This is a genomic window from Stappia sediminis, from assembly GCF_009826895.1.
Taxonomy (GTDB): Bacteria; Pseudomonadota; Alphaproteobacteria; order Rhizobiales; family Stappiaceae; genus Hongsoonwoonella; species Hongsoonwoonella sediminis.
In genome coordinates, this window is record NZ_WUMV01000002.1 from 511802 (window position 1) to 568865 (window position 57064).

Below are 57064 nucleotides of genomic sequence, written 5' to 3' on the forward strand. Positions count from 1 at the left end.
CCCATGCAGAACGGCTTCGTGGAAAGCTTCAACACGCAGGTGAGGGGCGGATGTCTGATTGATACGCTGTTTTCGTGACTCGCCAGCATCGGGAGTCATATCGCCGCGTCGGGGTAGATGACAGCCGCAAGAGGTTCCATTCAACCCTAGGCAATCTCATGCCCTGCGAATTTGCCATGAAAATGACTTTGCAAACACGGACCACAAGAGGCCATTGGTCAACCGAAGGGCTCCGCGCTAAAGTTGACGGGAGTTCGGGTCTCAAGTTCCCATGAAATCCAGTAACCGCATTGTGCTCTCTAGCGACCACGCCGCCATTCAGCTCCGACAAGCTATTGCCTCTCATATAGCGGCGTGCGGCTGGGTGGTGGTCGACATCGGGCCGACGACCCCGGAGAGCACGCACTATCCCAAGCACGGCGAGGCGGCAGCGCGGCTTGTGGCCTCTGGCGATTGCCGGTTTGGTATTATCCTGTGCGGCACCGGCCAAGGCATCATGATGGCGGCGAACAAGGTAGCGGGCATCCGGTGCGGCATCTGCGCCGATACTTTCTCAGCCCGTATGATCCGCCAGCACAACGATGCCAACATGCTGTCGATAGGTGCGCGTGTGGTGGGCGAAGGGTTGGCGCTCGATATTGTTGATGCGTTTCTGACCGCAAAGTTCGAGGGCGGCCGGCATGCGATGCGGGTGGAGATGATTGCGGCTCTGGAAGGGTAGCGCCGTTCTTTTTCCGATCGTCAGACTTTCACACGCTCCATCTTCGGATCGTATAGGGGGGAAAGCGCCACGCTGCAGGGCACCCTTTCGGTTGCGACTTCAAGCTCGTATTCGCCGTCGGCTATATAGTCCGCGCTCACGCCTGACGGATTGCGGATATAGCCCATGCCGATCGACCTGCCGATCGTGTGGCCGAAGCCTGCGGAAGACAGCCAGCCGACCCGTTCTCCATTGCGGTAGATCGTTTCGCGGCCAAGCAATATGATGCTCGGATCGGCGATGAAGGTCGCCATTCTTTTCTTCACGCCCTGCTGGCGTTGAGCCTCGATAGCGGCTCGTCCCTTGAAGTCGATGTTCTTTCTCATTTTCACCGCCCAGCCGAGGCCGGCCTCATCCGGGGTGTGATCGGGCCCAATGTCGGAAGACCAGGCGCGGTAGCCCTTCTCCAGGCGCAAGGTCTCTATCGCCCGATACCCGGCATTTACGAGACCGAGAGGGTCGCCGGCTTCGTGAAGCGCTGCATAAACGGTCGTTGTGTATTCCACCGGAATATGCAGCTCCCATCCGAGTTCGCCGACGTATGTCACGCGCAGAGCAGTGACCGGGCAGCCGGCAATGCCGATTACATTGGCGGTGCCGAATGGGAACGCCTCGTTGGAGACGTCCGCCGATGTTACCTTGCTCAGGATATCCCGCGCCCTCGGTCCCATCAGCGACAAAACCGAATTCGATGAGGTGATGTCTACCAGCTGGGCATTCATGCCGTTGGGAATGTTTCGCGAAATCCAGTCGAAATCATGCGTCGCGAAGCCGGTGCCGGTGACGATGTAATATTCATCGGGCTTCATCCGGGCGACCGTCAGGTCGCACTCGATTCCGCCATGGTCGTTCAGCATCTGGGTGTAGACCAGACTGCCGACGGGCTTGTCGACATCGTTGGAGGCGATCCAGCTCAGCGCGTCGCAGGCATCCGGACCCTTGAGGATGAACTTTGCGAACGAGGTCTGATCGAAGAGCGCGGCCGCCTCTCGGCAGGCCTTGTGCTCGCGACCTACCGCGTCGTGCCAGTTCGGCCGTCCGAAGGTGTAGATATCCTTCTGCTCCTCTCCGGCAGCGGCATCAGCGTACCAGTTCGGCCGTTCCCAGCCGAGCTTTTCTCCGAACACTGCACCATTGGCCAGGAGTGTGTCGTAAAGCGGCGACTTCCTGCAGGGGCGGGCGGATCGGTTTTCCTCCGACGGCCATGCCATGGTGTAGTGCTTGCCGTACGCCTCGTAGGTGCGCTTTCTGATCCAGTCATCATCGAAATGAGGACGTCCGAAGCGGCGTATGTCGGCGGGCCAGAGGTCGAATGGCGCTTCCCCATTGCGTATCCATTCGGCCAATGCCATGCCGGCGCCGCCTCCGGACGCGATGCCGAAAGCGTTGAAACCCGCGCCGACGAAGAAGTTGCGTTGCTCCGGAGCTTCCCCGAGGATGAACATGCCATCCGGCGTGAAACTTTCCGGCCCGTTGATCAGTTCCTTGATGCCCGCCGTTTCGAGGGCCGGGACCCGGCCAAGCGACAATTCCATCAGTTGCTCGAAATGGTCGAAATCGCTGTCGAGGAGCGTGTAGTGGAACCCCCTGGGAATGCCATCCTTTGCCCAGAGGACCGGGTTCGGTTCGTAGCCGCCCATTACCAAACCGCCGACCTCTTCCTTGTAGTAGGTGAGGCGATCCGGGTCTCGCAGGGTCGGCAGATTGGAAGGCACGCCGTCTATCCGCTCCGTCACCATGTACTGGTGCTCGACAGGGACGAGCGGCACATTGATGCCGTGGATTTTCGCGAATGCGCGCGTCCATTGCCCGCAGCAGGCAACGACCTTTTCGCAGTCGACGCGCCCGTGTTCGGTCTCAACGCCCTTGATGACACCGTCCTGGATATCGACCGACAGTACCTTGGTGTCTTCGAATATCCTGGCGCCCGCCATTCTTGCGCCCTTCGCGAGCGCTTGCGTGATATCGGACGGATTTGCCTGTCCGTCCGTTGGCAGGAAGGCGGCGCCAACGACATCGTCGATATTCATCAGCGGCCACAGATCGAGTGCTTCCTTCGGCGTCAGCAGCTGCATATCCAGGCCGAAGCTGTGAGCCGTCGTTGCCTGCCGGCGCACTTCCGTCCATCGTTCCTCGTTGCAGGCAAGGCGCAAGCCACCGTTCATTTTCCAGCCGGTCGCCTGTCCGGTTTCTTCCTCCAGCTTGTTGTACAGGTCAATCGAATATCCCAGAAGCTGGGTCACATTGGCGTTCGAACGCAACTGTCCGACAAGGCCCGCGGCGTGGAATGTCGTTCCGGACGTCAGCTTCTTGCGCTCGAACAGGACGACTTCGACCCCGGCCTTTGCAAGGTGATAGGCGGTCGAACAGCCGATAATGCCGCCGCCGATGACGATCACCTTGGAGGAGGAGGGAAGCTGGGTCATCTGGTCCTCTGATTGCGTTGAGCCGCCGTCGGGCGGGTCCTTGATGCGTCTACGCGAGTCGTTTCCTCGCGATCAATGATCATTGCACCTTGAAATCCACAATTACGCTTGAAATATGCACGTCATCCCTCAAAAGTCCACAAAAGAGCTCGGGAATTCGTTGGATATTGTGATATTGTCACGAATGCCACGGTGAATGTGGCCTTGCGTGGGAGTTTCTGCCGGCGTAAGGCGTTCGGCCGGGCGAAGGAGGCTGATACGGATGGATGCATACCCCAATCATACGCAACGGCAGATTCTGAACGAGTTGCGCAAGGTGGGTGGACTGCAAAAGATCAGCGTTCTTGCTGAAACGTTGGACATTTCCGGCGAGACCGTGCGGCGCAACGTCAAGCGGCTCGTCGAAATGGGAACCGTGGAAAAATCGCACGGCAGCGTGCAGCTGATCGATCAGGAGGAACAGGAAGAAGGCAACCTTCAGGAGCGGCTGAACCTGAACCAGGCGGCCAAGAAACGAATTGCCGGCTTTGTCGCAAGGATGATCCCCAACGAGTGCTCGCTCTTTTTGGATATCGGCAGTACCACCGCCTTCATCGCAGACGCACTTCGTGGTCACCGCAAACTCATGATCGTGACCAACTCGGTCTACGTCGCCTACCGGCTTTCCATGCGCAATGAGAACCGCGTGTTCATGGCGGGAGGTGAATTGCGGGGCGAAGATGGTGGTGCTTTCGGGGCCGATGCGATGGCATTCGTTTCCAATTTCCACACGGATTTCGCCATCCTTTCCACCGCGGGTCTCGATCCTCGAAATGGCTTTACGCTTTTCGATCTGGAGGAAGCCAAGTTTTCCCGGCACATTATGGGAAATTCCGGCACCCGGATCATGGCTTGCGATTCAAGCAAGTTCGGACGGGAAGGGGCGGTAACGATCGGCAATCCCGAGCAGGTTGACCACCTCGTGACCGACACCACACCGCCGGAGGCCTTGCAGGTTGCGATGCGCGACTGGGGCATCGAAGTGCACCTCGCCGATTGGGTCAAAAACGCCGCCGCAGGCTCTTGATGATTTAGTCCGGCCCGTTTCTTCCGGGGAGAGTTAAGGCAACGCCATTGGAAAGCGGTTGTCGGTCGGCGGTCTTCTTGAAGATTCCCTGTTGGATTGAGTGGCGTGGGCAACTGCCTGCCGCCGGAGGTTTTGTCGCGTCCTGAATTGAGGGAAGATTTGAACGGATGAATTTGAGTGGCGCCGAAATTTACGCTTGATGTGTGAAATAACACAAAAAGCTGCAAATTGTGTTGATATTTGTGGAAACATATTGCCCATTTAAACGGAGAAAGCATCGGGAGTGTGGTTCGAATTGCATGATGGGGAGCCGGAAATGAGCCGCCTTGAAGCAAAGCACCTGATCATTGGCGGCGGCATCATTGGGTGCTCGATAGCCTATCATCTGGCCAGGAACGGCGAGAAGGATGTCGTGCTTCTGGAAAAGTCATCCCTGACCGAAGGTGCTACATGGCATGCCGCTGGTCTGATCGGTCAGCTTCGCTCTTCCCGGAACACGACCCGGATGCTGAAGCGTTCGGTTGCCATGTACGATAGTCTGGAAAAAGAAACCGGCATGGCTTTCGACTGGAAGAAAGTCGGCAGCCTGCGTCTCGCGGTCACGAAAGAACGTCTTCTGGAAGCCCGGCGCCTGACGACGATGGCGCGCAGCTTCGGTCTGGAAATGCATATGATTTCCGCAGAAGAGGCAAAGTCGCTTTTCCCTTATATCGATGCCACCGGACTTCTTGGCGCTGCCTATGTCCCCTCCGACGGTCATGTGGATCCGGCAAGCCTGACCCAGGCGATCGCATCCGCCGCGCGAAAAGCCGGCGTAAAGATCAGGCAGGGCATCAAGGTTGAGGGTTTTGAAGTCGATGAAGGCCGCATCACCAAGGTGCAGACAAATGGGGGGGATTATTCGGCTGATGTCGTTGTCCTTGCCGCCGGCATGTGGAGCCGGGAACTTGGCGCGAAGCTTGGAATTCGTGTGCCGGCATGCGCCGTCGAGCATCAGTACATCGTTACCGAACCTCTGCCGGATGTGGAACTGGTCAGGAACCTGCCAACGCTGCGCGATCCGGAGCGGCTGGTCTATTACAAGCCCGATGCCGGCGGGCGGCTGGTAATCGGTGGATATGAAGAGGGGACATTACCGTTCGGGGAAAACGGAATTCCCGGAGAATTCGCCCGTCAACTTCTTCCTGACAATCTGGATCGGTTTGGGCCGCTAGCCGAGCTTGCCGCCGAGGTGACACCCGTCTTGAACGAGGTCGGTATCAGGACCGTGATCAATGGACCTATCCCATATTCCGCCGATGGCGACTTCGTGATGGGCTGGGCGCCAGGCTTCGATAATCTGATGATGGCCACCGGCTTTTTATACGGTATTGCCGCCGGTGGCGGTGCGGGCGAAATGATTGCCGAATGGATTACGCAGGGGCGCCCGAGCCTGGATCTCTGGCCACTCGACATTCGTCGCTTCGGTCCGCATCACGGGACGAAAGCCTTCATGTATCCCCGCGCGGTGGAGCATTATGCCCACCATTACAAGATGCGTTATCCAGGTCAGGAGCACGAGAGCGCCCGCCAGCTCCGTCTTTCGCCGCTCTATGGCATCCTGAAGGAGCGTGGCGCGGTCTATGGATCCAAGAACGGCTGGGAACGGCCTTTGTGGTTCGCGCCCGAAGGTGTGGAACCTGTCGACCAGCTCGACTTCCTCGAACCCGGCTGGCACAAATACGCCGCCGAGGAACACAAGGCGGTCCGCGAAGGCGTGGCGTTGATCGACCAGTCGAGCTTTTCAAAGTTCGAGATGATTGGTCCGGGCTCTCTCGATCTCCTGCAAAAGATTGCGGCCTGCAACATGGACAGGCCCACGGGTTCGGTCATCTACGCCCAGTTGTGCAACGACCGCGGCGGGATCGAGGCGGATGTGACGGTCACCCGGCTCGGAAGAGACCATTTCTATATAATCACCGGTTCGGGCTTCGGCACGCACGATGCGGACTGGATTCGTCGGCACATGCCGAAGGATGGCTCGGTGCAGTTGATCGAGATGACCTCGGCGCGTGCGGTCATCAACATTTGCGGCCCGAAGTCACGCGATGTCTTGCAAGCGGTTTGCGAGCAGGATGTTTCCAACGACGCGTTTCCCTTCGCAACAGCGCGGGAAATTGTCATCGGGGCGGCCCCGGTACGTGCGGCGCGGATCGGCTTTGTCGGCGAACTGGGGTGGGAGCTGCATGCGCCAACCGAATTCGGCGCTCATGTCTATAGCGTTCTGCGCGAAGCCGGTGAACCGTTCGGGATCCGCGATGTTGGCTATCGTGCGATCGACAGTCTGCGCCTTGAGAAAGGTTATCTCTATTGGTCCGCCGATATTTCTCCCGACTATACGCCTCTCGAAGCCGGATTGGGTTTTCGGGTTCATCTGAAATCGGGTGGTGCTTTCCTCGGCCGAGATGTGCTGGCAAGGCAGAAAGCAGAGGGGGTGCAGCGTAAACTCTGCACTTTCGTTACCGATGCAAGGCTTCCGGTTTTCGGTGGCGAGACTATCCTCCATGGCGGTGAAACGGTCTCGCTCGCGACGTCGGCAGGCTTCGGTCACACCGTCGGCAAGTCAATCATCTTCGGATATCTGGGTGCCGAACTGTGGGATCGCGAGGCATTCGAGATCGAGGTCTTTGGAAACCGCCATCCAGTCGAGCGTGTGGACGGGCCGCTTTACGATCCGCGAAACGAACGGTTGAAAGCCTGAGGAGAGATTTATGGTGCAACATGCGGACTCGGTCATTTCAGCCCTTCGCAAGGCCCCCGGCTTTTCCGATCTCAAGGCTGAGGAATGTTCGATAACGCGCCTCGGCGGGCTCACCAATCTGGTGCATCGGGTTTCAGCGCCTCAGGGCGATGTGATCGTCCGCATACCTGGCGAAGGCACGGAGGAATATATCGACCGCGCGGTAGAGGCCACCAACGCCAGGGCCGCGCATCGTGCCGGGGTCTCGCCGGAAGTGTTATGGGCGGATGCCGAAACTGGAGTGATGATCACGCGCGCCATCGATGGCATCACCACCATGACGCCCGATCTCTTCAAATCCCGCTCAGGCTCGCCTGCTCGGGCCGGCCAAGCACTGGCGAAACTGCATCGTTCGGGTGAAACGTTCGACTTCCGGTTCGAGCTGTTTTCCATGATCGACGGATATCTGAAAGTGCTCTCCACGAAGGATACGGATCTGCCTGAAGGGTATCATGGCATCGTCAAGGCGGCGGAACCGGTCAAGGAAGTTCTAGCAGCCAGTCGGGTGCAACTGGCCCCCTGTCATTGCGACCCGCTTTGCGAAAACTTCCTGGACGACGGCGAGATCATGTGGATCGTCGACTGGGAATATTCAGGCATGAACGATCCATTGTGGGATGTGGGCGATCTCTCGGTCGAGGCGGGGATGGACGAAAGGCAGGAAGCTGAGCTCCTGCGCGGTTATTTCGGCAGGAACCCGAGCGCGGCGGAGAAGGGACGCGTCGTGATCTACAAGGCGATGTGCGATCTGCTCTGGACCTTGTGGGGGCTGATCCAGCATGCCGACGGCAATCCGGCGGAAGATTTCTGGGCCTATGCCACCACCCGGTTCGAGCGCTGCAAGGCGCTGATGCAGAGTGCGGAATTCGACAGCCACGTTGCAGCGATACGCGCCGTATAGAGGCCAATTCGATTTAATGACCGTCTTGTTCGCTGCCATGCGTCCGGCAATTTTTCAGGCGTCGATTACGGCGAGCAATTCGTCGCGTAGCGCCGGGGTCGCGGCGGTGACGACACGGCCGTCCGAGTCGATGCCGAGCGGATTGCCCTTCCAGTCGCTCATCACGCCGCCTGCGGCTGCGACAAGCCCAACCAGAGGAAGATAGTCGTAAGGCTCCAGTCCGAAATCCACCACCGCGTCGATCTGTCCCGAGGCGACGAGCGCATGGGGATAGCAATCATAGGCCATGCGCCGGGTATGGCCTGTCCTGCAAAGGCGAAAGAAGCGCTCCGGGTCATCGGCGCTCAGCCGTTCTGCCTCATTGATATAGACCATGGCCTCGCCAAGGCGTGTAGTGTCGCGGCAGGTTATCGTCTCTCCATTGCGCGTGGCGCGCTGGCCCGAAAAGCCGACATAGGTTTCATTCAGCGCGGGCATGCGCACGATGCCGATTTGCGGGGTACCGTTCACGATGCGCCCGAGCAACATTCCAAACAGCGGATTTCCTGTAATGAACGACCGCGTGCCATCGATCGGGTCGATGAACCAGATCGCGTCTGCGCCCTGATTTTCGGTTCCGAACTCTTCGCCGAAAATCCCGTCATCGGGAAAAGCTTCGGCCAGTTCCTTGCGTATGAAGGCTTCCGTTGACCGGTCCGCGATGGTCACCGGGCTGTCGTCGGCCTTGGCCTCCAGATCGAGCGGAGAGCGGAAATATTCCATCGGGATGCGGCTTGCCCGCTCCACGATTTTGCTCGCCCGTCGGACAATATCGTCGATATCGGCTTCCATGTTTTTTCCGCTCGGTCCGGCCGCCAGTTGGCTGTCGTTGCAGCCGATAACTGGCACTGCGCGTGATGGCATTGTGAAGGTTATGCAAAAGCACGCCGGACCGCCACAGATAAGCGCATATTTCCACAAAATCTGTTGGATTGTGTTGCGTTTTGTGGAATCGTTGATACGTTTTATGCCGGTCGTCAAAAAGATCGGGCGAGGAAAACCAGCGGGGAATATTGAGATGGCACGTAAACTCCTGGCGGCTGTGGCTGCCTTCTCCACCTTGGCGGTTCATGGCGCGTTGGCGGAACCGGAATCGACCGACCCGATCAAGCTGACTACCCATGACTGGACCGGTCAGATTGTGACCACGACGATCATGGGCGAGGTGCTGAAGAACGCCGGTTACAATGTCGAATATGTCCAGGCCGACTACATCGCCCAGTTCGCAGGGTTGAAAACCGGTGATCTCCACGTCGCCATGGAGATTTGGGAAACGACCGGCCGCGAAGCGATGGATGAAGCGACTGCCACCGGCAATGTCGTGAACATGGGCGAAACGGGGATGGTCGCGATCGAGGAGTGGTGGTACCCGGCCTATATGGCGGACGTTTGCCCCGGTCTGCCGGATTGGAAAGCGCTGAACGACTGCGCTGAGGAATTCGCGACGCCGGAAACCGCGCCGCTCGGACGCTATCTCGGCGGGCCGGTCACCTGGGGCGGCTTTGACGATGAACGCGTTGAAGCCCTCGGGATGGATTTCGAAGTCGTCCATGCCGGCACGGATGCGGCTCTCTTTGCAGAGCTTGAATCCGCCTATCAACGCAAGGCGCCGATCGTGCTCTGGCTCTACACCCCTCACTGGGCGCCGTCGAAATACGAAGGCAGTTTCGTGAAATTCCCGCCTTATTCGGCGGAATGTTACAACGATCCGTCAGTCGGCATTAATCCCGACGCCGCTTATGACTGTGGCAAGCCGACGGGGCCGATCTGGAAAGTCGCGTGGAAAGGCGTCGAGGAAAAATGGCCGGGCGCGGCGAAAGCGATAAAGGCTTTCAAGGTCAGCAACGCGGATATGGGCGAGATGGTCGCAAAGGTCGATCTTCAGGGAATGTCCGTCGATGACGTGGTTGCCGAGTGGATGGCGGCCAACAAAGATAGCTGGAGTTCCTGGGCGCAGTAATGAAAACTTTATCGGCGGTGTCTCCAACGGCACCGCCGTTATTGTGTCTGACGACCTGATGCTCAAGACCGGAGTTGGCGATGGAGCGCCCCGTCATCCTTGATTGCCGCGGAGTGTGGAAACTTTACGGGCCTCATACCAGGAATTTTCTTGAAAAACATAACGGCTCGCCCACCGACATGGCTTTGGCGGAAGCCAACATCATCAGCGCGGTGCGCGATGCCAGCGTGAAAATCCGCAAGGGCGAAATTTTCGTCATCATGGGTTTGTCGGGATCGGGCAAGTCCACGTTGGTGCGTTGCCTGTCCCGTCTCGTCGAGCCGACGGCAGGCGAAATCCGCTTCGAGGGCAGCGATCTGCTGGCGATGAGCGAGAACGAACTCATTCATCTGCGGCGGAAGAAGATGGGCATGGTGTTTCAGCACTTTGCCTTGTTGCCGCACCTCACGGTGCTTCAGAACGCGGCCTTTCCGCTTGATGTTCAGGGCGTGGATCGCCGCACTCGCGAGGAAAAGGCGCGCCAGATGATCGACATCGTCGGTCTGACCGGGAGGGAAGATTACTATCCCCGGCAGTTGTCCGGTGGCCAGCAGCAGCGCGTCGGCATTGCCCGCTCGCTTGTCGCAGATCCTGACCTGTGGTTCCTCGACGAACCGTTTTCGGCGCTGGATCCGCTTATTCGCCGTGAGATGCAGGATGAGTTTCTCCGGCTTCAATCGATGTTACAAAAGACGATTGTCTTCATCACGCATGATTTCGACGAGGCGATCCGGCTTGCAGATCGTATTGCGGTCATGAAGGGCGGGCGCATCGAGCAGACGGCCACGCCCGAGGAACTGGTTCTCAATCCTTCGACGCCTTATGTCGAGGAGTTCACGCGCCACGTTCCGCGCGCCAAGGTGATGAAACTGCGCTCCGTCATGTCGCCGGATGTTCCCGATGGCGTCTACGCGGGGGAACTTTCGGGCAATCGGACCGTCGCGGATACAATCCATCAGATCGATGCCGCGACGCACCCCTTCAAGGTGACCGGGGAAGAAGGCGAGGTCATCGGAACCATCGATGCCCGCACCGCGATAGACGTCATGATCGGGCGGACCGGCGCATGACGGATGGGGTGCACAATCGTGCTCGCCCGGCCCGGGCCCCGACAGCGGGTCTAAGCGGCTTCCCATCCTTTTCGGCGGTCTTCTGGATAGGGCTTTTTCTTGTCACCTGGGCGCTGTCGACATGGTCGTTTGCGCTTTACAAGACGTTCGATGCGCGCTGGATCATCCGCTATCCCAAGAAGCTTGAAATTCCCCTCGATACATGGATTTCCAACGCAACCAACTGGCTTGTCGAGGATTTGAATTTCGGGTTCTTCACCTTTCGCGATGTTACGCGTTTCATCTCCGCCATTATCGAAGCGCCTTACGACATCATGCGTTCATTGCTGGTCGACGGCTTCATGATCGGGCAGGGGCAGCAGGCGATTGACGTCGCGCCGCCACTCAGTTGGATCGCGATTATCTCAATTGCCGTTTCGCTTGCACTTTATGCAAAGGACCGGTGGCTTGCCATTCTGGTTGGCGTTTGCTTTGCCTATCTCGCTGCCTTCGGACAGTGGGATAGCGCCATGGTTACACTGGCTTCGGTGCTGATAGCCGTTCCCATCGGTGTTGCCGGGGGGCTTGCGCTTGGCATCGTCGCCTACCGGCTGCCGGCGTTCGAACGGATGTTGCGTCCCGTTCTGGACCTGATGCAGACCGTGCCTGTCTTCGCCTATCTCGTGCCTATTCTGGTGCTGTTCGGCTTTGGCCCCGTGGCCGCGTTGATCGCAACCGTGATCTACGCCATGCCGCCGATGGTGCGCATCTCGACAGTGGCGCTCCATTCGGTGCCCGAAGAGGTGATCGAGGCAGGTCGCATGGTCGGGTGCCGGCGCGGTCAGCTCATGTGGAAGGTCCTGATCCCGACCGCAATGCCGTCTCTCATGGTTGGCGTCAACCAGGTCATCATGCTTACCCTCAATATGGTGATTATCGCATCGATGATCGGAGCAGGCGGGCTTGGCTACGACGTTTTGACGGCGTTGCGACGCCTCGACATCGGCGGCGGCATAGAGGCGGGGCTCGCCATCGTCGTAATGGCCATCGCGCTGGACCGTCTAAGTCAGGCATTCGCCGTAAGGCGCGTGCGCCCGCACCTGGATCCGCAGCTGCCTTTTCACAAACGCCATCCCGTTTTTACGCTTGTCGTTGCAATTGCTGTCTTTACGACACTCGCGGGCGCCTATCTTCCGGCATTTCGTGAATATCCGGCAAGGCTGACTTTGACCACGGGAACGTTCTGGAACTCCACAATCGAGTGGATCAACGTCAATTTCTTCGATTCGATCGAGGCCGTAAAAACTGTCCTGCTGAACGTCCTGCTGCTTCCGGTAAAGCGGTTCTTCACAGGCATTCCATGGGCTTGGGGTATCGTTGTGGTCGGCCTGGCGGCGGCGCGCATATGCGGCTGGAAGCTTGGCGTCATGGCGGCGGCGATGACTTTTTTCATCGCCGCATCCGGCCTTTGGCGCGAGGCGATGACCACCGTCTACCTTTGTTCGGTTTCAGTGTTGATCGCGAGCGTGATCGGTATCCCGCTGGGCATTTGGGCCGGTCAGAATCCAAGAGCCAACTCGGTCATCGGTGCGATGATCGACACGCTGCAGACGTTGCCTAGTTTCGTTTATCTTATCCCGGTGGTGATGCTTTTCCGTGTGGGCGATTTTTCGGCGATGATAGCGGTTGTGCTTTATGCGCTGGCGCCGGCCGTGCGTTACGCCGCGCACGGGATCCGCTCGGTCGATGAAGAGTTGATAGAAGCCGGAAAGGTGTCCGGCTGCACCAGCCGCCAGATCCTTTGGCGGATCAAGTTGCCTCTCGCTGCGCCGTCGCTTCTCCTGGGCCTGAACCAGACCATCATGCTGGCGATTTCGATGCTCGTCATAACGGCGCTCGTCGGCACGCGCGACCTCGGTCAGGAGGTCTATATCGCTCTCACCAAGGCCAACATAGGCCAGGGCATCGTCGCCGGCCTTTCGGTGGCCTTCATCGCGATCATCGCGGATCGGGTGGTCACGGCGCTTGCACGGTCCTCTCAACAAAAGCTGGGGCTGACATGAATGGGCTGGAACAAGCCATAGCAAGAGCGCGGGCACTGCCTTGCTGGAGCGACCCGCGAGAGATCGAACCGCTTGAGGGCGGTATAACAAATCTTAATCTGACGCTGATGGACCGGGGCCGAAAATACGTCGTTCGCTTCGGAGACGATATCCCCGAACACGGCGTGATGCGGTTCAACGAACTTGCAATCAGCCGTGCCGCGGCAGCGGCCGGGATTTCGCCGGCGGTGCATCATGTCGAAGCCGGCATTCTCGTGCTTGAATTCGTAGAGGCCGCGCCGCTGGCCGAAACGGATCTACACGACCAGGCTACGCTTGAGGATGTGGCACACCTCATTGCCCGGGCGCACCGTGAGGTTACAGCGCTCGCGCGTGGTCCGATCGTGACGTTCTGGGTGTTCCATATCCTTCGCGACTACGCGGGATTTTTATCCAGCCGAAATTCTCCCCACGTTTCCAAGCTCCCACGGCTGATGCAGGAAGCCGAAAATCTCGAAAAAGCCGTCGGCAAGGTTGATCTGGTGCTTGGGCACAACGACCTTTTGCCCGCGAATATTCTGCGAGGAGAAGATCGGTTCTGGCTCGTGGACTGGGAATACGGCGGCTTCAACTCGCCGCTGTTCGATCTCGGCGGTCTTGCGACCAATTGCGGCCTGCCGGATGAGGCAGAGCGGTTCCTGCTCAAGACCTATTTCGGTGCGGAGCCGGACGCCGGCCTGAAGCAGAGCTACAATGCGATGAAATGCGCCTCTCTGCTGCGCGAGACGATGTGGAGCATGGTATCTGAACTCACGTCCTCCATCGAATTCGATTATCGCGCCTATACAGATTCCAATCTCGACCGTTACCGGCGGGCTTACGAAAAGCTTTGATATTTCCAGGTTGGAGCGAGACGGGCTATTGCGGCGGATGCGATCGAGGCATCTATCGACCGCGAGAAGGCACTTCATGCGGGTCTCGGGTGCTTGTGAACGCCCTTTTGTAGAGAACCTGCTGGCTATCGCTCCTTTCGATGATCCGCTTTACAGAAACCGCTCGAACGATACGCCCATTTCCCTGTCGTTTCGCCATTTAACAAGCGCCATGACGTGGATGTCCTCGTTGACGATCCTGAATTCGAACTCCGTAGGAATACCGATGGTGCTCTCAAGCTTCAGCCGTGCGCCCGTATCCGAAAGATTGCGGACCATGCAATCGTAAACGGACGTGCCGTTAATGATGATCTTGCCGCCTTTGATGGTGCGGCGGCGAGGAGCTATTCGGCGATCTTGCTCCGACATTCTGCTCTCCAACATCCCTGAACCTGTACCGTTTTTCTTGGTATCCCGTTTGCGGTCAAGTGCCATCCAAAAGCTTGAGAAATCGCAAATGCAATTCGTTCAGTTTTCCTTCGCTCCTGCGCAGTGAATGCAGAGGCTCGCGGACGGGTCGATTTCAAGACGCTTATGCGCGATTTCCTCGCCGCATTCCTGGCAATATCCGTAGTCGCCGGTCGCAATCCGGGCTAACGCAGCGTCGATTCGCTGAAGTTCGAGGTTTCTGCTACGTTCCGATGCCTGCGCCATGGCTTGCATCTGCAGCGAATCCATTCTCGAAAGACGCCCGACCGATTGCTGATCGAGATCTACCGTCGAGCGCGAATCTTCGGAGATTTCGCTGAGGCGCTTGATCTCTTGCATGCGATCAACAAGTCGTGTTTTCGCGGCATCGATATCGATCGTCATCCGTACCTTCCTGATCGCCAAGCTCAGGTGAATGCCGCAGCTTAGCCGAAATAGCACCGGTTCGTCACGGAGTTGACACGACAATCGCGATCCTTCAAAGCCGTTTGCGGGCGAAGGCGATTTCCGCCGGAGCAACACCTATTGGTCGGCCGGGAGCGTGAAACGGATGGCATATCTCGTCTTGGGGCTGGTTCTCTTTCTCGGCGCACACAGCTTGCCGATGTTCGCGGCGGCCGAATCCGGCTTGAGAACGCGGCTTGGCGAAGGCCCGTTCAAGGGTATCCACTCTCTGATTTCCGCAGTCGGCATTGTTCTAATCGTGATTGGATATGGCCAAGCGCGGGCCGCCGGGCCGGCGTTACTTTACGATCCGCCGGTGTGGATGGCGCATCTGGTGATGTTGCTGATGCTTCCTGTATTCGTGCTGATCCTTTCGACATATCTGCCGGGAAGGATAAAGGCGGCGGCGAAGCACCCGACGATCCTTGCGGTCAAGATCTGGGCCTTTGCGCATTTGCTGGCGAACGGCGACGCCGCTTCCGTACTGTTGTTCGGCGCGTTTCTGGGCTGGGCAGTTGCCGACCGCATTTCGCTCAAGCGCCGGGGCAAGCTTGGTGGCGTGGCGCCGGGAGAAGGTTCGCCGAAGAACGACATAACGGCGATTGTCGGCGGACTTGCGGTCTATGCGCTGTTCGTCTGGCAGCTTCACTCCTGGTTGATTGGCGTGCCGATACTGCAGGGCTGAATTAGCACTGTATTTTGCGTGAAAATTCTGGCATTCCGTGCCTCGCCTCACTGCCGCCATCAATGCGTTGGAGGGAGGGGCGCTGTTCGTTTGCCAGCGACAGCACGAGTGGATACTGTGACGCGCCGCGCAGGAAGCGGTGCGGCGGTACAACGGGCCGTGTGAAACGGCTTCAACCGGATTGGGAATACTGAGCGCATGTCCGATATTTTCCGCGAGGTCGACGAGGAAATCAGGCGCGAGCGATATAAATCGCTTTGGGATCGATTTGGTCCTTACGTCATCGGCGTGGCGGTGCTGATCGTCGTGGCAACCGCCGGATATCGGGGCTGGCAATATTGGCAGGCCACCGCGGCCCAGGAGGCTGGCGACCGGTTCATTCAGGCGATCAGCCTGTCTGACGAGGACCAGCAGCAGGAAGCGATCGCGCAATTGAACGGCCTGAGCGATGCGACTGGCGGATATCCGCTGCTTTCGCGCATGCGCAAGGCGACGGACCTTGCCCTGTCGGGCCAGAAGGAGGAAGCGCTGGCCGAGTTCGACGCGGTTGCCGCCGATAGTTCCAACGATCCGGTTTACCGTGATCTTGCCGCATTGCGGGGCGGTTATATCGCCATGGAACTTGAGGACTATGCCGGCGTGGCGGATCGTCTGGAGAAACTGACGGGAGATACCAATCCCTGGCGGTTTCTCGCGCGCGAAGCGCTCGCATTTTCCGCCTGGAAGAACGGTGACAATGCCGGCGCGCGCAAATGGCTGGAAGGTGTCGTGGACGCCGAGGGCGTGCCGGCGGAGGTTGGCAGCCGCGCGAGCCTCCTCCTCGATCTCTTGAATGCCTCCGAAGGTACGCCGGAAAAAGGAAACAATTCGTGACGCGCGCTGCCTATCATAGACGGCCGGTCCAAACGGCTTTGGTCGTCTCCTTCGCGCTGATGCTCGCAGGTTGCGGAACCGTCTCCGATTTCGCGGATTCGGTGAACCCGTTCTCCTCAAAGGAGAAGATCCTGCCGGGCGAGCGTCAGGCTCTGTTCGATGTCGAGAACAACCCGGCTCAGATTTCCGGGCAGGAAGCTTCGCTCGGGCCGGCCAGCGGTGGTCAGTCCTGGCCTCAGGCCGGGGGCGATGCCAGCAACAATCCGGGCAATGTCGCCGTTTCGGCATCGGGTGCTCGCGCCTGGCGGGCGTCGCTCGGTTCTTCCGGCGGGGGCATCGGCAGCTTCGTTTCTTCGCCCATGCGCCTCGCCGCGCGTCCGGTCTCCGATGGTGGGCGCATCTTCGTCTACAAGCAGGACGGCACGGTGGTGGCCCTCTCTGCAGGTAATGGCGGACGTGTCTGGTCGCGTAGCCTTCGCCCCGAAAATGAGCGCGATGTCGCGGCAGGCGGCGGCGTGGCGACCGACAATGGCGGTGTTTTCGTCGCCACCGGTTACGGCCAGCTTGCCGCGTTGAATGCGGCCAATGGCGCCGTGCTTTGGACGGTCGATCTCGACGCTCCGGCGCGTGAGGCGCCGACCGCGGCCAGTGGCCATGTCTTCGTCGTTACGCAAAACAATGAAGTCGTTGCCGTTTCGCAGGAAGATGGGTCCGAGAAATGGACTTTTTCCGGAATTCCCGAAACCGGCGGTGTATTGTCGGCGGCAAACCCGGCTGTCTCGGGCGGTACGGTCGTGTTTCCGTCCTCTTCCGGTGAAGTGCTTGCCATGGACATCGAGAAGGGCGAGCCGAAGTGGATTGACGGCGTATCGCGTTCCTACCGTACGCGTGCCGTTTCCGGCTTGGTCGATGTTGCGGGAAGCCCCGTCATTGCCGATGGCCTGGTCTTCACCGTCGGTGTCGCGGGGCGCGTGATAGCGACCGATCTAAAGACGGGAGAGCGCAGGTGGGAGCTTGACTACGGTTCGGTCCACACTCCAGTTACTTCCGGCAATGCGCTTTTCCTGATAGATCTCGACGACAATCTCGTCGCGATCGAGCGCAAGTCCGGAACGCCGCTCTGGCAGCTTCCCCTACCGCAGCCGGAAGATGATGACGACCGGGCGAATTGGGCCGGACCGATCCTGGCGAGTGGAACGCTTCTCGCATTTTCCAGCGACGGTCGGATTGCGCGGGTGGATGCCAAAACGGGCCGCCTTCAGGACACGCGCGAAACCTCGGTCGATATCTACGTAAGCCCGATCGTTGCGGGCGGGCGCATTGTTGCCGTGTCGTCCAAGGGCGAAGTGGTAGCGTTCAACTGAACCTAATCTGAAAAGGCCCTTCCGTGGTTGCTAAGGTTGCGATTGTCGGCCGGCCGAATGTCGGCAAGTCGACGCTGTTCAATCGTCTTGTCGGCAAGCGTCTTGCCCTTGTTGATGACACTCCCGGCGTCACGCGTGACCGCCGGGTTGGAGAAGCGCGTCTAGGCGACCTGAAGTTTCAGGTGATCGACACGGCGGGGCTTGAGGAAGCTGCGGCGCATTCTCTCGAAGGGCGGATGCGCAAGCAAACCGAAGAGGCGATTGGCGATGCCGACGTCGCGCTTTTCGTCATCGATGCGCGTTCAGGCCTGACGCCGACGGATGAGACGTTCGCCGATCTCCTGCGTAAATCACCGACGCCCGTACTGCTGCTTGCCAACAAGGCCGAGGGACGGGCGGGGGAAGGCGGTCTGCTTGAGGCCTATTCGCTGGGCCTCGGCGATCCGATCGCCATATCGGCCGAACATGGCGAGGGCCTTGCCGATCTCTACGACGTCCTTCGTCCCGTCGTCGATGCGGCGAAGGAGCGGGAGGGCGGCGACGCTGCCGTCGCCGAGACGGATGTCGACGTTGATGACGTCGATGAGCGTGCTCCTGCCGGGTCTGCCGAGCGGCCGTTGAGGATCGCGATTGTCGGGCGGCCCAATGCAGGCAAGTCGACGTTGATCAATCGTATCCTCGGCGAGGAACGGCTTCTAACCGGTCCGGAGGCCGGTATCACGCGTGATTCCATCGCTGTCGACTGGGTCTGGAACGACCGGCATGTGAAGCTTTTCGATACGGCAGGCTTGCGTCGCAAGGCCCGCGTACAGGAAAAGCTCGAAAAGCTTTCCGTTGCAGACGCGCTGCGGGCGGTCCGCTTCGCCGAGGTCGTGATCGTCACGCTCGATGCAACGATATCCTTCGAAAAACAGGACCTTCAGATCATCGACCTTGTTGCTCGCGAAGGCCGGGCCGTTGTCATTGCGCTGAACAAATGGGATCTCGTGGAAGATCGCGCCGAGGCCATGCAGGCGGTACGCGACGCGAGCGAGCGATATCTCAACCAGATTCGCGGCGTTCAGATCGTGACCATGTCCGGGCTGCACGGTCAGGGTCTCGACAAGGTGCTGGATGCCGCCTTCAAGGCGCATGAGGTCTGGAACCGGCGCGTGTCGACATCGCGGCTGAACCGCTGGCTCGACGGTGTTTTGACCCACCATCCACCGCCGGCGGCTTCCGGCAGACGGATCAAGCTGCGTTACATGACCCAGCCGAAGACGCGCCCGCCGCATTTCGTGGTTTTCTGCTCAAAGCCCGAAAACCTGCCGGAAAGCTATACGCGCTATCTGGTGAATGGTCTGCGTGAAACGTTCGACATGCCGGGCACGCCGATCCGCTTGTCCTACCGCAAGGGTGACAATCCCTATCATTCGAAACGATAGGCCGCGATTTCTGTCAGTTAACAGCGGTAAGGCGTTCTTCGATCAGCGAAAACGTCTCTCCGCTTTCAGTGCAGCTTGGCGTCAGGAGCGCCAGCAACGCGGGCACGACATCTTCCGGCCGTTGCAGTGTTTCGGGGTTTTCGCCCGGCATTGCCTTGGCGCGCAGCCCGGTGCGTGTCGGGCCGGGGTCGAAGAGATTGGCGCATACGGCCATGGAGCGTGTCTCGTTCGCGTAGGTGTGAACGAGCGCATCAAGCGCGGCTTTCGTCGTCGCCTGAATGCTCCAGTACGGCTTGCACTCTTCCGCCATGTCGGAAGTCAGAAACACGGCGCGGCCGGCGTCCGATTGACGAAGCAGCGGGTCCAGCGAGCGTAGCAGACGCCAGTTGGCCGTTACGTTTATCGCAAGCGCTTCCTCGAAGACCTTGGGCGTTATATGGCCGACCGGGGAAAGCACGCCAAGCACGCCGGCATTGCCAACAAGGATGTCGAGCTTTTTCCAGCGCTCGTAAATCGCGGCACCCAAACGGTCGATTGCCTCGAAGTCCTTGAGGTCGAGCGGCACCAGCGTTGCCGATCCGCCTGCCTTCCGGATCTCGTCGTCAAGTTCTTCCAATCCGCCAACCGTGCGCGCGATCGCGATCACATGTGCACCTTCCGCGCCCAATGCTTTGGCGACCTGGTATCCGATGCCTCGCGATGCTCCGGTAACGACGGCGACCCGGCCTTCGAAACGTTTTATCGCGCTCATCATCCGGCCTCCGCCAGTCGGGTCGCTTTCACCACGTCGTTCGGTTTCTCATGGTCGGTCAGCGCGGTCGGGTATTCGCCGGTGAAACAGGCATCGCAAAACTGCGGTATCTCGTTGTTCCTCTTGGCTTCGCCAACGGCCCGGTAAAGCCCGTCGATGGTGAGGAAGGCAAGGCTGTCCACCTTGATATAGGCGGCCATCTCCTCGATCGACATGCGGGATGCCAGCAGTTTCGCCTTTTCAGGCGTGTCGACGCCGTAGAAGCAGGAATTCGTGGTCGGCGGGCTGGCTATGCGCATGTGCACTTCGCGCGCGCCTGCCTCGCGCACCATCTGTACGATCTTGAGCGACGTTGTGCCGCGCACGATGGAATCATCGACCAGAACGACGCGCTTGCCGTCCAGCATTTCCCGGTTCGCGTTGTGCTTCAGCTTCACGCCCATGTGGCGGATCGAATCCGTCGGCTGAATGAAGGTCCGCCCGACATAGTGGTTGCGGATAATGCCGAGCTCGAAGGGAAGGTTGGCCGCCTGCGCGAAACCGATCGCGGCCGGCGTGCCGGAATCCGGCACGGGCACCACAAGGTCGGCATCCGCCGGTGCTTCGCGAGCGAGTTCTTCGCCGATGCGCTTGCGAACTCCATAGACATTCACACCGTTCACAGCGGAGTCCGGCCTTGCGAAATAGACGTATTCGAAGATGCAGAACCGCGGGTGGTTGCGCTGCTCGAACGGGCGAAGCGACTGCAGACCGTCCTTGGAAATAACGACCATTTCACCGGGTTCGATATCGCGCACGAAGCGAGCGCCGATGATGTCGAGTGCGCAGGTTTCCGATGCGAGCACGTATGATCCGTGCAAGTCGCCAAGGAGGAGCGGGCGAACGCCGAGCGGATCGCGCGCGCCGATCAGTTTCTTTTCCGACAACGCGACGAGGGCATAAGCACCTTCCACTTGTCGCAGGGCGTCGATCAGCTTGTCGACGAGGTTCTTGCCGTCGCTGGTCGCGATCAGGTGGAGGATGGTTTCGCTGTCGGAGGTCGACTGGAAGATGGAGCCGCGCTGCTGCAACTGGCGCTGCAGCGTCATGGCGTTGGTGAGATTGCCATTGTGGGCCATGGCGAAGCCGCCGCCTGCGAAATCGGCGTAAAGCGGCTGGACGTTGCGAAGGGCCGATGCGCCGGTCGTCGAATATCGCGTGTGGCCGATGGCGCAGGAGCCGGCGAGGCGGTCGAGCACCGCTTTTTTCGTGAAGTTGTCGCCGACCAGGCCCATATGCCGTTCGCTGTGGAACTGGCTGCCGTCGAAGGTGACGATACCGGCTGCTTCCTGCCCCCTGTGCTGGAGCGCGTGAAGGCCGAGCGTGGAAAGTGCTGCAGCGTCGGTATGGCTGAAAATGCCGAAAACCCCGCATTCTTCGTGCAGATGATCGCCATCCGCATCGATGAAGGGGTTTGTGCTCAAGGTGTCGTCGGACATCGCGTCCTATCTCTCGATCCTGGAACCGCCTGCGGCGCTGATTATTTCTCGCGCGAAGACAGGTTGATCGTTTACAGGTTTCTGGAGCAGGCTGCTTGCGGATTATTCATGCAGCGTGCTCTGGATTTCATATGGATCAATTGCCGCCCGAAGTCGTCAATTGGTCGAGGCCCTGGCGCTCTGATTCCGAATAGTTCGGCTCTTCTGCCGGTGCGGTGGCGGCATCTCCGTTCGTGTTCTGGCCACGATTGCGAATGCGCTCCAGGATCGCCTTCTCGGGGTCTTCCGGAAGTGCGGCTATAAGCCGGTTTCCGATGCTGTCCATCAGCGGCTTGGATTTCGCCCGCGCGATCCATTGCGGCTGGGTTTCCTGGGGTACGAACCAATTGAAGAACAGCATTGCCACGACAACGAGAAGCAGTCCGCGAACCGCGCCGAAGACGAAGCCAAGCGTACGATCGAGCGCTCCGATCCGGCTGTCCAGCACGAAATCGGAAATGCGCATGGTGATATAGCTCACGATGATCAAGGTGACCAGAAAAACGGCCGCGACAGAAACGCCGAGTGCCACGTATTCCTGCGAGATGTACTGCTTCGCGAAGGGAAGCACCTGCCCGTAAAGAAGGTAGGCCGCCACCGCTGCCGCAACCCAGGAGGCGATCGACAGGACCTCACGCACGAAGCCGCGGATCATGGCCAGCACCGCCGACAAAAGCATGATGACGAGAAGGATTCCGTCGAGAAGCGTGATTGGCATTGCTCGGTTCAGCCCCTGATCCTCGCCGCCGTGGGCGTTTGCCGGTCCAGATTGCCGCGTGGACCCGTCGCGGACGTCCTTCAGCCTTGCGCTTCGCTTCCGCGGCCCGCTGCGATACGGGCAACCATGTCGCCAAGCTCCGTCAGGCCCGTGATCGACGGCATGTCCTTCAAACCGTCCTTCAGATTCGCCTGCGGCGCAAGCGCGCTGGAGAAGCCGAGTTTCTGCGCTTCCTTCAAACGCGACTGTGCCTGCGAGACGGGCCTGATGGCACCCGACAGGCTGACTTCGCCGAAATAGACGCAATCGGGAGGAAGGGCAACCCCGCTGAGGCTGGATACGAGTGCCGCTGCAACCGCAAGGTCCGCCGCCGGTTCGTTGATCCGCAAGCCGCCGGCCACATTCAGGTAGACGTCGTGTTGCGCGAACTTCACGCCGCATCGCGCCTCGAGAACCGCTAGGATCATGGAAAGCCTGGCGTTATCCCATCCGATCACGGCGCGTCGAGGGGTGCCAAGCGGGGAAGGGGCGACGAGCGCCTGGATTTCTATGAGAAGCGGGCGGGTGCCCTCAAGACCCGCGAATACGGATGCGCCGGGGCTTGAGGAATTGCGTTCTCCAAGGAAAAGTGCCGACGGGTTCGCAACCTGTTTCAGCCCGTTGTCGGTCATCTCGAAGACGCCGATTTCGTCCGTAGCGCCGAAACGGTTCTTGACGGAACGCAGGATGCGGTACTGGTGCGCGCCGTCCCCTTCGAAATAGAGCACAGCGTCGACCATATGCTCCACGACGCGTGGGCCCGCGATCTGGCCATCTTTTGTGACGTGACCCACCATGACGACGGTGGCGCCGCTCGTCTTCGCGTATCTGACAAGCGCTTGCGCCGACGCGCGCACCTGCGTGACCGTGCCGGGCGGCGATTCTGCGAGTTCCGTCCACAGCGTCTGGATGGAATCGATGATGACAAGCGCTGGCGGCGGACCGGCTTTCAACGTCGCGAGAATGTCCTCCACGGATGTTTCCGCGGCAAGGCCCACTTCGGCGTCGGTCAGGCCCAGGCGTTCTGCGCGAAGGCGCACCTGATCGACCGCCTCTTCGCCGGAGATATAAACGGTTTTGTGGCCGAGGCGTGCGATCTGGGCCGCTGCCTGGATCAGCAACGTCGATTTGCCGATGCCAGGGTCCCCGCCGACGAGGAGGGCGGAGCCGCGCACGAAACCGCCGCCAGTGACCCTATCGAGTTCGGCAACCTTGGTGCCGATGCGCGGCGCTTCCTTTGTTTCTCCCGAAAGGCCGACGAGCGGGACGACGCGCCCTTTTTTTGCCTGTGCCTGGCGCGGAGCGGCACCGACACCGCCGGTCTGCTCTTCGACGATCGAGTTCCATTCGCCGCAGGATTCGCAGCGTCCGGCCCATTTTCCCGTCACCGCGCCGCAGTTCTGGCAGACGAAGGAGGATGCGCGCCGCGCCATCAGGCCTGAACTCCCGAAGAGCGGCCAATGTATTCCCGCTCGAAGCGGCGGCCGAGCGCGGTCAAGAATTCGTAGCCGATGGTGTCGGCGCGTTCGGCGGTTCTGTCGATTGCCATGTTGGGCCCGAAGACCTCGATCATCATCCCTGGTGTCAATTCGCTTTCCGCCACGTGAGTGACATCGATCACCGTCTGGTCCATGGAGACACGTCCAACAACCGGCAAGTCCTTGCCGGATAAATGGAAACACGCTCCTTCGCGATCGTCCGTACTGCCGGAACGGCGCAGAAAACCGTCCGCATAACCGATCGCGACAAGTCCGGCACGCATGTCGCGCGGTGCGGTGAAGCGCGCGCCGTAGCCGATCGTTTCGCCTTTCTTGAGCATGCGAACCATGAGGAGGCGGGCTTCCAGAGTGACCACGGTTTCAAGCGGAGTTTCGGCGGTTTTGCTTGCCTTTGCGCCGTATAGCGCGATTCCCGGCCGGGTGAGAGCGAAATGATAATCGGGTCCCAACAGGATGCCGCCGGAATTGGCAAGCGAATTCCGCGCGGCGGGGAAAAGTCTGGAAACATGCCGGAAACGGTCACGCTGCAAAGCATTCATAGGGTGGTCGGGATCATCCGCGCAGGCCAGGTGAGATATGATCAGACCTGGCGAAAAAGGCCTATATTCATCAATGGCTTCGGCAATCTCCTCAGCTTCGGAAAGCGTCAGGCCGAGCCGGTTTATCCCCGTGCAGACATGCAGCCCGGCATCAGCTTTAGCGCCTGAAGAACGGAGGAAATCCGCCCATTCGCGAACTTCGGGCAGTGAGCCCAGAACGGGACGCAGCGCGTTTTCCGCGTAAGTGGAGGCTGAACCCCGATAAAGGCCGTTCAGGATATATATCCCCGCCTTTGGGAGGATGGCGCGAAGCTCCAGCCCTTCGTCGGGCGTGGCGACGAAAAACGTCCTCGCGCCGGCGGCAAATAGCGCTTCGGCAGCCGGTTTTATGCCGATTCCATAAGCGTTTGCCTTGACCACGGCTCCACATTCGGACGTCGCGGAATGTCGTGCGGCGAGCACCTGCCAGTTACGGGCAAGGGCGCCGAGATCGATGGTTATCCGCCCGTTCGAAAGTGGGTTCAATGCTCGTACCGGTCTTGCGGCGTTAGAATGAGCCGAATCTCCAAGGTTATTCGCTCAACCCTAAACCATCGAATTGCGTCACGAAAACGATCCGCGAGGAAATATCCAGAACGGGAAAATTCGTTTCTGGACGTGCCGAAAAAGGTTTCTGAGTTAGTCGTGACGGTCGGGCAGGCGATCCGTCTCGGCAAGATCGGAAAATCTCGTGAATTCACCCTGGAAGTGGAGGTCGACGGTGCCGGTCGGACCGTGACGCTGCTTGGCTATGATCACCTCGGCCCGGTTCTTCACCCGGTCGAGCTTTTCCTGCCATTTGAAGAATTCCTCGGTGCCTTCCTCCGGCATGGTTTTGCCGAGGTAATATTCCTCGCGGTAAATGAAAAGGACCACGTCGGCATCCTGCTCGATGGAGCCGGATTCGCGAAGGTCGGAGAGGATGGGGCGCTTGTCGTCTCGTGATTCCACCTGGCGCGAGAGCTGAGACAGCGCGATGATCGGCACGTTCAACTCTTTGGCGAGCGCCTTGAGGCCCGTCGTGATTTCGGTGATCTCCTGAACGCGGTTGCCCTGGTTCTTGCCGGAGCCGGACAGGAGCTGGATATAGTCGACGATCAGAAGGTCGAGCCCGCGCTGTCTCTTCAGCCTTCTAGCGCGTGCGACGAGCTGGGCAATGGAGATGCCGCCCGTCTGGTCGACGTGGAGCGGTACGGTCTGCATGTTCTGGGAGGCGGCGACGAGCATTTCGAACTCCGCCTCGTTCAGATCGCCGCGGCGGATCTTGGAGGAGGAAATTTCCGTCTGCTCGGAAATGATACGCGTCGCCAGCTGCTCCGCCGACATTTCAAGCGAGAAGAAACCGACCACGCCGCCGTTGACGGTCTTCAAGGTGCCGTCGGCCTGCTCCTCCGCCATATAGGCTTCGGCGATGTTGTATGCGATGTTCGTCACGAGCGATGTCTTGCCCATGGCAGGACGGGCAGCGAGCACCACAAGGTCCGACCGCTGAAGCCCGCCCATCTTCTCGTCCAGATCACGCAGGCCTGTGGATATCCCCGAGAGCTTGCCCTGGCGCTGGAAGGCGGCGGCCGCCATTTCAATGGTCTGCGTCAGCGCCTCGCCGAAGCCGAGGAAGCCGGTATTCTCCCGCCCTTGCTCGGCCAGTTCGAAGAGCCTGCGCTCCGCATCGTCGATCTGCTGGCCGGGCGGCATGTCGATCGGCGCGTCGAACGCGATGTTGACCATGTCCTCGCCAATTCGGATCAGATTGCGGCGAATGGCGAGATCGTAGATCGCGCGCCCGTAATCCTCCGCGTTGATGATCGACGTGGCGTCGGCGGCAAGGCGCAGCAGATATTGCGCAGGCGCAAGGTCCGCGATCTTGGAATCGGTGGAAAAGAAGGTTTTCAGCGTGATCGGAGAGGCGATCTTACCGGCGCGGATAAGCTGGCTGACCTTCTCGTAGATATCGCGGTGTGGCTCGACATAAAAATGCCCCGCTTCCAGAAAGTCGGATACGCGGTAGTAGGTCTCGTTGTTGACGAGGATGGCGCCGAGAAGCTGGCGCTCGGCCTCGGCGTTGTGCGGAGCGACCCGCATCAATTCCGCCGACTCTACCTTCTGAAGCTGCCCATTCATTTCTGCCCCCGCACTGCCCACACTTGGTTACCCTGCGAAAGGCTTTTGGGGAAGGAGAATGCGCAGCATCGGCTGCTGATTCTTTCCTGTGGGGATCAACGGGGATAACTCCGCAGACCCGTTGACCGTGACACCGCTGCCGGGGGCCTTGAGTTCAAACGAAAAACGGCGCCACGAGGGCGCCGTTCTCCAATTTCGATTGTCCACAGAGGGAAGGGTCAGGCGTTTTCCTCGCCTTCGGCCCCGGCGTCGTCGCCAGCGGATTCGGCCTCAGCCTCACCCTCGGCAACTTCGCCTTCAGCGCCTTCGCCCTCTTCTTCTTCCTCTTCGAACTCGAAGACGTCGACATCGCGCTGGGTGAGGTCTTCACCGCGCGCCTGACGCTCCGCCTCGTCGTTCGAGCGGGCGACGTTGACCGTCACGGTGACCTCGACCTCCGGGTGGAGGAGGATTTCGACCGCGTGCAGGCCGATCGTCTTGATCGGGCGGTTGAGGCGAACCTGGTCGCGACCGACGGAGAAACCGCCTTCCGTCAGAACGTCGGCGATATCGCGCGTCGACACGGAACCATAGAGCTGGCCGGTTTCGCCGGCGGAGCGGATGGCGACGAAACGCTCGTTGTCGAGTTTGGCGGCAACGCCTTCGGCTTCCGTCTTGCGCTCAAGGTTGCGCGCCTCAAGCTGTGCACGCTCCGCCTCGAAACGGGCGAGGTTGCCCTTGTTGGCGCGAAGCGCCTTTTCCTGCGGCAGCAGGTAGTTGCGCGCATAGCCGTCGCGAACCTTCACGACGTCGCCCATCTGGCCGAGCTTGGCGATACGCTCCAGAAGAATGACTTCCATAATAGTCTCCTTGACCGTCTGTCCCGCTTTCCCGTCAGTTTTCAGGAAGCGGTTAGGGGCAGGTGGTTGGTCCCGAATGCCCCAGCCGGGAGGCCCGGACGCTCCGGGCCTGATCGGGCAGCGGCGCGCGCTGCCCTGAATTTTTCGCGTCTTACTTGATCACGAAGGGCAGCAGGCCGAGGAAGCGCGCGCGCTTGATGGCGCGGGCGAGCTCACGCTGCTTCTTCGCCGAAACCGCCGTGATGCGGCTCGGTACGATCTTGCCGCGCTCGGAGATGTAGCGCTGCAGCAGACGAATGTCCTTGTAGTCGATCTTCGGCGCGTTGGCACCCGAGAACGGGCACGTCTTGCGACGGCGGAAGAACGGACGGCGGGTGGGAAGCTGTGCTATATCGACCATCGTTCGCTCTCCTTATTCTGCATCGCCACGGCGCGGACCACGTCCGCCACCGCCACCGCGCTCGCCACGGTCGTCGCGGTCACGACGACGGCGATCGTCGCGATCGCGCTTCTGCATCATTGCGGAGGGCTCTTCCTCGTGTTCCTTGACCTTGATGGTCATGAAACGAAGGATATCCTCGTTAAGGCCCATCTGGCGCTCCATCTCGGCGATGGCTGCCGGCTCCGCCGTCAGGTTCATCAGCGTGTAATGCGCCTTGCGGTTCTTCTTGATGCGGTAGGTGAGGGTGCGAAGACCCCAGGTCTCCACCTTGCCGACGGACCCGCCGTTTTCCTCGATGAGGGACTTGTACTGCTCCGTCAAAGCCTCGACCTGCTGCGGCGAGACGTCCTGACGAGCAAGGAACACATGCTCATAGAGAGTCATGATGTTTTGCCTTTCTCTGGAGCATATCCCGGCAATTCCGAAATCGGATTTGGCGACATGGATATGCTCGACTTGTTGATTCTGGAGCGATTTCTGATCGATCGGGAATTTCATCCCGATCGGAAAATCGCCCTAGCGTCTTCAAACATGGAACCTGGCGCTAAGCCTCTTCGAGCCGCCGGAAAGGCGAACGAAGCAACTTCGAGAGCGGAGACACGGGAAGTCGGATCCCCCTTTAAGATCCTGCCGTGCCTTCCATAAAGAAGACGCAGCCTTCCGTTCAGCCCCCGGCCAAAGTCCCGGATGAAGCGCGGCTTATACCGAAAGCGAGCGAAAAGGCAAGTGCGATGAGGGGTTTTGGGGAAATTCCGGGCAAGAGGTGGGGTTTGTGGTAAATGCGTGGGGTGTGGAGACCGGTGTGGGATGGAAGGGTGGAGGAAGCGATGTTAGAGAATGAATGGAGAATCCTACTCGGCGAGAGCTTCAAAAACATCGCGGGGCAACGCATCTTCTCCCCCACGTTTCATAAATTCTAAGTATCTATCCATAATTCTCCACGCGCGCTGGGTTACCTCCATTTGTATCATTCCATCAGTGGCTCCTCGATTGCCATGTCTGGGTTGGCGTGAGGTGTCTGTAATGTATTGAAGGTATTTGCGTTCAATATTTAGCTTATCGCGCATGTTCTCCCATGCTTGTAATTTCGGGGTATCAGGAGATATGAGGTCGCGAATCGCTTCGATAGATCGCGAAGCTGCGATTGCAGAGTAATTAAGAGTGCTTAAGCTCGATATAAGATCGCGAAAAGCAAATCTCAGATTAAAATTATTGAGAGTAATATTTAATATTTTTTGAAAGTCGTCGGAATTTTTGATTGCTGAGCATTTATCGAGGGCGCTTTTCTCGCTGAGTGCAATTCTCCGATGCATATTATTATGAACCGCTGTATCTATTATCACTGACAAAGCCCATCCATTCGAAAAGGCATGAATATCAACTAATGTTGTCACAAATTCATAACAGCGGATAATGCTAAATTGAAAGAAATTTTCACATTTACGAAAGATTTCGCATAAGATAATAAATTGCCCGTTTTCGATATTAAAAGTATAAATTGCTTGAAATCCATTTGGATCTTCTAAATGTATGTTTGGAATATTTGGTATGGATACCTCTCTTATTTCAGGTAGAATGCGGCCTTTTATGGAAATTTTTTCTAGTATTACATTGGTCATATTGAATATCCCGTTGTTAATGCGATCTATCCAAATATGTAGATCGATAAAAGGTATTGCAATGCTAACTGCAGGAGTTATGCGAGTTGAAGGTTTGTTTATTTTAAATTTATGCATAATGCTTCTTTTTTGGTAGATGCGTGGTGCGGCATTACGAATTATTATGGCGTTAATTCTTCGATTTTAACATCGATATTGCCCGTTGAACCGCAATTGGACCTCTACTCGGAGATTTTGGGGAAGATGGGCCTGCCAAAAGCTCCGCACTGTCACCCCAACGAAGACGGGGGGCCAGTATTCTCCTCATGAGCGCTTCCAGCAGCGGTGGTGCGTACTGGATGCCCGTCTTCACGGGCATGACAGGCAAGGGGCACGAACGCGGGATGGATTGCCGGGTCAAGCCCGGCAAAGACGAAGGAGAGGGTGTGCGCTTCTGACTGCTTCTTTGCAGTGACCTCTCAGTTCGTCATGCGCGGGTTCGACCCGCGCACCCACGCGGCGTCTGCGTGTTTCGCCAATCTTTATGGGTCACCGGGTCTGGGCCTCCCCGATCAGGTCGAGGACAGGCGGCAATGAGGGAGGAGGGGCACGGCGTGTTTCGCGAGATGTCCGTCTGCACGGGCATGACAGGAAAGAAGTGGCGCGCCCGGTGTAACGGACAAGAGGCGTCAGGGCATATGAAGCACCCCGTCAAGAAAATTCCGCCACCACGCGGACCTCGATGATTGCGCCTTCGCGTCGGCGGCCGGCTTCCTGGCGACAGGCAACGGCGCTTCGGGTAAATTCATCTGATGCCCGAACATGGCCTGCGCAAACTTGAAGCGGTGCTGGCCGCGGATGTGGCCGGATATTCGCGGATGATGGGCGAGGACGAGGCAGGGACGCTGAACGACCTGCGGCGCCTTCGCGGCGAACTTTTCGCGCCCGCCGTTAAGCGCTACAGGGGCACCATAATCAAGAGCATGGGCGACGGGTGGCTGGTCGAGTTCCCATCCGTCGTGGACGCCGTTTCCTGCGCCATAGAGATCCAGGAAGGGCTTGCGGGCGGGAACATCAAGCTGCGCATGGGCCTGCACCTGGGCGATATCACCCATGAGGGTGAGGACATCTACGGCGACGGCGTGAATATCGCCGCGCGGCTGCAGGAGGTCGCGGAGCCGGGAAGCATCGTCATTTCCGACATGATCCACCGCAGTATCGGCGGCAAGCTGACCGCGCCTTTCCTCGCGCTTGGCGCGCTCAACCTGAAGAACATCAAGGAGCCCGTTTCCGCCTACGCCTGGGGTGCGGCGCCGCGGACAAGCGAAAACGTCGCCTTGCCGCTGCCCGACAAGCCGTCGATTGCCGTGCTGCCTTTCACCAACATGTCGGGCGACCCGGAGCAGGAATATTTTTCCGACGGAATTACCGAGGACATCATCGCCGCGCTGTCCCGGATCGGATGGCTGTTCGTGATCGCGCGCAATTCCTCTTTCCTGCTCAAGGGGAAGCGGGTGGATGTGCGCCGGGTCTCAGCCGATCTCGGCGTGCGCTACGTTCTGGAAGGCAGCGTCAGGAAGGCGGCGAACAAGATCCGCATCCATGCTCAATTGATCGACGCACGCTCGTCCGCGCACTTGTGGGCTGAGCGATACGACCGCGATTTCGACGAGATACTGGCCGTGCAGGACGAGGTTGTCGGTTCCATCGTCCATGCCATCGGCGCGCCCGACGGCGTTCTGGAGAAATCGGAACGCCAACGCAGCCTGGAAACGCGGACGAAAAACCCCACCGCCTATGATTATTACCTGCGCGGGCGCAGCCAGCTCGACCGCCAAGGCGTCGGCAACTGGGAAAAGGCCGAAACCTTGTTCAAGAAGGCTATCGAAACGGATGCGGGTTTCGCGCAGGCTTATTCCGCCCTGGCGTGGCTCTATTTCCTGCGCTTCAAGATGCTCCGCGTTTCATCCTTCGATGAGATCCACGATCAGGTCCGCGATCTGGCGCTTCACGCGATCCGGCTGGACCAGAACGACTACCGTGCCCACTGGGTGCTTGGCTTTCTCAACACCCACATGGGCAAACACGCACAAGGCCTTGCCTGCTTCGACAGGGCCCTGTCCATCAATCCGAACGACGCGAACGTGCTGGTCTGGTCCTCGGAAGTGCTGATCTACTGGGGCCGCCCGGAAGAGGCGCTGGAACGCTGCGAACGCGCTCTCAGGCTCAATCCGAATTGCCCGGACTTCTATTACTGGCTGCGCGGCTTCGCCTGTTTTCACCTCGGGCGGTACGAAGATGCCCTCTCGGACCTTGAACGGATGATCGAGCCGCAATACGCCCGCCGCCTGCTGGCCGCGACCTATGCCCATCTCGGCAGGCTGGAGGAGGCGAAGGCGGAAGCCGCGCAATACATGAAGATCGACCCGGAATTCTCGATATCGGAATGGTCGAAGACGGAATATTACAAGGTGCCGGAGGAGCTTCGACGGTTTGTCGACGGCCTTGAGAAGGCGGGTTTTCCCGCGTGACCGGCAATATCCGTCTTCCGTCGCCAGCCGGCGGCGAATTGAGGACTGCCGCCAGAGCTTTCAGCGTCTCGGGGACCGATTGTCGGGCATAAATTGAAGCCCGACCCTTGACAGGCGCGCCTTACCCCGTGTTCTTGCGCTCGATCGAATGACGCACGGGCGGGCGCGAGCCCCGGTTATAATCGTGCGGCGAGGAACCGAGGCCAGGGCTGACATGAGCATCGCATTCACCTTTCCGGGGCAAGGCAGCCAGAGCGTGGGTATGGGCAAGGAACTTGCCGACGCCTTTTCCGAAGCGCGTGCGGTTTTCGAGGAAATCGACACCGCCCTCGGCGAATCCTTGAGCAAGATCATGTGGGAAGGGCCCATAGAAACCCTGACGCTGACCGCAAACGCCCAGCCGGCGCTGATGGCGGTGAGCCTTGCCACCATGCGCGTGCTCGAAGCGAAGGGGCTCGACCTCAAGGCGAGCGTCGCCTTCGTCGCGGGGCATTCGCTCGGCGAATATTCCGCCCTTGCCGCCGCCGGCAGCCTGAGCGTTGCGAATGCGGCCCACCTGCTTCGCATTCGCGGAACCTCCATGCAGAAGGCCGTGCCCGTCGGCGAAGGGGCGATGGCGGCCCTTCTCGGGCTCGATTTCGAAGCGGCGAAAGCTGTTGCGGAAGAGGCGGCCAAGGGCCAGGTCTGCCAGGCGGCGAACGACAATGCGCCGGGGCAGGTGGTCGTTTCCGGCCACAAGGCGGCTGTCGAGCGTGCCGTGGAAATCGCCAAGGGAAGGGGCGCGCGCCGCGCCGTGCTGCTGCCTGTCAGTGCGCCTTTCCATTGCGCGCTGATGGAACCGGCCGCCGACATGATGGCCGATGCGCTCTCGCTTGTGGATATCGAGGCGCCTTGCGTGCCGCTGGTCTCAAACGTGCTGGCGAGCGCGATAACGGATCCGGGCGAAATTCGCCGCCGCCTGATCGAGCAGGTGACAGGTACGGTGCGCTGGCGAGAATCGGTCGAGTATCTCGCGGGCCAGGGCGTCGACACTTTCTGCGAGATCGGCACGGGCAAGGTGCTGACCGGCATGGTCAAGCGCATCGCCAGGGAAGCCGAGGGAATCGCGGTCAACACGGGCGCGGATATCGACGCGCTGATCGAACGCGTTTCCAAGTGAATCAAAGGAATAGGGGATCGCCCAGATGTTCGACTTGACGGGAAAGACCGCGCTTGTGACCGGTGCGACGGGCGGCATCGGCGAGGGAATCGCCCGCGCGCTGCACGAACGCGGCGCGACGGTGACGCTTTCGGGCACGCGGGAGGAGAAGCTGCAGGCGCTTGCCGCCGATCTTGGCGAGCGCGTTCACTACCGGGTCGCGAACCTTTCCGATCGCGAGGCGGTGGACGCCCTGGTGCCGGCGGCGGAAGAGGCAATGGGCTCTCTCGACATTCTCGTCAACAACGCCGGCATAACCCGCGACAATATCTTCATGCGCATGAAGGACGATGAGTGGGACCAGGTGATGGAAGTGAACCTCGCTTCCGCCTTCCGCCTTTCGCGCGCGGCGATCAAGGGCATGATGCGCCGCCGGTACGGGCGCATCATCGGCATCACCTCCGTCGTGGGCGTTACCGGCAACCCGGGCCAGGCGAACTACGCGGCCGCGAAAGCGGGCATGATCGGCATGACGAAATCGATCGCCCGCGAGGTCGCAAGCCGCAACATCACGGCGAACGCGATCGCGCCCGGTTTCATCGAAACGGCGATGACGGATGCGCTGAACGACAAGCAGCGGGAATCGATTCTCCAGAGCGTTCCGGCAGCCCGTCTCGGCACCACTCTGGACATTGCCGCCGCAGCCGTATATCTCGCCAGCGAAGAGGCCGGTTACGTGACCGGCCAAACGCTTCATGTCAATGGCGGTATGGCCATGATATGATTACAGGAATTGCCTTTGGGGCGTCGCGCTGCGGTTGCGGTTCCGCTGCGTGCCCCTCTGGCTGGTCAAGCCCCGTAAAGTGTGTTACCAACCCGCCGGCCGGTTGACATGTTCATGAATGGACTGCAAGCGGTTCGGATCCGCGCCGACAACGAATTCAAAGTTTTCGGGGAATGGAACGGTTCGGGCTGGTGTGGCGACCCCGGTGTTTTTATGATCCCGGTCGGTTGCAGCGCACGGGGCGTCTTGAGTTCGAGCACCGCGAAGTTATCGAGGAACTAGAAAATGAGCGATATCGCAGATCGTGTTAAGAAGATCGTTGTCGAGCACCTGGGCGTCGACACCGACAAGGTGAAGGACAATGCCAGCTTCATCGACGACCTTGGCGCAGACAGCCTAGACACCGTCGAGCTGGTCATGGCCTTCGAGGAAGAATTCGGCGTCGAAATCCCGGATGATGCCGCCGAAACGATCCTGACTGTCGGCGACGCCGTGCAGTTCCTCGAAAAGAACGCCGGCTGAACGAAGTGCTTGAAACGGACGGTTTTCACCCTACCGTCCGTTTTGCATTCTTGCGGCGTATGAAGACGGGATTGTGATGAGGCGAGTTGTCGTAACGGGACTTGGGATGGTGACGCCGCTGGCATGCGGTGTCGATGCCACCTGGAAGCGCATTCTGAATGGTGAAAGCGGGGCAAACCGCGTCGAGAAATTCAAGGTCGACGACATGCCCTGCCAGATCGCCTGCCAGATAACGCGCGGCGACGGATCGAACGGGTCGTTCAATCCGGACGACTGGATGGATCCCAAGGAACAGCGCAAGGTCGACGATTTCATCATCTACGCCATGGCGGCCGCCGACCAGGCGCTCGCCGACGCCGACTGGAAGCCGGAAGACTATGAAGACCAGATTCGCTCCGGCGTTCTGGTCGGGTCCGGTATCGGCGGGCTGGAAGGTATCGAGAAATCCTCGCTTCTTCTGGCCGAAAAAGGGCCGCGGCGCATAAGCCCGTTCTTCATTCCTGGGCGGCTTATCAATCTCGCCGGCGGCTACATATCCATCCGCCACGGACTGCGCGGCCCGAACCATGCGGTCGTGACGGCCTGCTCCACCGGAGCGCACGCCATCGGCGACGCATCGCGGCTGATCGCCCTCGGCGATGCCGACGTGATGGTTGCGGGCGGCACGGAATCGCCGATCACGCGGCTTTCGCTCGCTGGGTTCGCTGCCTGCCGCGCGCTTTCCACCGGCTACAACGACACGCCGGCCAAGGCGTCACGCCCCTATGACGAAGGCCGTGACGGATTCGTGATGGGCGAGGGCGCCGGTGTCGTGGTGCTCGAGGAATACGAGCATGCCCGCGCACGCGGCGCGAAAATCTACGGCGAAGTGATCGGCTACGGCCTTTCGGGCGACGCCTATCACATCACCGCGCCCACGCCGGACGGCGATGGCGCCTACCGCTGCATGGAAGCCGCGCTGAAGCGCGCCGGAGTGATGGCGGGCGAGGTCGACTACGTCAACGCGCACGGCACCTCCACGCCCCTTGGCGACGAGATCGAGCTTGGCGCGATCCAGCGGCTTGCCGGCAACGATGCCGCGCGCATCACCATGTCATCGACAAAATCCTCCACCGGCCATCTCCTGGGTGCCGCCGGTGCCATCGAGGCGATCTTTTCGCTGCTCGCCATGCGTGACGGCGTGGCGCCGCCGACCATCAATCTTGAAAATCCGTCGGTGGAGACCGAGATCGACCTGGTGCCCAACAAGGCCAAACCGATGGAGATCAACGTCGCCCTGTCGAACTCCTTCGGCTTCGGCGGAACGAACGCTTCGCTGGTTTTCCGCAAGGTAGCCGCGTAAGGTCCGTTCCCCGCTTTGGCCCTATTCGGGCCGCGGCCCAATGGCGCGGCGGCCCGGTAACCGAGACAAGGCAGACCGGGTGGCGAAACGAATGAGCGAGAACGGCAAGTCCGATACCGACCTGTCGCAAGGCGCCGAAGACGCGGCGGACTTCCGCGTCAATCCCAAGAGCCCGCGCGAGGCTATCCAGCCCGAGCCGGTGCCGGCCCCGCCCGCACGTTCCAGGCATGTGCGCAATCCCGTTGTCGTGTTCGTGAATTTCCTGCTGACCGTGGCAGTGCTCGGCGTTATCGCGGTCGGTGTCGGGCTCTACTGGGGCAAGACGGAATTCGACAGGCAGGGCCCCCTTGCCGAGAGAAAGACCGTTATCATCGCCTCCGGGTCCGGACTCAATTCCATTGCCGCCACGCTGGAAGCCAACGGCGTTATCGACGACGGACTGGTCTTCAAGACCGGTGTCTGGATCTACAAGAACGCGGGCAATCTGAAAGCCGGCGAATATGCCTTCGCGCCCGGCGTTTCCATGCAGGAAGTCATGAAGGATCTCGTCGAGGGGAAGGCGGTGTATCATGCCGTGACGTTCCCCGAAGGCTGGACGAGCGCGCAGATCGTGGAACGGTTGCGCAGTGATCCGATCCTCCTCGGGGAAATCGAGGATATCCCCGATGAAGGCTCGCTCCTGCCCGATACATACAGCTTCACGCGGGGCACGACACGCCAGCAGATCGTCAACCAGATGAAGCGGGCGCAAGACAAGGCGCTTACCGAAATCTGGGCACGCCGCAGCGACGATCTTCCGATCAAAAGCCCGGAGGAACTGGTGATCCTTGCCTCGATCGTGGAAAAGGAAACTGCGAGGGCGGATGAGCGCCCGCGTGTTGCCGGCGTGTTCGTGAACAGGCTGAACAGGGGCATGCGCCTTCAGTCCGACCCGACGATCCTCTATGGGCTGCACGGCGGAAACGCCTGGAAGGAAGATCGCTCGGCGATCAAGCAATCCGAACTCAACGCCGACAACCCCTATAATACGTACCAGATAGCCGGATTGCCGCCGGGGCCGATCGGCAATCCCGGCCGGGCGGCTATGGAAGCTGTCGCGTCGCCTTCGCGCACCAAGGATCTTTATTTCGTGGCGGACGGCAGTGGCGGGCATTCGTTCGCCGAAACCTACGAGCAGCACCAGCGAAACGTGCGCCGCTGGCGCGAAGTGGAGCGCGAAAAGCGCGCTCAGGAAGCCGAAGAGGCGGAAAACGGCGGCGACGGTCAAAACGGCACGAGCCAGTGATGCGGGTATCGAAGGCCGGCCGTTGGAGTGAGAAACGATGACATTGGCGAGCATGACGGGCTTTGCCAGGGCGGAAGGGGCGCGTGGCGCCGTTCGCTGGACGTGGGAACTGCGCTCGGTCAACGGAAAAGGCCTCGATATTCGCATGCGCTTGCCGACCGGGCTGGAGGATCTCGAGACATCCTTGCGCGAGGCGGCATCGAAGGTGCTCAACCGCGGGAATGTATCGATAGGCCTCAGCATGCAGCGCGAGCAGGGCGATGCGGTGCTGCAAGTAAACGAAGCGGCACTCGAGGCCGTGTTGAACGCCGTTCACGTACTGCACCGGCGCCTGCCGGACGCAGCACCCGTTTCGCTGGATGGCATCCTTTCCCACAAGGGCGTTTTGGAACTGAGGGAACCGGAAGAGGACGAAACGGAGCGGGCCGCGCTGCGTTCCGAACTAAGCGCGAGCTTCGCAAAGGCGCTGGAAGACCTTGTGGCCATGCGCCGTGGCGAAGGAAAGGCGATCCGCGATCTTTTGCTGACGCAGCTGAAGACAATCGAAACGCTGACGAAGCGTGCCGAAGACCATCCGGCGCGCACGCCCGAGGCCATCCGCGCGCGCATGCGCGCCCAGGTGGAAATGCTGCTTGAGGCGAGCGACGCCTTCGATGCCGCGCGGCTGCACCAGGAAGCCGCACTGCTGGCGACACGGGCCGACATTCGCGAGGAAATCGATCGTCTCTATGCCCATGTTGCGGCGGCGCGCGATCTCATCGAAAAGGGAAGCCCGGCGGGACGGCGGCTCGACTTCCTGGCGCAAGAGTTCAATCGGGAAACCAATACGCTCTGCTCCAAGTCGAACGACACGGAGGTAACGGCGATCGGGCTGGAGATGAAAGCCGTCATCGATCAGATGCGCGAGCAGATACAGAATGTGGAGTGAGAGTATGAGCGAAGCGCCCAATGGCACAGTCGTCACCGCGGATGAAGCGGAAGCGCGCCGCCGCGGGCTCATGCTCGTGCTTTCCTCGCCCTCGGGTGCGGGAAAATCCACCATTGCCCGCCAGCTTCTGGAGCAGGAAAAGCCGTTGATCGACCTGTCGATCTCCGTGACGACGCGCCCGCGCCGCACGAGCGAGATCGACGGCGTTCACTACCACTTCATTTCGCAGGAACGCTTCCAGCACATGCGCGAGCGCGATGAACTGCTTGAATGGGCGGAGGTGCACGGCAACTTCTACGGCACGCCGCGCGATCCCGTGGAAAAGGCGCTGGAAAACGGGAGGGACGTGCTCTTCGACATCGATATCCAGGGCACTTTCCAGCTTTACGAGAAGATGCGCTCCGACGTCGTCTCCATCTTCATCCTGCCGCCCTCGATCGCGGAGATGAAATCGCGCCTGCACCGCCGCGCCGAGGACACCGATGAGGTGATCCTGCGCCGGCTTGAAACCGCGGTCGGCGAAATGCGCCACTGGAAAGACTACGACTATGTGATCGTCAACGAGGATCTGGAACGTGCCTTCAACGGCGCGCGCGCGATCCTTCAGGCGGAACGTCTGCGCAGGGAGCGCTCTCCGGCCATCGGCCCCTTCATAGAAGGCATGGTGAAGGACCTGGAGCGCGAACTGGGGCAGTAGGCGGGCGCTCGGAATCTCAGCTATCGCCCGCAAACGCCTTCGCCAGTGCGATAAAACCCTCCACCGAAATTTCTTCCGCCCGCCGTGTCGGCTCGATGCCCGCTTCGCGGATGAGCGTTTCCGCGTCAGGGGAAAGGGCCTTCAGGCTTGCCCGCAGCATCTTTCGCCGCTGACCGAAGGCAGCCGCCGTCACCCGTTCCAGAGCCTTGAGAGGGCAGGGCACCGGCTCTGCCTTCGGTGTGATATGGACGATCGCCGAGGTGACCTTCGGCGGCGGGGTGAAGGCCTTCGGGCTTACGTCGAAGAGGATTTTCGCATCCGTTCGCCAGCCGGCAAGAACGCCGAGGCGCCCGTACGCCTTGGTGCCGGGTTTGGCGACGATGCGTTCTGCCACTTCCTTCTGGAACATCAGCGTCAGCGAGGTCCATTCCGGCGGCCAATCCTCGCAGGCGACCCAATTGACGAGAAGCTGGGTGCCGACGTTGTAGGGCAGGTTCGCGACGATCTTGAGCGGTTCGCCCTTCGCCACATCGCGCAAGCCGATTTTCAGCGCGTCACCCTCGATAACCTCCAGACGTCCTGGATAATGCGCTGCAATTTCGCCAAGCGCGCCGAGGCAGCGCCGATCCTTTTCCACCGCCACCACCCGCTTCGCGCCGCCCGCAAGCAGTCCGCGCGTCAGCCCACCCGGACCGGGACCAACTTCAAGCACCGTGACGTTTTCCAGATCACCCGCCGAACGCGCGATGCGGGAGGTGAGGTTGAGATCGAGCAGGAAGTTCTGGCCGAGGGATTTGCGCGCATCGAGCGCGTGAGTGCGGATCACGTCCCTGAGCGGGGGAAGATCGTCGATCTGGCTCATTCGAGTGGCACTTCAGTCGATCGTGCGCGGATCGGCAAGGGCGGCGGCAAGACGCACCGACGCCTCGAAACTCGTCGGACGTGCGTCGCCCGTGCCCGCGAGCCGGAATGCCGTGCCGTGGTCGGGAGAAGTGCGCACGAAGGGAAGGCCAAGCGTGACATTGACCGCTTCGTCGAATTCGATCGTCTTGATCGGCACGAGGGCCTGGTCGTGGTACATGGCGAGCGCACAGTCGTAGTTTTCACGCGCACGCTCGTGAAACAGCGTATCCGCCGGATGCGGGCCGGTGGCGATGATGCCGGCGGCGTTCAGCTCCTCGATCGCGGGAGCAATCGTCTCGATTTCCTCGCGGCCCATGGTCCCGCCTTCACCCGCATGCGGATTGAGCCCGCAAAGTGCCAGTCGCGGATTTGCAATGCCGAAACGCTCACGAAGATCGCGGGCGACGATCTTCGCCGTGGAGACGATCAGTTCCCTCGACAAGGCGGAAGGCACGTCCTTCAGCGGAATATGCACCGTCACAGGCACGACCAGCATGTCCGGCCCGGCCAGAAGCATGACCGGCTGGCGCCGGTCTCCCCCGAATCTGGCCGCAAGCGCACCCAGAAATTCCGTGTGTCCAGGGTAGGTAAAGCCAACGTCGTAAAGGGCTTTTTTCGAGATCGGATTGGTCACGATCGCCGAGGCAACGCCGGAGCGGACATCCTCCACCGCCTGTTCGATCGATTTGACGACCGCCTTGCCGGCGGCCGGAGAAGGTTCGCCCGGCAGATCGTCAAGCCCGATGGAGACCGGGACAACGGGCAGCGCATCGGTGAAAACATCCACCGTGTCGCCTGGCTCGACCTGCCGGATCGGCACGTTGAGATTCAGCCGCCTGGCCCTTTTTTGCAGGAAATCGGCATCTCCAAGAACATAAAATGCCGGAAGCCCTTCGCGTATGCGCCTCGACCACGCCATGAGCGTGATGTCCGGTCCGATACCGGCAGGTTCGCCGAGTGTTACCGCGAGAGGCAGGGATGGATTGCGCATCGGGAGACCGGGACTATCGTTCAGCGATAGTCGATCAGCGCGCGGCGGCGCAGGTCGCGCAGGTATTGACGTGACAACTGCTCACCCTCCTTCGCGCGCAGTTCCACTTCAAGCGCGGCGCGTGCGTCGGCCGAGCCGGAAAATTCGCGCTTGTCGCATATGGCCGTCACCTCGTAGCCCTTTTCGCCAAGGTTTACGTCCGCAACACGCCCCACGCTCGCCTGCTTGGCCTTTTCGCGCAGGTTCGGCGGAATCTCGGATTCAAGAAGGCGGCGGGCGGGCATCGTCACGACTTCCTTCAGGCCGTCGGCGATTCTCTTCGCCTCATCGCAGGAGGTGAAGCGGGAGCGAAACTGGTCGACCTCGCGCTTGCGCTGCGCCTTGAAGGAATTCGATGCCTTGGACGGAATGACGAACACGAACTGCTGAAGGCTGTATTCCACGCTCTTGTTGGTATTTTTGGATTCCTGTTCGCGAAGGGCGGCAATGATATCGGCATCCGAAATATTCACCTCCGCCCGGAACCTGAGCCGCACGGCCTCGCCCCACGCGATCTGCGCCCTCAGGCGGTCCTTCAGTGTATTGGGGCTGACGCCCTGCTGGCGCAGCGCCGCGGAAAGGCGGTCCGTCGAAAGCTTGACGTTTCTCGCGATATCCGCGAATGCGGAATCCACCTGCGACTGCGACACGCTGATGTTGAGGCGGTTCGCTTCCTGCAGCTGCAGCGTCTCGTCCACCAGTTCCTCGAGCGCGGCCTTGCGCGCGGCCGATCCTGATCGTCGGCTCGTGAGCCGGATAAGCTTCGCCCTCTGGTCGACGTCATAGTTGGTAATCGCCTTGTCGTTGACGATCACCTCGATCTTGGTGGCCGAGTGCGCTGGCGCGCCGGCGAAACCGGCAAAGACCAGCAGAAGAAAGGTGAGGCGGAACCAGTGCATCAAGTTCATTTTTTCGCTCCGTTGCCGAGCATGTCCGCGGCGGAACAGATTTGTTTTTCTCGTATCCGGTTTTGGCACAAGCCGGCGCCGAATTGAAGTGCATGCTCAGGCGTAAACCGCCGGGTGATTTGTTCCCGGTATTGCCCGGCGCGGTTCTGCGGGATCGACTACGCGCTACTCTTCCGAAATGCCGGAGGAGAACTGCGTCGCACCCAGCGTACGGAATCCGAGGCGTAGGAAAAACAGCCTGTCGGTCAGTTCCCCGTTGTTCCGGCTCCGGTCTTCCGAATACGTCATCGATACGGAGAAGCCTTCATCGTCATAGCCGACACCGATCCCGTTTTGAACGATGTTGGAATTTTCGATGTCGTAGCGCAGGGAACCGAACAGGCGCCAGTTTTCCTCTACGCGAACGCTCGTGGAGCCGAGCAGTTCCTCGCGCGGGGCGTCGATACCGAGATCCGGCTGCGCGTCGAGGAAGGCGTAGGCCAGCGTGCCGACGACGGGGCCGTAGATGCCGGACGCCTGCACCTGTGCGCGATTCACGTTGAAATCTTCCCTGTCGAAACGCGCCTGCCCGCCGATGCGGAAGCCGAACGTGGAATCGAAATAAAGGCTGCCGACATAGTCGGACTGCGTGGAATCGAGGCCGGAATTGCCGGTCGCATCGAGGATGTCCGGCGTGGCGAAGGAGTTTTCCCCGGCAAGCTGATAGGAGCGGCCGAAGAGGGCGCTGAGGTAGCTCCCTTCGTCGAGCTGAAGCTTGTACCTGACGCCGAGATTGGCGCGTGTGCCGCCTTCCGACCTGTCGAAACCGGAGAATTTGTCCCATTCGAACAGCGTTGTGGAATCGAACACGATGCTCTGCGCATCCTCGTTCGGGAGGTCGCCGATGCGCTGCTCGTCGGGCCGGATGACGATCTGTCCGATGGGTTCGAGCACATGGTTGCCGCCGTCGAATGTGGCGATGAACGGATAGCGGTATTCCAGGCCGGCGGCCGGCATGATGCGGCCCACCACCGCCTCGTCGGTCAGGGCGGCGACATTGTCGTCGGCGGAGGCGAGGAAGAAGACATCGCCCTGCACGTAGGCGAAAGGCGTGAAGACCTGGCCCAGAGGGTCGATCAGCGACCGGCGCCACTGCCCGTCGAGCGTGGCGCGGGTGAAGGTTCCCTCGACGCCACGGAAACGGTTGGTCGTGTCCTTGACGCGGATCGCGTCCGTCTCGTCGCGCGTCAGGCTCGTGAAATTGCCCGCCAGTGAAAGTTCTCCGCCCGCCAGCGGATCCTCGAAAATGTAATTCCAGTCGATCACCGGATGCACGAACGGCTGCTTGTCCTGCAGATCCGAACCAACGGGAGAAAACGGAACGCCAGCGTTCAGGGTAGGCGGGTCCGCGTTGTAATCTTCCTGCGAGATGCGGAAGGCATAGGCGTCGGCCTCGAAGCGGTTCCGTTCGGTCTGCCCGAGCAGGAAGATGTTCGAAATGTCGCTGGCCCTGCCGAACTTCGTGAAATTGTAGTCTTTCAGGAAGGCCCGGTCGCTGCGAAGCGAGAGATCCCAACCCCACGACCAGCGGCTATTGATGTTGAACTTGCCATCCGACGCGATGACGCCGCGAAAATCTCGATCGCCACTCGATCCGGCGAATTCATTCGGCTGCGCCTGGTAGAGCCCGCCCGCGCTGATGGAATAGGCGCCGTTGATCAGGCGCTGACGCCATTCGCCCTGGACGAGAGCGCCCTGTTTGGTAAGCGGCGTCGCCTGGAGCAGCAGGTCCCGGCTTTCGTCGATGACGATCTCATAGGGAACCGTCGCGCCCACGCCGACACGGCCGCCGACGACAAGGGAAGGAACGAGGAAGCCCGTCTTGTTGCGAACCGTCGGGTCGGGCATCGACAAATATGGCAGGTAGGCGATCGGTTTGCCGAAGAATTCGAACTTCGCATCCTCGAAATAGATCGTCTGTTCCTGCTGATTGTGGATGATCTTTGCCGCTGTAACGCGCCAAAGGGGCGGTTTGCCGGGCGGCGTCGTCGGACGCGTGTAGACGGTGTAGAGGCCGTTGTCGAAGGTCGTCAGATTGCCTTCGGACCGGTTTGCGCCGTCCGCGATGAAGCGCGTGCGCTGAGGCGTGTCGAGCTGGAGGGCATTGGCGAAGCCGTCACGAAAATCCTCCGAAAGCGCCAGCTTATCCGCTGTCACGACATTGCCGTTCGGCTCCGTCATTCTCACGTTGCCGGAAGCCGTGAACACCTGCGTGCGGCGATTGAGATCGACACGGTCGGCCTCCACCGCGTAATCGCCGTAGTAGATCTGGACGTCGCCGACGGCCGAAATGACATCCCGGTCGAAGTCGTAACGCAGTTCCCTGGCTTCCAGGAGGAGCGGGGTTTCCTCCTCCACCGTGCCGCCGATTGCGCCGAGGACCGAATCGCCTTGCGCGCGAACATCCGCCGTACCCGCCAGCGACACCGCGAAAACGATGCCCGCCAAAGCCGTGGTGCGCAGAAGAACGTCCGTCAAATTCCGGGCGCGCGAAAGCGAGCCGCGCGCGGCTTCAGCGCGCGCATCACGAACCGCATGCGGGAAGAGGCGCGGCACGTCCATCAGCCGTCTTCCTGATGCAAGAGGATCGTGGAACCCATCAATATACCCAGCACTCCCGGAGCCCATGCAGCGATGACCGGCGGCACAAGACCTGCACCGCCGAAATCTTTCGCCAGTTCGGAGAGAACGTAAAGCACGAACCCGGCTACGATACCACCCACAATCAATCGTCCGATCCCACCCATACGTGAAACTCTTAGTGAAACCGAAGCGGCGATCAGCACCATCGCCGCCAGAAGCAAAGGCCTGGATAGAAGTACCTGATATTGTAGCGAATATCGATAGGCAGGCAGGCCCGCACGTTCAGACAGTTCGACAATCCGCGGAAGATCCCAGAACGCGATCGCCTCCGGCGCCCCGATGCTGGAGCGAATTTCCTGCGGCGTGAGATACGTGCTGACGGAGTAGTGTTCGAATTTCTGTGGATCACCGCCCGTCGTGTAGACGGTCGCATTCGTCAGCTGCCAGCGCCCATCGTCAAGGACCGCCTCGTCGGCCTCGATGCGTTCCATAAAACTGCCGTCCTGGTTGAAAGTCAGGATCATCACGCCGAACAGCCTTTCGCCCTGGGCGAGGAGCTGGCGTGCATGGAGAATCGATTCGCCGTCGTCCCCGTCCTGCCTGAGCCAAACGTCGTCCGTCGTCTGGAGCAGGAAGCTCTCTTCGCGGCTGAACAGGCCGGCGGCGATCTCGTCGGAAAGGGTCCGCGAATAAACGGCCAGCGGATTGTAAACCGTGATCGCTAACATGCCGATGGCGAGCCCGACGAAAAGCCCGGGCGCCACGAACTGCCAGACCGACACGCCGGCCGCGCGCGTTACCACCAGTTCGAGCGAGCGGCTGAGCGTCAGGAATGCCGCGATCGAACCAAAGAGCACTGCGAAGGGCAGCACTTCCTCCATCAACTGCGGCACCCGCAGCAGCGAGATCAAGGCCACGCGAAGGACCGAAAAGGCTTCCTCGTCTCCCGAGCGGCGAACAAGCTCCAGAAAGTCGAAGATGAAAATGAGGACGGCCGCCAACAGGAAGAGGCCGGCTATCGCGCCGATAAAACGAAGCGAGAAATATGAGGCGAGCGTGAAACCCTTGAGCGTCATGATCAGGCTACCCCGCCCGACCTGTCGACACGCCTGCGGGAAACAAGCTCCTCGACACGCTCGGCGATATGCTCTGCCCTGGCGACAAGCGATGCGACCCAGGCCGGGCGCGAAGACAGCAGGCTGAACCAGAGCGCGATCGCAAATCCGGCTATCGGCACGACGTACAGTGCGAAGCGGGCCGAGGGAAACGCGGAAACGAGCGTCAGCGCCCCGAAGCCCGCCGTGCGAAGCGCGACGCAGGCAATGATCGCGCCAAGAAGCGCAACGCTTCGGTTCTGGCGCGTCGTGCGCGCGCTTCCCAGGCAGGCCAGCACGATCATCGCGAAGGCGAGAGGGTACAGCGGCTGGCTGAGCCGGTCATGGATTTCCGCGAGAATCCGCTCTTCGTTCTCTGCCGCATATCGGTCGCCGGGAGGTGGGTTGAAAAGCTCCGCCATCGAACGTTCGGTCGCCTTGTAGGTCGGTTGGGCGGCCTGGGGAATGAGGCTTGAAAGATCGAATGCATACGACTGGAAGCGCACGATGGAGATGGTGCCACTGTTGCGCCCGCGCCGCTGGATCGTGCCGTCCTGCATGACCAGAAGCGTATGGCCGCCCGCCTCGACGATGCGCCCGCGCGCGGCTTCGTAGGTGTTGATCGTGTCCGCATCCCGCTCGTCGTGCATCATCAGCCCGTCAAGCTGGCCGTCGCCGGAGCGGTTGCGGATATGGAAGGTCAGGCCGTCCTCCACGCCGATGAACCGGCCGGGCTTGACGATATTGGCGACAAGGTCGACGCGAACGCGCGTGATTTCGTTTCTCAGCAGGGAAAGGGATGCGGGCGAAAGATATATCGCGAGGAAAGCGGAAAGCGCGGCGACGCCGACGGCGAAGACCATGACGGGCTTGCGCAGGATATTGCGCGAAGCCCCGGAGGCAGTGATGACGATAAGCTCGCTGTCCTGCGACAGCGAATTAAGCACGAGAATGAGCGCGATCAACAATGCGAAAGGCGCGACGGCCAGCACCAGGAACGGCATGGCGAGCATCGTGATGCCGACAAACTGGACGATCGTCTGGCCCTTGGAAGTGACGAGGTCCAGCTCCCTGAGCGCCTGCGTCGACCACACGACGGCGGACAGCGCTGTCAACGCCATGACAAAGGCGAGTGTCAACCGTCGAAGAACATAGCGCTCGAACGTTTTCATGGACACACAGTTGTTTATTGGCCGGCGCATAACGGCAAGTCCGGTGACGGGTACGCAAGGACCGTGCCGACGGGAAACGCCGAGTCGCTGATGTTTCGGTATTTTTAAACGAATTTAGGTAAAAAAAGGCGGAAGAAAAAGAGTTAACAAATCGTTAGTTGACCACTGTTGCGGATGCGCAAGCCGTTGGCGGCTTGCCCGATGGACGCAGCCGCGCCATTGTTGGCTGGTATGGCGAATTTGAAACGTGCCTCATTTCGGCGTCTTTCGCCGGAGCCAATTTCAAATTCGAAAACCACACTGGAATTACGAAGCTGCCGGTCGCCCTGACATGACGTTCGTTCAGAATATGACGGGAGTTGGAACGAACTCCATATCAGGGCGGCTGCAGGTTCTCCGATCTTCGCATCCGTTCAGCGGTGCGCACCGTCCGAAATCTTCGCCACTGAAAAAAGGGAATTCACCTTGCTGCCCGATATTTCATTCGCAAAACCCGCGGCGCCCAAAAAGGGCGTCGCGGTCGTATTCGTCGACGAGAAGCTGAACCTCGGCCCTGCCGCGGGCGAATTTCTTTCCGCTGCCGACGGCCTTCTGGACAAGGCGGCAAAGGCCGCTTCGTTCAAGGGAAAAGCGAATGCCGTGCTGGACCTGATCGCTCCGGCCGGCCTTTCCTGCGACCGGCTGATCGTCATCGGCCTCGGCAAGCCCGACGAGCTCGGCGAGAGCGAGTGGATGAAGCTTGGCGGCATCGCGATGGGGGCCATCAAATCGGCCAAGGCGACGGCGGCAACGGTGTTTCTGGAAGTTCCGGGCACCGACCTGTCAGCGGATACGGCAGCGACTTTCGCCGCCGGCGCAAAGCTTCGCGCGTACACCTTCGACAAGTACAAGAGCAAGAAAACGAACGACGACGAAAACGGCGAACCGCAATCGCCCGTCAAGCTTGTCGTCGGCGTCGACAATGCAAAGGATGCAAAGAAGCTGTGGGCGGCGGCCGATGGTGTAACCGACGGCGTCGTGCTTGCGCGCGATCTCGTGAACGAGCCCGCGAACGTGCTCGACACCGTGGAGTTCGCCAAGCGCGCAAAGGCGCTTGAAGCACTGGGTGTCGAAATCGAGATCCTCGAAGAAAAGGACATGAAGAAGCTCAAGATGGATGCGCTTCTTGGTGTCGCCCAAGGATCGGTCAAGCCGCCGAAGCTCGTCATCATGAAATGGAACGGCGGCAAGAAGCACGACAAGCCGATCGCATTCGTCGGCAAGGGCGTGGTCTTCGATACCGGCGGCATCTCCATCAAACCGGCGGGCAGCATGGAGGACATGAAGGGCGACATGGGTGGTGCGGCAGCCGTAACGGGCCTCATGCATGCCGTGGCCGCGCGCAAGGCCAAGGCGAACGTGATCGGCGTCATCGGCCTTGTGGAGAACATGCCGGACGGCAATGCGCAGCGTCCCGGCGACATCGTCACCGCCATGTCCGGAGCGACGATCGAGATCATCAACACCGACGCCGAAGGCCGTCTCGTGCTTGCGGATGCGCTCTGGTATACGCAGGAGCGCTTCAAGCCGAGGTTCATGATCAATCTCGCGACGCTGACCGGTGCGATCATCATCGCGCTCGGCAACCACCACGCCGGCGTCTTTTCAAATGATGACGAGCTTGTGGAAAACCTTGCAAGGGCGGGAAAGGCGACGCAGGAAAACGTCTGGCGGCTGCCGCTTTCCAAGGATTACGACAAGCTGATCGACACGCCGAATGCCGACATGAAGAACACCGGCGGACGCGCCGCCGGCTCCATCACCGCCGCGCAGTTCCTGCAGCGCTTCGTCAACGACGTGCCCTGGGTCCATATCGATGTGGCAGGCACTGCGATGGGCAGCCCGAAGACGGATATCAGCAAAGGGTGGGCGTCAGGCTTCGGCGTTCGCCTGCTGGACCGCCTCATTGCCGACTATTACGAAGGCAAGTAACAGCAGCAAGATGTGTTCGCGAAACGAAAAACCCGCCGGAAACGGCGGGTTTTCAAATGCGATGAAGATAGTCGCTGACGATCAGCAGGTCTTGTAGGAGCCGCAGGCGGTAACCGCTTCGTCGGCCACGAGCGTACCCATCCCGGCGGTAACACCCGCAAGGCCCATCACCAGACCAAAGAAAAGAGCAATACGCACAGCCATAAAATCCGGACTCCCGTCTCGTTCCCGCGTTTCATGAGGAAGGTAGACCTTCCACGATCCTGAGGCTGTGACGTGAATCACGTCTTGCCCCCTCCGGCGCCAGAGGTTCGCCGTTTCAAGTTGGGAAAGGGTTAATGAAGGAAACTGTGGCCAAGTAAAGTCGCAAGCGCGCGATCACCGCGTGATGGAAAGCGGCTGTTGCGCAAACGCCGCACTTCGGCCCGCTCATCGCTCATGCATTGAAGGTCGGCGCCGCCTGCCACGCTCGGCTGCCGATTGAAAATGGGTACGGGAAATTCCAAGAGTTTGGAATTGAAAGGGTTTTAGGTGCTCGGGCAAGACTTGCGGATTGCGATTGACCTGGGCGCGATCAACGATAACAGTCGCTTGCATGACAGAGGTTCTTTTCTATCACCTGATGCTACGTCCGCTTGAGGAGGTACTGCCGGGCCTTCTGGAGAAATGCCTGGAGCGCGAATGGCGCGTCGTCGTGCAGACCGGGTCGGACGAAAGGGTGGGCGCGCTTGATTCGCTTTTATGGACCTACCGCGACGATTCGTTTCTGCCGCATGGCGCATCGGGCGAGGGAAACGAGGCCGACCATCCGGTCTTTTTGACGTCGAAACCCGACAATCCGAACGGCGCAAGCGTGCGCTTTCTAGTCGACCGGGCTTCGCCGCCGGATCTTTCGCCCTACACGCGCGCCGTCTTTCTGTTCGACGGGCATGATCCTGATGCGCTGAGTGATGCACGTTCGCACTGGAAGAGCGCGAAGGACGCAGGACATGACATCACCTATTGGCAGCAGACGGAGCGGGGCGGCTGGGAGCGCAAGGCATGAGCGATACCGGCGATGACGATTTCATGGCCCGGCGGGATGCCGCGCGCGACCGGCTGGATCGGTTATTCGGATCGAAAGGCGGCAATGCGGACGATCGCCGCACATGGTTCGAGGAGGTCTACGATACGGCGGAGGGCGATCCGGCCGCCGTGCCGTGGGCGGACCTCAAGCCGAAGGAGACGCTCCTGGATTGGCTGTCGCGCAATCCGGGCGGCGGCCGGCGGGCGCTCGACATCGCATGCGGCCTTGGCGATAACGCGCAGGCGCTCGCGGATGCCGGTTACAGCACCACCGCTTTCGATCTGGCCCAGGGCGCGGTCGACTGGGCCAAGGCGCGCTTTGCGAATTCACCGGTGGAGTTTTCGCAGGCCGATCTCTTTTCCCCGCCTGCGGATTGGCAGGGCGCCTTCGATCTCGTCCATGAGTGCTATACCGTTCAGGCGCTGCACGGCGAACTTCGCGAAAAGTCATACGCCGCCATCTCGGGCTTCGTGAAACCGGGCGGGACGTTGCTGGTCATCAGCCGCTCGCGAGGCGAGGGGGAGGAGGCCTCAGGCCCGCCGTGGCCGCTGATGCCGTCGGAATTTGCCCGTTTCGAAAAGGAAGGCCTGAGGCTCGTGGGCGAAAACTCCTACGAGGTCGAACGGACGGGCCGCATCATCCCGCACGTGATCGCCGAGTATCGGCGCGACTGAAGGATGGCTGCCGAAAGCCGGATGGACGATCCGACCGATCCCGCATTCTTGAAGCGCCGGCTTGATGCGCGTGGCAAGGTGGCGGCGCTTCGGGCCGAAAACTCGCAGGAAGGGGCAAGTACCGCCGAAGGCGTTACGGATATCTATGTCGAGGCAAAGGGCGATCCCGCCGCCGTTCCCTGGGCCGACCTTGCGCCCAAGCCTCAACTCTTGGGCTGGCTGGCGGACAATCCGGGCAGGGGCAGGCGGGCGATCGATATCGGCTGCGGGCTCGGGGACAACGCCGAAGCGATATCCGCCGCCGGCTATTGCACCACCGCCTTCGATCTTTCTCGGCCCGCCATCGACTGGGCGAGGAGGCGGTTCCCGGACAGTGCGGTGAAATACCGGCAGGCCGATTTGTTCGATATGGTGCCGGAAGGGCGGGGCGATTTCGATCTGGTCCACGAATGCCACACGATCCAGACGTTGAGCGGTAAGGCACGCGATAAGTCCTTTTCCGTCATCGCTGATCTTGTCGCGCCGGGTGGCACATTGCTTGTGCTGGCTTCACTGGGGCAGCAAGGCACGCAGGTTTCCGGCCCGCCGTATCCCCTCGAACCATCCGAACTTGCGCGGTTCGAGGATGCGGGCCTTACGCTCGTCAGTGAGAACCGCTTTTCGGTTTCCTGGTTCGGGCGGGAGTATCCGCAGGCTTTTCAGGTCTGGCGCCTGGCGTGAAGGAAGTATGCTTTCGCTATTTCAGCCGGCCAAGCAGGGCCGATAGCTCGCTCAAGTCCGCTATACGGTGAAAACGCGGACCGCTCTCGGGCTCGTCCGCTTGTTCAAGCGCCCAGGTGAGTTCATGCGGAACGTGGATACCGTGGCTCCCCGCTTCAAGCGCCGGGAGGATGTCGGACTTCAGCGAATTGCCGACCATCGCGGCGTGCTCCGGTCCGTCGCCGTGGCTGCGGAAAATCCGCTCGTAAGTATCTACCCTTTTGTCGCTGACGATCTCGACCGCATCGAAATACCGGTCGAGGCCCGATTGTGCGAGCTTTCGTTCCTGATCGAAAAGGTCGCCCTTGGTGACAAGAACGAGGCGAAAAGTCCCGCGCAATGCCTCAAGCGTTTCTTGTGCGTGGGGAAGCGTCTCCACCGGATGCGAGAGCATGTCGCGCCCGGCATCGAGGATTTCGCCGATAACCGTTGCAGGCACGTGCCCTTTGGTCACCTCGATCGCCGTTTCCACCATGGATAGCGTGAAGCCTTTCACGCCGAATCCGTAGTGGTGGATGTTCCGCTTCTCGGCGGAAAGCAAACGCTCCTGCAGATGCTCCCGATCCGTGAAATCGCCAAGCAGATCGGCAAAGCGATCCTGCGTCAGCTTGAACACGCGCTCATTGTGCCAGAGCGTGTCGTCGGCATCGAAGCCGATGGTAGAAATTGCCGTTCGCATTGGTCCGCCGATGCGTATGCCGTGGGTTTATGAAGGCATAAAAAAAGGCCGGCGTTGAGGCAACTCGCGCCGGCCTTTGCAAATTTGAAGCGGTGTCGGATTACTGCGTGTCGAGCCTCAGCTCTTCGCTTGCCTCTGCAAGCTCGAGGCCGCCTTCTTCCACACCGCCGGCGTCCGCCGAAGTATCGTCATCCAGATCATCCGCAGGCTCGTCCGCTGCAGCTTCTTCCGCATCGAAGGCTTCCATCGCCTCACGGTATTCATCGATCTTGCCATAGGCATCGCCGACACCGAGCTGCTCTTTCGCCCAGTCGACGACTTCCTGATCGACGAGGCTGCCCGTTGCGGCCAGCGTTTCGGCGAGCGCTTCATCCGAAGCGGCGGCTTGCAGCTCGCCTGCCTGCATTTCGGCTTCGGAGAGATTGTTCTCCGCCTCGGCAAGTGCAGCAGCTTCCTCGGTTTCAAGAGCGGCGGACAACGCATCGATTTCCGCGTTGAGCGCGTCCGCATCTTCTGCAGCCAGCTCGCCCTGTTCGATTTCGTTGAGCGCGCCGAGGCGTTCCTCAAGTTCGGCGATCGTCACTTCCGTGTAGTCGAAGTCGTCATAGGCCACGATCCCGTCCAATGCCGGGGCGAAAGCCTCGCGGGCGGCGAGGACCGGCCCTTCGAGTTCCGCAACCGCGGCCAGGGCATCCTCATATGCGATCGACGCTCCGATGAATTCCCTGAACGCGATCATCCGCGGCGATTGGGAATTGAGGTAGGCGTTGATGTTGCGGACGAGCGAATTGTTTCCGCGCAGCTTGGCGTGAAGGTTCTTTTCCCGAAAGTCCTTCTTCTTGCCGAGCGGATGGGCCGACGGAATCGCGTCGACCTTGGCAAGCGATGCCCGCGTGGCGGACTTGCCGCGAGATTTCGTCGACGATGCCGTGGCCTTGCCATGTGATTTTGCGCCGCGTTTCTTGTCGGCACCGAGTATGCCGCCAATGAAATCCTGCACCCCACGCCCGACGGCATTCACCTTGCCGCCGGCAGAGCCGCTGTTGCCGCGCGCAACGGAGGTTCCGCCCTTGTTGCCGAAATTGCCGCCCTTGCCATTGCCATTGGCCTTGCCCCCGGCATTGGCACTTCCGCCGCCTTTGCCGTTGCCGCCGGCGTTTCCGTTACCGCCACCGTTACCGTTGCCGCCGCCGTTACCGTTACCGTTGCCGCCGCCGTTTTTCGCGTAAGCGACGCTCAGGTCGTCCAATGTCGGAGAAAGTCCGCCGAGCACTACCGGCGCCATTGCGATGAGTGATGCGCACGCTGTTACCGTAAGCGCTTTTTGTACCAGTTTCATGGGTGGACTTCCTCCAGATCTCAGCACTTCCCCGACTCAATGTAACGCCGCGGGAATTACGTGCCTGATAACGAAATGTGTCGGGTTTAAGTCAAATTTTAGCATCGTTTCTTCCTGGCGCGCCGAAAATGCGAGCTGGTCGCATTGCAACTTTCATCGAACTCGCAATGGAACCTTTGAGGACCCCTCTTCGTTTCGTAAGTGAAGAGGGATTGGTCCAGCCAGAATGCGCAAATGATCCTGGATATCGTTTCAGACCCGCTTTTCCTTATCTGCTGGGCGCTTGCAATGGTGCCGAGCCTTATCGTGCTGATTTACGATCTTCGCTCGAAAAACGCCCATCTTATGCCGTTGATGAAACTCGTCTGGGCGCTGACGGTGCTTTACTCCGGGCCGCTCGGCCTGCTCATTTATTGGAAAACCGGCCGCAAGGAGATTGCGCGCGATTCGATCTGGAGGAGATCGTTCCGCTCCGTTGCACACTGCTATTCCGGCTGTGGGATGGGGGAGATCGTCGGTGTCGTCATCGCTGTCGGGCTGCTTTCCCTTGGCAATCTGTGGGTCGCCGGAATCACATTCGTGCTTGCCTATGTCGCGGGGTATTCGCTCACGGTGGGCCCGCTCATGCAGGAAGGTGTGCCATTTCGCACCGCGTTACGCGATGCTTTCTTTGCGGAAACGCCCAGCATTGCAGTCATGGAGGTCGTGGCAATCGGTTCTGACCTGTATCTGGCCGGCTCCGCGACGATGGGCGAAATCATTTTCTGGTCGTCGCTGATCGTGTCTCTCACGCTCGGTCTGCTTGCCGCCTATCCGGTGAATGTGCTGCTCATCCATTTTGGTGTGAAGGAAGGGATGATGGACCCGCGCATGAGCGGACACGCTCACGCCTGAGCAACAGGTTGCCCGGCTTTCTTCAGCCCTTCGCGAAGATGTTCCGCGTCCGCTTCATTGGCGTAGTGAAGCGTATCGAGGAAGCCTTCTATGGTGAAGTCCGGGTCAAGGACCTTGATGCGGGCCATATGAGCACCGGCTGCCGTGGCGTCGCCGAGTTGGCCGTATGACGCGGCGATGAAGGCATGCTGCAACACGTCGGTGGACGACATGTGCATGAAGGCCTCTATCGCCTCGGGATATTGCCGGGCGGCGAAATGCGCCTTGCCGAGGTGGCTCCAGAAGCGCTCGGGATGGTGAGGGTTGAGCTTCATGGCGCGGCGTATCCAGTCGATACCTTCCTTGGGATGGCCGAGCCAGGTCAGCAACTCCCCCTGCTGGACGACCACGAGGTCGTAATTCGGGTTGAGCGCCAGCGCCCGTTCCTGGTGGTAGCGCGCACGGGTGAGGTCGTTGCGGTTCACGTTGATGGCGGCAAGGATACGGTGCACATCGGCGTCATTGTCGTCGAGCGACAAGGCAATTTCGAGTTCCTTCTCGATTTTCGCGAACGTCGCGTCGGCATCCTCGCACCAGCCATACACCCAGGACTGGCCGAGGATGCAGCCGCGCCAGGCATGGGCATGGGCGTAGTCGGGGTCGAGTTCGAGCGCGCGCGTAATCAGTTCCTGCGCCATCTCGTTTTCTTCGCGTGCGCTGCGGTGATGGCGAACCTTTGCGGCGAGTACGCATTCGTAGGCCGCCATGCTGGATGGCGTCTTGCGGGAGAGCCTGTCCTGCTGGGCAGCCTCCACGCGTCCGGGCAGCGTTGCGACGATGGCCGAGGTCACCTCGTCCTGGATGGCGAAGATATCATCCAGCGTACGGTCGTACTTTTCCGCCCAGATATGCGCGTCGGTCGCTGAATCGATGAGCTGGACCGTTACCCGCAGCCGGTCGCCGCCCTTGCGAACGCTTCCCTCCACCAGGTACTGCGCGCCGAGCTTTTGCGCGACGTCGCGCAGGTTCACGGACTGCCCCTTGTAGACGAAGCTCGAATTGCGGGAGATGACGAAAAGCTCGTGACGGCGCGACAGCTCGGTCAGGATGTCTTCCGTCAGCCCGTCGACGAAGAACTCCTGATCCGGATCCCCGCTCATGTTCGCGAAGGGCAGCACCGCGATGGTCGGCTTGTTCGTCTGGGGGCGTTCGTCGTCCTTGGCCGGTTTGTCGTCGCGGCGGTCTCCCGGCCTTGCGATCAACGCGCGCCACACGTGCACGGGCCGGGCGATATTCTTCACGGAGCGCTCGCCAAGATCCTCAAAGCCGATATCCAGACGATCGCGGACCTGATCATATACGGCCTGCGAAACGCAAAAGCCACCGACGTCGGCAAGCTGCTCGATGCGTGCGGCAACGTTCACCCCGTCGCCGAATATGTCGTCATTGTCGAAGATGATGTCGCCGAGATTGATGCCGATGCGGAATTGTATGCGCCGGTCGTCGGGCACGTCCGCGTTCCGCCGGTGCATGCGCTCCTGTATCTCGGCGGCACAACGCACCGCATCGGCGACGCTCTGGAATTCGACCAGCATCCCGTCGCCAGTCGTCTTGATGATGTTGCCCTGATTTTTTGCGATGGCAGGATCTATGAGTTCGATCCTGTGGGTCCTGAGCCGCGCGAGTGTGCCTTGCTCGTCGGCTTCCATCAGCCGTGAGTATCCAGCCATATCGGCCGCGAGCACCGCGGCGAGCCTTCGTTCCATGTGTGTTTCCTCTGCGGGAGGAATTGTAACACGAGACGATTGCACAAAGTTACGGGGAAATTTGTGAAGGATTTCGCGTCACGCCGCCCCTTCGTATTCGGCGGAAAGCTCCAGCCAGCGCTCTTCGGTCTCGGCGAGCTTCTTTTCCGCGTCCGAGCGGTCCTTGGCAAGCTTCGTCGCCTTCGCCGGATCGCGGGCGTAGAGATCGGCATCGGCCAATGCCGAGTCACACTTGGAAATCAGCGCCTGAAGCTTTTCCATCTCCTTTTCGCAAGTCGTGATTTCCTTGCGGAGAGGGGCAAGCTGGGCGCGTCGTTCGGCGGCTTCCCGGCGGCGGTCCTGCGCGGATTTTCGGTCCGTCTCATCGCTCTGCTGCTTGTCGCTGCCGTTTTTCGCTCTTTCTTCCCGCGAAAGGATCAATCGGCGATAGTCGTCCATGTCGCCGTCGAAGGATTTCACGCCGCCGCCGGATACAAGCCAAAGCCTGTCCGCGCAGGCTTCCACCAGGTGCCTGTCGTGCGAAATCAGGATGACGGCGCCTTCGAAGGCGTTGATCGCGTGGATCAGCGCTTCGCGGCTGTCGATGTCGAGGTGGTTCGTCGGCTCGTCGAGGATGAGCAGGTTCGCGCCATGGAAGGTGGCGAGCCCCAAAAGCAGCCGCGCCTTCTCGCCGCCGGAAAGGTCTTTCGCGGCTGTATCCATCCGGTCCGTCGGCAGACCGAATTGCGCAACGCGCGCGCGCACCTTCGCCTCCGCTGCATCCGGGATCAGCCTGCGCACATGGTCGACCGGGCTCTCGGTGGGCCGCAGTTCGTCCAGCTGGTGCTGAGCGAAAAAGGCGATCTCCAGCTTGGGTGCGCGAATGATCGTGCCGGCCTGTTCGCCAAGTCTTCCGGCGATGAGCTTGGCGAAAGTCGACTTGCCGTTGCCGTTGGCGCCGAGAAGGGCGATGCGGTCGTCCGGATCGATGTTGAGGCTGAGGTTCTTCAGCACCGGATCGCCGCCATATCCAACGGCGACGGTCTCAAGCTTGATGATCGGCGGCGAAAGCTGTGAGGTCGGATCGGGAAAGGCGATCGGCTGGACGTGGTCTTCGATCACGCCGGCGATCGGCTGCATCTTTTCCAGCATCTTGATGCGCGACTGCGCCTGGCGCGCCTTGGTCGCCTTGGCGCGGAACCGGTCGACGAAGGCCTGCAGGTGCTTTCTCTGCGCGTCCTGCTTTTCCTTCATCTTCGCCTGCAGGACCATGGCCTCGCGCCGCTGCCGGTCGAAACTGTCGTAGCCGCCGCGGTAATAGGTGAGCTTGCCCCGGTCGAGATGAACGATGGAATCGACCGCCTTGTTCAGGAGGTCGCGATCGTGGCTGATGATGATGACCTGATGCGGATAGCGCGCGACATAGTTTTCAAGCCAGAGCGTGCCTTCAAGGTCGAGATAGTTCGTCGGCTCGTCGAGCAGAAGAAGATCGGGTTCGGAAAAAAGGAGCGCGGCAAGGGCGACCCGCATCCGCCAGCCGCCTGAAAATGCGGAGCAGGGGCGCTGCTGCGCTGCGTCGTCGAAGCCCAGGCCGGAGAGGATCCGGCCCGCGCGCGCTTCCGCCGTATGGCTGCCGATGTCGGCAAGGCGGGTGTGGATTTCCGCAATCCGGTGCGGATCGCTTGCGG

General features: G+C 60.3%; 51 protein-coding genes and 1 pseudogene (2 of these 52 cut by a window edge). 27 read left to right on the forward strand and 25 right to left on the reverse strand.

The annotated features are described in order from the left end of the window. Positions 1 to 78: pseudogene (locus tag GR183_RS22335) on the forward strand (integrase core domain-containing protein); its annotated part reaches 24 nt to the left of the window's first position; the annotation flags it as partial. A gap of 193 nt (positions 79 to 271) precedes the next feature. Further along, the gene (gene rpiB / locus GR183_RS05885; RefSeq protein ID WP_160774649.1) at positions 272 to 721 is read left to right on the forward strand and encodes a ribose 5-phosphate isomerase B; all 450 of its coding nucleotides are present in this window, start codon (positions 272 to 274) and stop codon (positions 719 to 721) included. Between the two features lie 20 nt (positions 722 to 741). Here the strand turns inward: rpiB and GR183_RS05890 are convergent, their stop codons facing one another. Further along, entirely contained in the window at positions 742 to 3186 is a 2445-nt protein-coding gene (locus tag GR183_RS05890) for a GcvT family protein (RefSeq protein ID WP_160774650.1), read from the reverse strand. 262 nt (positions 3187 to 3448) lie between these two features. On the opposite strand from GR183_RS05890, the gene GR183_RS05895 reads away from it, so the two are divergent. The 3 genes from GR183_RS05895 (at position 3449) to GR183_RS05905 (ending at position 7932) form a co-directional block, all read left to right on the forward strand. Further along, positions 3449 to 4252, forward strand: a complete 804-nt coding sequence (locus GR183_RS05895) for a DeoR/GlpR family DNA-binding transcription regulator (RefSeq protein ID WP_160774651.1) — start codon at positions 3449 to 3451, stop codon at positions 4250 to 4252. A gap of 316 nt (positions 4253 to 4568) precedes the next feature. After that, positions 4569 to 6992, forward strand: coding sequence for a GcvT family protein (locus GR183_RS05900; protein WP_160774652.1), 2424 nt, complete (start codon positions 4569 to 4571; stop codon positions 6990 to 6992). A gap of 10 nt (positions 6993 to 7002) precedes the next feature. Next, a complete protein-coding gene (locus GR183_RS05905; RefSeq protein ID WP_202395851.1) occupies positions 7003 to 7932 on the forward strand; it encodes a choline kinase family protein in 930 nt (309 codons plus the stop codon). Positions 7933 to 7986: 54 nt separating this feature from the next. On the opposite strand, the gene GR183_RS05910 is transcribed toward GR183_RS05905, so the two are convergent. Then, complete coding sequence (locus GR183_RS05910; RefSeq protein ID WP_160774653.1) at positions 7987 to 8763, reverse strand: inositol monophosphatase family protein; 777 nt, start codon at positions 8761 to 8763, stop codon at positions 7987 to 7989. Positions 8764 to 8989: 226 nt separating this feature from the next. Here GR183_RS05910 and GR183_RS05915 point away from each other — a divergent pair, with 226 nt between their 5' ends. The 4 genes from GR183_RS05915 to GR183_RS05930 all read left to right on the forward strand — a co-directional run bounded on the left by GR183_RS05915 (position 8990) and on the right by GR183_RS05930 (position 13954). After that, on the forward strand, positions 8990 to 9931 hold the full coding sequence (locus GR183_RS05915; RefSeq protein ID WP_160774866.1) for an ABC transporter substrate-binding protein: 942 nt from the start codon (positions 8990 to 8992) through the stop codon (positions 9929 to 9931). A gap of 80 nt (positions 9932 to 10011) precedes the next feature. After that, on the forward strand, positions 10012 to 11040 hold the full coding sequence (locus GR183_RS05920) for a quaternary amine ABC transporter ATP-binding protein (protein WP_160774654.1): 1029 nt from the start codon (positions 10012 to 10014) through the stop codon (positions 11038 to 11040). Beyond that, on the forward strand, positions 11037 to 13082 hold the full coding sequence (locus GR183_RS05925; RefSeq protein WP_160774655.1) for an ABC transporter permease: 2046 nt from the start codon (positions 11037 to 11039) through the stop codon (positions 13080 to 13082). Before GR183_RS05920 ends, GR183_RS05925 begins: the two co-directional genes overlap by 4 nt. Further along, positions 13079 to 13954, forward strand: coding sequence for a choline/ethanolamine kinase family protein (locus GR183_RS05930; protein WP_202395852.1), 876 nt, complete (start codon positions 13079 to 13081; stop codon positions 13952 to 13954). Before GR183_RS05925 ends, GR183_RS05930 begins: the two co-directional genes overlap by 4 nt. A 150-nt stretch (positions 13955 to 14104) precedes the next feature. Here GR183_RS05930 and GR183_RS05935 read toward each other — a convergent pair whose 3' ends face one another. After that, the gene (locus tag GR183_RS05935) at positions 14105 to 14362 is read right to left on the reverse strand and encodes a PilZ domain-containing protein (RefSeq protein ID WP_160774656.1); all 258 of its coding nucleotides are present in this window, start codon (positions 14360 to 14362) and stop codon (positions 14105 to 14107) included. 99 nt (positions 14363 to 14461) lie between these two features. Beyond that, positions 14462 to 14806, reverse strand: a complete 345-nt coding sequence (locus GR183_RS05940) for a TraR/DksA family transcriptional regulator (RefSeq protein ID WP_160774657.1) — start codon at positions 14804 to 14806, stop codon at positions 14462 to 14464. Between the two features lie 166 nt (positions 14807 to 14972). Here GR183_RS05940 and GR183_RS05945 point away from each other — a divergent pair, with 166 nt between their 5' ends. From GR183_RS05945 to der, 4 genes are all read left to right on the forward strand, one after another. Continuing rightward, positions 14973 to 15551 carry an NnrU family protein gene (locus GR183_RS05945; protein WP_160774658.1) on the forward strand — a complete coding sequence of 193 codons (579 nt, stop codon included), beginning with the start codon at positions 14973 to 14975 and terminating at the stop codon, positions 15549 to 15551. Positions 15552 to 15749: 198 nt separating this feature from the next. Continuing rightward, positions 15750 to 16424, forward strand: coding sequence for a tetratricopeptide repeat protein (locus GR183_RS05950; RefSeq protein ID WP_160774659.1), 675 nt, complete (start codon positions 15750 to 15752; stop codon positions 16422 to 16424). Continuing rightward, on the forward strand, positions 16421 to 17788 hold the full coding sequence (locus GR183_RS05955) for a PQQ-like beta-propeller repeat protein (protein ID WP_312846779.1): 1368 nt from the start codon (positions 16421 to 16423) through the stop codon (positions 17786 to 17788). Before GR183_RS05950 ends, GR183_RS05955 begins: the two co-directional genes overlap by 4 nt. Positions 17789 to 17811: 23 nt before the next feature. Continuing rightward, positions 17812 to 19212 (forward strand): ribosome biogenesis GTPase Der, encoded by a 1401-nt coding sequence (gene der / locus GR183_RS05960; protein WP_160774660.1) that lies wholly within the window; start codon positions 17812 to 17814, stop codon positions 19210 to 19212. A 13-nt stretch (positions 19213 to 19225) separates the two neighbouring features. On the opposite strand, the gene GR183_RS05965 is transcribed toward der, so the two are convergent. From GR183_RS05965 to GR183_RS06010, 10 genes are all read right to left on the reverse strand, one after another. Beyond that, the gene (locus GR183_RS05965) at positions 19226 to 19966 is read right to left on the reverse strand and encodes an SDR family NAD(P)-dependent oxidoreductase (RefSeq protein WP_376765749.1); all 741 of its coding nucleotides are present in this window, start codon (positions 19964 to 19966) and stop codon (positions 19226 to 19228) included. Further along, positions 19963 to 21441 (reverse strand): amidophosphoribosyltransferase, encoded by a 1479-nt coding sequence (gene purF, locus GR183_RS05970; RefSeq protein ID WP_160774662.1) that lies wholly within the window; start codon positions 21439 to 21441, stop codon positions 19963 to 19965. Before purF ends, GR183_RS05965 begins: the two co-directional genes overlap by 4 nt. A 136-nt stretch (positions 21442 to 21577) precedes the next feature. Beyond that, positions 21578 to 22198 (reverse strand): CvpA family protein, encoded by a 621-nt coding sequence (locus tag GR183_RS05975; RefSeq protein ID WP_160774663.1) that lies wholly within the window; start codon positions 22196 to 22198, stop codon positions 21578 to 21580. An 80-nt stretch (positions 22199 to 22278) separates the two neighbouring features. Beyond that, positions 22279 to 23670: a DNA repair protein RadA gene (radA, locus tag GR183_RS05980; RefSeq protein WP_160774664.1), complete on the reverse strand. Its 1392-nt coding sequence runs from the start codon at positions 23668 to 23670 to the stop codon at positions 22279 to 22281. After that, the gene (gene alr, locus GR183_RS05985) at positions 23670 to 24800 is read right to left on the reverse strand and encodes an alanine racemase (RefSeq protein WP_160774665.1); all 1131 of its coding nucleotides are present in this window, start codon (positions 24798 to 24800) and stop codon (positions 23670 to 23672) included. The genes radA and alr overlap by 1 nt, the downstream gene beginning before the upstream one ends. 153 nt (positions 24801 to 24953) lie before the next feature. Beyond that, on the reverse strand, positions 24954 to 26435 hold the full coding sequence (locus tag GR183_RS05990; RefSeq protein ID WP_160774666.1) for a replicative DNA helicase: 1482 nt from the start codon (positions 26433 to 26435) through the stop codon (positions 24954 to 24956). Between the two features lie 218 nt (positions 26436 to 26653). Next, positions 26654 to 27274, reverse strand: a complete 621-nt coding sequence (gene rplI, locus GR183_RS05995; protein ID WP_160774667.1) for a 50S ribosomal protein L9 — start codon at positions 27272 to 27274, stop codon at positions 26654 to 26656. A 151-nt stretch (positions 27275 to 27425) separates the two neighbouring features. Further along, complete coding sequence (gene rpsR / locus GR183_RS06000; RefSeq protein WP_029057383.1) at positions 27426 to 27674, reverse strand: 30S ribosomal protein S18; 249 nt, start codon at positions 27672 to 27674, stop codon at positions 27426 to 27428. A gap of 12 nt (positions 27675 to 27686) precedes the next feature. Next, on the reverse strand, positions 27687 to 28100 hold the full coding sequence (rpsF, locus tag GR183_RS06005; RefSeq protein WP_160774668.1) for a 30S ribosomal protein S6: 414 nt from the start codon (positions 28098 to 28100) through the stop codon (positions 27687 to 27689). A gap of 467 nt (positions 28101 to 28567) precedes the next feature. Next, on the reverse strand, positions 28568 to 29335 hold the full coding sequence (locus GR183_RS06010; RefSeq protein WP_160774669.1) for a DUF8168 domain-containing protein: 768 nt from the start codon (positions 29333 to 29335) through the stop codon (positions 28568 to 28570). A 305-nt stretch (positions 29336 to 29640) separates the two neighbouring features. On the opposite strand from GR183_RS06010, the gene GR183_RS22155 reads away from it, so the two are divergent. The 9 genes from GR183_RS22155 (at position 29641) to gmk (ending at position 38541) form a co-directional block, all read left to right on the forward strand. Then, positions 29641 to 29772 (forward strand): hypothetical protein, encoded by a 132-nt coding sequence (locus GR183_RS22155; protein WP_260513441.1) that lies wholly within the window; start codon positions 29641 to 29643, stop codon positions 29770 to 29772. Positions 29773 to 30126: 354 nt separating this feature from the next. Next, positions 30127 to 31845 (forward strand): adenylate/guanylate cyclase domain-containing protein, encoded by a 1719-nt coding sequence (locus GR183_RS06015; RefSeq protein ID WP_160774670.1) that lies wholly within the window; start codon positions 30127 to 30129, stop codon positions 31843 to 31845. A gap of 214 nt (positions 31846 to 32059) precedes the next feature. Beyond that, a complete protein-coding gene (fabD, locus tag GR183_RS06020) occupies positions 32060 to 33004 on the forward strand; it encodes an ACP S-malonyltransferase (protein WP_160774671.1) in 945 nt (314 codons plus the stop codon). Between the two features lie 25 nt (positions 33005 to 33029). Continuing rightward, complete coding sequence (gene fabG, locus GR183_RS06025; RefSeq protein ID WP_160774672.1) at positions 33030 to 33767, forward strand: 3-oxoacyl-[acyl-carrier-protein] reductase; 738 nt, start codon at positions 33030 to 33032, stop codon at positions 33765 to 33767. 285 nt (positions 33768 to 34052) lie between these two features. Beyond that, positions 34053 to 34289 carry an acyl carrier protein gene (locus GR183_RS06030; protein WP_160774673.1) on the forward strand — a complete coding sequence of 79 codons (237 nt, stop codon included), beginning with the start codon at positions 34053 to 34055 and terminating at the stop codon, positions 34287 to 34289. A 76-nt stretch (positions 34290 to 34365) separates the two neighbouring features. Next, positions 34366 to 35631 (forward strand): beta-ketoacyl-ACP synthase II, encoded by a 1266-nt coding sequence (gene fabF, locus GR183_RS06035; RefSeq protein ID WP_160774674.1) that lies wholly within the window; start codon positions 34366 to 34368, stop codon positions 35629 to 35631. 91 nt (positions 35632 to 35722) lie between these two features. After that, positions 35723 to 36916: an endolytic transglycosylase MltG gene (gene mltG, locus GR183_RS06040; RefSeq protein WP_160774675.1), complete on the forward strand. Its 1194-nt coding sequence runs from the start codon at positions 35723 to 35725 to the stop codon at positions 36914 to 36916. Between the two features lie 37 nt (positions 36917 to 36953). After that, a complete protein-coding gene (locus GR183_RS06045; RefSeq protein WP_160774676.1) occupies positions 36954 to 37844 on the forward strand; it encodes a YicC/YloC family endoribonuclease in 891 nt (296 codons plus the stop codon). A gap of 4 nt (positions 37845 to 37848) precedes the next feature. Continuing rightward, complete coding sequence (gene gmk, locus GR183_RS06050) at positions 37849 to 38541, forward strand: guanylate kinase (RefSeq protein WP_160774677.1); 693 nt, start codon at positions 37849 to 37851, stop codon at positions 38539 to 38541. 16 nt (positions 38542 to 38557) lie between these two features. Here the strand turns inward: gmk and rsmA are convergent, their stop codons facing one another. The 6 genes from rsmA to lptF all read right to left on the reverse strand — a co-directional run bounded on the left by rsmA (position 38558) and on the right by lptF (position 46270). Continuing rightward, positions 38558 to 39403: a 16S rRNA (adenine(1518)-N(6)/adenine(1519)-N(6))-dimethyltransferase RsmA gene (rsmA, locus tag GR183_RS06055; RefSeq protein WP_160774678.1), complete on the reverse strand. Its 846-nt coding sequence runs from the start codon at positions 39401 to 39403 to the stop codon at positions 38558 to 38560. A 12-nt stretch (positions 39404 to 39415) separates the two neighbouring features. Further along, positions 39416 to 40435 (reverse strand): 4-hydroxythreonine-4-phosphate dehydrogenase PdxA, encoded by a 1020-nt coding sequence (pdxA, locus tag GR183_RS06060; protein ID WP_160774679.1) that lies wholly within the window; start codon positions 40433 to 40435, stop codon positions 39416 to 39418. 20 nt (positions 40436 to 40455) lie between these two features. Next, positions 40456 to 41382, reverse strand: a complete 927-nt coding sequence (locus tag GR183_RS06065) for a SurA N-terminal domain-containing protein (protein WP_160774680.1) — start codon at positions 41380 to 41382, stop codon at positions 40456 to 40458. Positions 41383 to 41547: 165 nt separating this feature from the next. Further along, on the reverse strand, positions 41548 to 43983 hold the full coding sequence (locus GR183_RS06070; RefSeq protein WP_160774681.1) for an LPS-assembly protein LptD: 2436 nt from the start codon (positions 43981 to 43983) through the stop codon (positions 41548 to 41550). Then, the gene (gene lptG, locus GR183_RS06075) at positions 43983 to 45080 is read right to left on the reverse strand and encodes an LPS export ABC transporter permease LptG (protein WP_160774682.1); all 1098 of its coding nucleotides are present in this window, start codon (positions 45078 to 45080) and stop codon (positions 43983 to 43985) included. The genes GR183_RS06070 and lptG overlap by 1 nt, the downstream gene beginning before the upstream one ends. Before the next feature lie 2 nt (positions 45081 to 45082). Then, entirely contained in the window at positions 45083 to 46270 is a 1188-nt protein-coding gene (gene lptF, locus GR183_RS06080; RefSeq protein ID WP_160774683.1) for an LPS export ABC transporter permease LptF, read from the reverse strand. A gap of 465 nt (positions 46271 to 46735) precedes the next feature. On the opposite strand from lptF, the gene GR183_RS06085 reads away from it, so the two are divergent. Further along, positions 46736 to 48241 (forward strand): leucyl aminopeptidase, encoded by a 1506-nt coding sequence (locus GR183_RS06085; RefSeq protein ID WP_160774684.1) that lies wholly within the window; start codon positions 46736 to 46738, stop codon positions 48239 to 48241. Positions 48242 to 48322: 81 nt separating this feature from the next. Here GR183_RS06085 and GR183_RS22160 read toward each other — a convergent pair whose 3' ends face one another. Next, the gene (locus tag GR183_RS22160; RefSeq protein WP_260513444.1) at positions 48323 to 48445 is read right to left on the reverse strand and encodes a hypothetical protein; all 123 of its coding nucleotides are present in this window, start codon (positions 48443 to 48445) and stop codon (positions 48323 to 48325) included. A gap of 391 nt (positions 48446 to 48836) precedes the next feature. Here GR183_RS22160 and GR183_RS06090 point away from each other — a divergent pair, with 391 nt between their 5' ends. From GR183_RS06090 to GR183_RS06100, 3 genes are read left to right on the forward strand one after another with little or no spacing between them, the layout of a single operon-like run. Next, the gene (locus tag GR183_RS06090) at positions 48837 to 49286 is read left to right on the forward strand and encodes a DNA polymerase III subunit chi (protein WP_160774685.1); all 450 of its coding nucleotides are present in this window, start codon (positions 48837 to 48839) and stop codon (positions 49284 to 49286) included. Beyond that, entirely contained in the window at positions 49283 to 49981 is a 699-nt protein-coding gene (locus GR183_RS06095) for a class I SAM-dependent methyltransferase (protein WP_160774686.1), read from the forward strand. Before GR183_RS06090 ends, GR183_RS06095 begins: the two co-directional genes overlap by 4 nt. Before the next feature lie 3 nt (positions 49982 to 49984). Continuing rightward, positions 49985 to 50701, forward strand: a complete 717-nt coding sequence (locus GR183_RS06100) for a class I SAM-dependent methyltransferase (protein ID WP_202395853.1) — start codon at positions 49985 to 49987, stop codon at positions 50699 to 50701. A gap of 16 nt (positions 50702 to 50717) precedes the next feature. On the opposite strand, the gene GR183_RS06105 is transcribed toward GR183_RS06100, so the two are convergent. Together GR183_RS06105 and GR183_RS06110 are read right to left on the reverse strand one after the other, a co-directional pair. Continuing rightward, positions 50718 to 51419, reverse strand: a complete 702-nt coding sequence (locus tag GR183_RS06105) for an HAD family hydrolase (protein ID WP_160774687.1) — start codon at positions 51417 to 51419, stop codon at positions 50718 to 50720. Positions 51420 to 51519: 100 nt separating this feature from the next. Beyond that, positions 51520 to 52758 carry a hypothetical protein gene (locus GR183_RS06110; protein ID WP_202395854.1) on the reverse strand — a complete coding sequence of 413 codons (1239 nt, stop codon included), beginning with the start codon at positions 52756 to 52758 and terminating at the stop codon, positions 51520 to 51522. A gap of 234 nt (positions 52759 to 52992) precedes the next feature. Between GR183_RS06110 and GR183_RS06115 the strand changes: the two genes are divergently transcribed. After that, on the forward strand, positions 52993 to 53652 hold the full coding sequence (locus GR183_RS06115) for a DUF4396 domain-containing protein (protein ID WP_160774689.1): 660 nt from the start codon (positions 52993 to 52995) through the stop codon (positions 53650 to 53652). On the opposite strand, the gene GR183_RS06120 is transcribed toward GR183_RS06115, so the two are convergent. Both GR183_RS06120 and abc-f read right to left on the reverse strand, forming a co-directional pair. Continuing rightward, complete coding sequence (locus GR183_RS06120; protein WP_160774690.1) at positions 53643 to 55397, reverse strand: adenylate/guanylate cyclase domain-containing protein; 1755 nt, start codon at positions 55395 to 55397, stop codon at positions 53643 to 53645. The two genes, GR183_RS06115 and GR183_RS06120, sit on opposite strands and share 10 nt — an antisense overlap. Before the next feature lie 78 nt (positions 55398 to 55475). Beyond that, positions 55476 to 57064, reverse strand: the 3' portion of a protein-coding gene (gene abc-f / locus GR183_RS06125; protein ID WP_160774691.1) for a ribosomal protection-like ABC-F family protein. Its footprint extends 298 nt past the window's final position; the window shows 1589 of its 1887 coding nt (coding positions 299–1887); the start codon falls outside the window, past its right edge; its stop codon occupies positions 55476 to 55478.

Bases quoted from the DNA above. Each gene is read 5' to 3' on its own strand.
- rpiB (WP_160774649.1), top strand. From the start codon at position 272: ATGAAATCCAGTAACCGCATTGTGCTCTCTAGCGACCACGCCGCCATT.
- GR183_RS05890 (WP_160774650.1), bottom strand. From the start codon at position 3,186: ATGACCCAGCTTCCCTCCTCCTCCAAGGTGATCGTCATCGGCGGCGGC.
- GR183_RS05895 (WP_160774651.1), top strand. From the start codon at position 3,449: ATGGATGCATACCCCAATCATACGCAACGGCAGATTCTGAACGAGTTG.
- GR183_RS05900 (WP_160774652.1), top strand. From the start codon at position 4,569: ATGAGCCGCCTTGAAGCAAAGCACCTGATCATTGGCGGCGGCATCATT.
- GR183_RS05905 (WP_202395851.1), top strand. From the start codon at position 7,003: ATGGTGCAACATGCGGACTCGGTCATTTCAGCCCTTCGCAAGGCCCCC.
- GR183_RS05910 (WP_160774653.1), bottom strand. From the start codon at position 8,763: ATGGAAGCCGATATCGACGATATTGTCCGACGGGCGAGCAAAATCGTG.
- GR183_RS05915 (WP_160774866.1), top strand. From the start codon at position 8,990: ATGGCACGTAAACTCCTGGCGGCTGTGGCTGCCTTCTCCACCTTGGCG.
- GR183_RS05920 (WP_160774654.1), top strand. From the start codon at position 10,012: ATGGAGCGCCCCGTCATCCTTGATTGCCGCGGAGTGTGGAAACTTTAC.
- GR183_RS05925 (WP_160774655.1), top strand. From the start codon at position 11,037: ATGACGGATGGGGTGCACAATCGTGCTCGCCCGGCCCGGGCCCCGACA.
- GR183_RS05930 (WP_202395852.1), top strand. From the start codon at position 13,079: ATGAATGGGCTGGAACAAGCCATAGCAAGAGCGCGGGCACTGCCTTGC.
- GR183_RS05935 (WP_160774656.1), bottom strand. From the start codon at position 14,362: ATGTCGGAGCAAGATCGCCGAATAGCTCCTCGCCGCCGCACCATCAAA.
- GR183_RS05940 (WP_160774657.1), bottom strand. From the start codon at position 14,806: ATGACGATCGATATCGATGCCGCGAAAACACGACTTGTTGATCGCATG.
- GR183_RS05945 (WP_160774658.1), top strand. From the start codon at position 14,973: ATGGCATATCTCGTCTTGGGGCTGGTTCTCTTTCTCGGCGCACACAGC.
- GR183_RS05950 (WP_160774659.1), top strand. From the start codon at position 15,750: ATGTCCGATATTTTCCGCGAGGTCGACGAGGAAATCAGGCGCGAGCGA.
- GR183_RS05965 (WP_376765749.1), bottom strand. From the start codon at position 19,966: ATGATGAGCGCGATAAAACGTTTCGAAGGCCGGGTCGCCGTCGTTACC.
- purF (WP_160774662.1), bottom strand. From the start codon at position 21,441: ATGTCCGACGACACCTTGAGCACAAACCCCTTCATCGATGCGGATGGC.
- GR183_RS05975 (WP_160774663.1), bottom strand. From the start codon at position 22,198: ATGCCAATCACGCTTCTCGACGGAATCCTTCTCGTCATCATGCTTTTG.
- radA (WP_160774664.1), bottom strand. From the start codon at position 23,670: ATGGCGCGGCGCGCATCCTCCTTCGTCTGCCAGAACTGCGGCGCGGTG.
- GR183_RS05990 (WP_160774666.1), bottom strand. From the start codon at position 26,435: ATGAATGGGCAGCTTCAGAAGGTAGAGTCGGCGGAATTGATGCGGGTC.
- rplI (WP_160774667.1), bottom strand. From the start codon at position 27,274: ATGGAAGTCATTCTTCTGGAGCGTATCGCCAAGCTCGGCCAGATGGGC.
- rpsR (WP_029057383.1), bottom strand. From the start codon at position 27,674: ATGGTCGATATAGCACAGCTTCCCACCCGCCGTCCGTTCTTCCGCCGT.
- rpsF (WP_160774668.1), bottom strand. From the start codon at position 28,100: ATGACTCTCTATGAGCATGTGTTCCTTGCTCGTCAGGACGTCTCGCCG.
- GR183_RS06010 (WP_160774669.1), bottom strand. From the start codon at position 29,335: ATGACCAATGTAATACTAGAAAAAATTTCCATAAAAGGCCGCATTCTA.
- GR183_RS22155 (WP_260513441.1), top strand. From the start codon at position 29,641: ATGAGCGCTTCCAGCAGCGGTGGTGCGTACTGGATGCCCGTCTTCACG.
- GR183_RS06015 (WP_160774670.1), top strand. From the start codon at position 30,127: ATGCCCGAACATGGCCTGCGCAAACTTGAAGCGGTGCTGGCCGCGGAT.
- fabD (WP_160774671.1), top strand. From the start codon at position 32,060: ATGAGCATCGCATTCACCTTTCCGGGGCAAGGCAGCCAGAGCGTGGGT.
- fabG (WP_160774672.1), top strand. From the start codon at position 33,030: ATGTTCGACTTGACGGGAAAGACCGCGCTTGTGACCGGTGCGACGGGC.
- GR183_RS06030 (WP_160774673.1), top strand. From the start codon at position 34,053: ATGAGCGATATCGCAGATCGTGTTAAGAAGATCGTTGTCGAGCACCTG.
- fabF (WP_160774674.1), top strand. From the start codon at position 34,366: ATGAGGCGAGTTGTCGTAACGGGACTTGGGATGGTGACGCCGCTGGCA.
- mltG (WP_160774675.1), top strand. From the start codon at position 35,723: ATGAGCGAGAACGGCAAGTCCGATACCGACCTGTCGCAAGGCGCCGAA.
- GR183_RS06045 (WP_160774676.1), top strand. From the start codon at position 36,954: ATGACATTGGCGAGCATGACGGGCTTTGCCAGGGCGGAAGGGGCGCGT.
- gmk (WP_160774677.1), top strand. From the start codon at position 37,849: ATGAGCGAAGCGCCCAATGGCACAGTCGTCACCGCGGATGAAGCGGAA.
- rsmA (WP_160774678.1), bottom strand. From the start codon at position 39,403: ATGAGCCAGATCGACGATCTTCCCCCGCTCAGGGACGTGATCCGCACT.
- pdxA (WP_160774679.1), bottom strand. From the start codon at position 40,435: ATGCGCAATCCATCCCTGCCTCTCGCGGTAACACTCGGCGAACCTGCC.
- GR183_RS06065 (WP_160774680.1), bottom strand. From the start codon at position 41,382: ATGAACTTGATGCACTGGTTCCGCCTCACCTTTCTTCTGCTGGTCTTT.
- GR183_RS06070 (WP_160774681.1), bottom strand. From the start codon at position 43,983: ATGGACGTGCCGCGCCTCTTCCCGCATGCGGTTCGTGATGCGCGCGCT.
- lptG (WP_160774682.1), bottom strand. From the start codon at position 45,080: ATGACGCTCAAGGGTTTCACGCTCGCCTCATATTTCTCGCTTCGTTTT.
- lptF (WP_160774683.1), bottom strand. From the start codon at position 46,270: ATGAAAACGTTCGAGCGCTATGTTCTTCGACGGTTGACACTCGCCTTT.
- GR183_RS22160 (WP_260513444.1), bottom strand. From the start codon at position 48,445: ATGGCTGTGCGTATTGCTCTTTTCTTTGGTCTGGTGATGGGCCTTGCG.
- GR183_RS06090 (WP_160774685.1), top strand. From the start codon at position 48,837: ATGACAGAGGTTCTTTTCTATCACCTGATGCTACGTCCGCTTGAGGAG.
- GR183_RS06095 (WP_160774686.1), top strand. From the start codon at position 49,283: ATGAGCGATACCGGCGATGACGATTTCATGGCCCGGCGGGATGCCGCG.
- GR183_RS06100 (WP_202395853.1), top strand. From the start codon at position 49,985: ATGGCTGCCGAAAGCCGGATGGACGATCCGACCGATCCCGCATTCTTG.
- GR183_RS06105 (WP_160774687.1), bottom strand. From the start codon at position 51,419: ATGCGAACGGCAATTTCTACCATCGGCTTCGATGCCGACGACACGCTC.
- GR183_RS06110 (WP_202395854.1), bottom strand. From the start codon at position 52,758: ATGAAACTGGTACAAAAAGCGCTTACGGTAACAGCGTGCGCATCACTC.
- GR183_RS06115 (WP_160774689.1), top strand. From the start codon at position 52,993: ATGATCCTGGATATCGTTTCAGACCCGCTTTTCCTTATCTGCTGGGCG.
- GR183_RS06120 (WP_160774690.1), bottom strand. From the start codon at position 55,397: ATGGAACGAAGGCTCGCCGCGGTGCTCGCGGCCGATATGGCTGGATAC.